The organism is Pseudomonas sp. S8 (genome assembly GCF_050473925.1).
Lineage (GTDB): Bacteria > Pseudomonadota > Gammaproteobacteria > Pseudomonadales > Pseudomonadaceae > Aquipseudomonas > Aquipseudomonas parakoreensis.
The window spans coordinates 2,419,557-2,474,985 of record NZ_JBFDVZ010000016.1 but is presented as its reverse complement, the minus strand read 5'-3'; the positions used below and the strand labels follow the sequence as shown (position 1 = coordinate 2,474,985).

General features: G+C 59.7%; 57 protein-coding genes (1 of these 57 running past the window's edge). 22 read left to right on the top strand and 35 right to left on the bottom strand.

All coding sequences use genetic code 11. The features are described from left to right. The 3 genes from AB1J88_RS12220 to AB1J88_RS12210 all read left to right on the top strand — a co-directional run. Nucleotides 1-367, top strand: the 3' portion of a protein-coding gene (locus AB1J88_RS12220; RefSeq protein ID WP_430292689.1) for a hypothetical protein. The gene continues 17 nt to the left of window position 1, outside the view; the window shows 367 of its 384 coding nt (coding positions 18-384); its start codon lies beyond the left edge, outside the window; it ends in the stop codon at nt 365-367. Between the two features lie 279 nt (nt 368-646). Continuing rightward, entirely contained in the window at nt 647-817 is a 171-nt protein-coding gene (locus tag AB1J88_RS12215) for a hypothetical protein (protein ID WP_430291170.1), read from the top strand. Next, nucleotides 817-1,233 (top strand): hypothetical protein, encoded by a 417-nt coding sequence (locus AB1J88_RS12210; protein ID WP_430291169.1) that lies wholly within the window; start codon nt 817-819, stop codon nt 1,231-1,233. The genes AB1J88_RS12215 and AB1J88_RS12210 overlap by 1 nt, the downstream gene beginning before the upstream one ends. Before the next feature lie 87 nt (nt 1,234-1,320). On the opposite strand, the gene AB1J88_RS12205 is transcribed toward AB1J88_RS12210, so the two are convergent. Both AB1J88_RS12205 and AB1J88_RS12200 read right to left on the bottom strand, forming a co-directional pair. After that, nucleotides 1,321-3,111 carry a bifunctional diguanylate cyclase/phosphodiesterase gene (locus tag AB1J88_RS12205; protein WP_430291168.1) on the bottom strand — a complete coding sequence of 597 codons (1,791 nt, stop codon included), beginning with the start codon at nt 3,109-3,111 and terminating at the stop codon, nt 1,321-1,323. A 133-nt stretch (nt 3,112-3,244) separates the two neighbouring features. Next, nucleotides 3,245-5,329: a carboxy terminal-processing peptidase gene (locus AB1J88_RS12200; RefSeq protein WP_161794910.1), complete on the bottom strand. Its 2,085-nt coding sequence runs from the start codon at nt 5,327-5,329 to the stop codon at nt 3,245-3,247. 138 nt (nt 5,330-5,467) lie between these two features. Between AB1J88_RS12200 and AB1J88_RS12195 the strand changes: the two genes are divergently transcribed. Continuing rightward, nucleotides 5,468-6,430, top strand: coding sequence for a zinc-binding dehydrogenase (locus AB1J88_RS12195; protein WP_430291167.1), 963 nt, complete (start codon nt 5,468-5,470; stop codon nt 6,428-6,430). Between the two features lie 172 nt (nt 6,431-6,602). Here the strand turns inward: AB1J88_RS12195 and AB1J88_RS12190 are convergent, their stop codons facing one another. The 6 genes from AB1J88_RS12190 to AB1J88_RS12165 all read right to left on the bottom strand — a co-directional run bounded on the left by AB1J88_RS12190 (nt 6,603) and on the right by AB1J88_RS12165 (nt 11,913). Further along, the gene (locus AB1J88_RS12190; RefSeq protein WP_198760238.1) at nt 6,603-7,256 is read right to left on the bottom strand and encodes an HAD family hydrolase; all 654 of its coding nucleotides are present in this window, start codon (nt 7,254-7,256) and stop codon (nt 6,603-6,605) included. Nucleotides 7,257-7,290: 34 nt separating this feature from the next. Then, nucleotides 7,291-8,280 carry an ABC transporter ATP-binding protein gene (locus AB1J88_RS12185; protein ID WP_047292927.1) on the bottom strand — a complete coding sequence of 330 codons (990 nt, stop codon included), beginning with the start codon at nt 8,278-8,280 and terminating at the stop codon, nt 7,291-7,293. Next, nucleotides 8,277-9,077, bottom strand: a complete 801-nt coding sequence (locus AB1J88_RS12180; RefSeq protein ID WP_007965346.1) for an ABC transporter permease — start codon at nt 9,075-9,077, stop codon at nt 8,277-8,279. The genes AB1J88_RS12185 and AB1J88_RS12180 overlap by 4 nt, the downstream gene beginning before the upstream one ends. Next, nucleotides 9,064-9,900 carry an ABC transporter permease gene (locus AB1J88_RS12175; RefSeq protein ID WP_161794911.1) on the bottom strand — a complete coding sequence of 279 codons (837 nt, stop codon included), beginning with the start codon at nt 9,898-9,900 and terminating at the stop codon, nt 9,064-9,066. Before AB1J88_RS12175 ends, AB1J88_RS12180 begins: the two co-directional genes overlap by 14 nt. Nucleotides 9,901-9,905: 5 nt before the next feature. Then, nucleotides 9,906-10,712, bottom strand: a complete 807-nt coding sequence (locus tag AB1J88_RS12170) for an alkaline phosphatase family protein (protein ID WP_041071912.1) — start codon at nt 10,710-10,712, stop codon at nt 9,906-9,908. Nucleotides 10,713-10,845: 133 nt separating this feature from the next. Then, the gene (locus AB1J88_RS12165) at nt 10,846-11,913 is read right to left on the bottom strand and encodes an ABC transporter substrate-binding protein (protein ID WP_041071914.1); all 1,068 of its coding nucleotides are present in this window, start codon (nt 11,911-11,913) and stop codon (nt 10,846-10,848) included. A gap of 352 nt (nt 11,914-12,265) precedes the next feature. Here AB1J88_RS12165 and AB1J88_RS12160 point away from each other — a divergent pair, with 352 nt between their 5' ends. Beyond that, entirely contained in the window at nt 12,266-12,979 is a 714-nt protein-coding gene (locus AB1J88_RS12160; RefSeq protein ID WP_430291166.1) for a UTRA domain-containing protein, read from the top strand. A 1,309-nt stretch (nt 12,980-14,288) separates the two neighbouring features. On the opposite strand, the gene AB1J88_RS12155 is transcribed toward AB1J88_RS12160, so the two are convergent. The 8 genes from AB1J88_RS12155 to minC form a co-directional block, all read right to left on the bottom strand. Continuing rightward, nucleotides 14,289-15,623 (bottom strand): amidohydrolase, encoded by a 1,335-nt coding sequence (locus AB1J88_RS12155; RefSeq protein WP_430291165.1) that lies wholly within the window; start codon nt 15,621-15,623, stop codon nt 14,289-14,291. A gap of 66 nt (nt 15,624-15,689) precedes the next feature. After that, nucleotides 15,690-17,843, bottom strand: a complete 2,154-nt coding sequence (locus tag AB1J88_RS12150) for a mechanosensitive ion channel family protein (protein ID WP_047292938.1) — start codon at nt 17,841-17,843, stop codon at nt 15,690-15,692. 77 nt (nt 17,844-17,920) lie between these two features. Continuing rightward, entirely contained in the window at nt 17,921-18,097 is a 177-nt protein-coding gene (locus AB1J88_RS12145) for a hypothetical protein (RefSeq protein ID WP_177327380.1), read from the bottom strand. Between the two features lie 173 nt (nt 18,098-18,270). Next, a complete protein-coding gene (locus tag AB1J88_RS12140) occupies nt 18,271-19,560 on the bottom strand; it encodes a M18 family aminopeptidase (RefSeq protein WP_047292939.1) in 1,290 nt (429 codons plus the stop codon). A 178-nt stretch (nt 19,561-19,738) separates the two neighbouring features. Next, the gene (locus tag AB1J88_RS12135) at nt 19,739-20,374 is read right to left on the bottom strand and encodes an RluA family pseudouridine synthase (RefSeq protein ID WP_007960625.1); all 636 of its coding nucleotides are present in this window, start codon (nt 20,372-20,374) and stop codon (nt 19,739-19,741) included. A gap of 168 nt (nt 20,375-20,542) precedes the next feature. Beyond that, nucleotides 20,543-20,797, bottom strand: a complete 255-nt coding sequence (gene minE / locus AB1J88_RS12130) for a cell division topological specificity factor MinE (RefSeq protein WP_003223146.1) — start codon at nt 20,795-20,797, stop codon at nt 20,543-20,545. Then, nucleotides 20,797-21,609, bottom strand: a complete 813-nt coding sequence (gene minD / locus AB1J88_RS12125; RefSeq protein WP_007960626.1) for a septum site-determining protein MinD — start codon at nt 21,607-21,609, stop codon at nt 20,797-20,799. The genes minE and minD overlap by 1 nt, the downstream gene beginning before the upstream one ends. A 199-nt stretch (nt 21,610-21,808) precedes the next feature. Further along, a complete protein-coding gene (gene minC / locus AB1J88_RS12120; RefSeq protein ID WP_027613349.1) occupies nt 21,809-22,546 on the bottom strand; it encodes a septum site-determining protein MinC in 738 nt (245 codons plus the stop codon). A 117-nt stretch (nt 22,547-22,663) separates the two neighbouring features. Here minC and AB1J88_RS12115 point away from each other — a divergent pair, with 117 nt between their 5' ends. Continuing rightward, a complete protein-coding gene (locus AB1J88_RS12115; RefSeq protein WP_430291164.1) occupies nt 22,664-23,599 on the top strand; it encodes a lipid A biosynthesis lauroyl acyltransferase in 936 nt (311 codons plus the stop codon). Nucleotides 23,600-23,634: 35 nt separating this feature from the next. Next, nucleotides 23,635-24,807 (top strand): patatin-like phospholipase family protein, encoded by a 1,173-nt coding sequence (locus AB1J88_RS12110; RefSeq protein ID WP_430291163.1) that lies wholly within the window; start codon nt 23,635-23,637, stop codon nt 24,805-24,807. A gap of 137 nt (nt 24,808-24,944) precedes the next feature. On the opposite strand, the gene AB1J88_RS12105 is transcribed toward AB1J88_RS12110, so the two are convergent. From AB1J88_RS12105 to puuE, 8 genes are all read right to left on the bottom strand, one after another. Next, a complete protein-coding gene (locus AB1J88_RS12105) occupies nt 24,945-25,730 on the bottom strand; it encodes an outer membrane protein OmpK (RefSeq protein ID WP_041068818.1) in 786 nt (261 codons plus the stop codon). A gap of 373 nt (nt 25,731-26,103) precedes the next feature. Next, nucleotides 26,104-26,889: an outer membrane protein OmpK gene (locus AB1J88_RS12100; protein ID WP_086794739.1), complete on the bottom strand. Its 786-nt coding sequence runs from the start codon at nt 26,887-26,889 to the stop codon at nt 26,104-26,106. A gap of 159 nt (nt 26,890-27,048) precedes the next feature. Beyond that, nucleotides 27,049-28,401, bottom strand: a complete 1,353-nt coding sequence (locus AB1J88_RS12095; protein ID WP_222015613.1) for a nucleobase:cation symporter-2 family protein — start codon at nt 28,399-28,401, stop codon at nt 27,049-27,051. A 167-nt stretch (nt 28,402-28,568) separates the two neighbouring features. After that, entirely contained in the window at nt 28,569-29,885 is a 1,317-nt protein-coding gene (locus AB1J88_RS12090) for a urate hydroxylase PuuD (protein ID WP_041068826.1), read from the bottom strand. Between the two features lie 51 nt (nt 29,886-29,936). After that, nucleotides 29,937-30,440: an ureidoglycolate lyase gene (locus tag AB1J88_RS12085; protein WP_041068829.1), complete on the bottom strand. Its 504-nt coding sequence runs from the start codon at nt 30,438-30,440 to the stop codon at nt 29,937-29,939. Nucleotides 30,441-30,590: 150 nt separating this feature from the next. Then, nucleotides 30,591-31,586 (bottom strand): allantoicase, encoded by a 996-nt coding sequence (gene alc / locus AB1J88_RS12080; protein ID WP_007960036.1) that lies wholly within the window; start codon nt 31,584-31,586, stop codon nt 30,591-30,593. 87 nt (nt 31,587-31,673) lie between these two features. After that, nucleotides 31,674-32,189: a 2-oxo-4-hydroxy-4-carboxy-5-ureidoimidazoline decarboxylase gene (gene uraD, locus AB1J88_RS12075; protein ID WP_430291162.1), complete on the bottom strand. Its 516-nt coding sequence runs from the start codon at nt 32,187-32,189 to the stop codon at nt 31,674-31,676. Beyond that, the gene (puuE, locus tag AB1J88_RS12070) at nt 32,186-33,112 is read right to left on the bottom strand and encodes an allantoinase PuuE (RefSeq protein WP_039769896.1); all 927 of its coding nucleotides are present in this window, start codon (nt 33,110-33,112) and stop codon (nt 32,186-32,188) included. Before puuE ends, uraD begins: the two co-directional genes overlap by 4 nt. 421 nt (nt 33,113-33,533) lie before the next feature. Here puuE and uraH point away from each other — a divergent pair, with 421 nt between their 5' ends. Next, on the top strand, nt 33,534-33,887 hold the full coding sequence (gene uraH / locus AB1J88_RS12065; RefSeq protein WP_007913983.1) for a hydroxyisourate hydrolase: 354 nt from the start codon (nt 33,534-33,536) through the stop codon (nt 33,885-33,887). A gap of 197 nt (nt 33,888-34,084) precedes the next feature. Here the strand turns inward: uraH and AB1J88_RS12060 are convergent, their stop codons facing one another. The 3 genes from AB1J88_RS12060 to AB1J88_RS12050 form a co-directional block, all read right to left on the bottom strand. Then, entirely contained in the window at nt 34,085-34,711 is a 627-nt protein-coding gene (locus AB1J88_RS12060) for a LysE family translocator (RefSeq protein WP_003223174.1), read from the bottom strand. A gap of 89 nt (nt 34,712-34,800) precedes the next feature. Next, on the bottom strand, nt 34,801-36,150 hold the full coding sequence (locus AB1J88_RS12055) for an NCS2 family permease (protein ID WP_430291161.1): 1,350 nt from the start codon (nt 36,148-36,150) through the stop codon (nt 34,801-34,803). 298 nt (nt 36,151-36,448) lie between these two features. Then, nucleotides 36,449-36,895: a MarR family winged helix-turn-helix transcriptional regulator gene (locus AB1J88_RS12050; protein WP_430291160.1), complete on the bottom strand. Its 447-nt coding sequence runs from the start codon at nt 36,893-36,895 to the stop codon at nt 36,449-36,451. Between the two features lie 82 nt (nt 36,896-36,977). Here AB1J88_RS12050 and AB1J88_RS12045 point away from each other — a divergent pair, with 82 nt between their 5' ends. After that, nucleotides 36,978-38,144 carry a PLP-dependent aminotransferase family protein gene (locus AB1J88_RS12045; RefSeq protein WP_430291159.1) on the top strand — a complete coding sequence of 389 codons (1,167 nt, stop codon included), beginning with the start codon at nt 36,978-36,980 and terminating at the stop codon, nt 38,142-38,144. A 167-nt stretch (nt 38,145-38,311) separates the two neighbouring features. On the opposite strand, the gene AB1J88_RS12040 is transcribed toward AB1J88_RS12045, so the two are convergent. The 5 genes from AB1J88_RS12040 to AB1J88_RS12020 form a co-directional block, all read right to left on the bottom strand. After that, on the bottom strand, nt 38,312-38,683 hold the full coding sequence (locus tag AB1J88_RS12040; RefSeq protein WP_007960660.1) for a glutathione S-transferase N-terminal domain-containing protein: 372 nt from the start codon (nt 38,681-38,683) through the stop codon (nt 38,312-38,314). A 103-nt stretch (nt 38,684-38,786) separates the two neighbouring features. Next, a complete protein-coding gene (folE, locus tag AB1J88_RS12035) occupies nt 38,787-39,332 on the bottom strand; it encodes a GTP cyclohydrolase I FolE (RefSeq protein ID WP_003204506.1) in 546 nt (181 codons plus the stop codon). Between the two features lie 77 nt (nt 39,333-39,409). Continuing rightward, complete coding sequence (locus tag AB1J88_RS12030; protein ID WP_041068854.1) at nt 39,410-39,967, bottom strand: Smr/MutS family protein; 558 nt, start codon at nt 39,965-39,967, stop codon at nt 39,410-39,412. A 74-nt stretch (nt 39,968-40,041) separates the two neighbouring features. Beyond that, nucleotides 40,042-40,362, bottom strand: a complete 321-nt coding sequence (locus tag AB1J88_RS12025; RefSeq protein WP_007914024.1) for a hypothetical protein — start codon at nt 40,360-40,362, stop codon at nt 40,042-40,044. A gap of 130 nt (nt 40,363-40,492) precedes the next feature. Continuing rightward, nucleotides 40,493-41,083 carry a cysteine hydrolase family protein gene (locus AB1J88_RS12020; protein ID WP_003223193.1) on the bottom strand — a complete coding sequence of 197 codons (591 nt, stop codon included), beginning with the start codon at nt 41,081-41,083 and terminating at the stop codon, nt 40,493-40,495. Nucleotides 41,084-41,321: 238 nt separating this feature from the next. Here AB1J88_RS12020 and prmB point away from each other — a divergent pair, with 238 nt between their 5' ends. Then, nucleotides 41,322-42,230, top strand: coding sequence for a 50S ribosomal protein L3 N(5)-glutamine methyltransferase (gene prmB / locus AB1J88_RS12015; protein WP_047292951.1), 909 nt, complete (start codon nt 41,322-41,324; stop codon nt 42,228-42,230). Nucleotides 42,231-42,313: 83 nt separating this feature from the next. Here prmB and AB1J88_RS12010 read toward each other — a convergent pair whose 3' ends face one another. Then, entirely contained in the window at nt 42,314-43,105 is a 792-nt protein-coding gene (locus AB1J88_RS12010) for a hypothetical protein (RefSeq protein ID WP_145593227.1), read from the bottom strand. A gap of 99 nt (nt 43,106-43,204) precedes the next feature. Then, nucleotides 43,205-44,158, bottom strand: a complete 954-nt coding sequence (locus AB1J88_RS12005) for an alpha/beta hydrolase (protein ID WP_430291158.1) — start codon at nt 44,156-44,158, stop codon at nt 43,205-43,207. 130 nt (nt 44,159-44,288) lie between these two features. Here AB1J88_RS12005 and aroC point away from each other — a divergent pair, with 130 nt between their 5' ends. From aroC to mtnC, 5 genes are all read left to right on the top strand, one after another. Next, complete coding sequence (gene aroC, locus AB1J88_RS12000; protein WP_041068866.1) at nt 44,289-45,380, top strand: chorismate synthase; 1,092 nt, start codon at nt 44,289-44,291, stop codon at nt 45,378-45,380. A 31-nt stretch (nt 45,381-45,411) separates the two neighbouring features. Continuing rightward, on the top strand, nt 45,412-46,557 hold the full coding sequence (locus AB1J88_RS11995) for an MFS transporter (protein WP_430291157.1): 1,146 nt from the start codon (nt 45,412-45,414) through the stop codon (nt 46,555-46,557). Then, nucleotides 46,554-47,180, top strand: coding sequence for a methylthioribulose 1-phosphate dehydratase (locus AB1J88_RS11990; protein WP_223008195.1), 627 nt, complete (start codon nt 46,554-46,556; stop codon nt 47,178-47,180). Before AB1J88_RS11995 ends, AB1J88_RS11990 begins: the two co-directional genes overlap by 4 nt. A gap of 92 nt (nt 47,181-47,272) precedes the next feature. Next, the gene (locus tag AB1J88_RS11985) at nt 47,273-47,818 is read left to right on the top strand and encodes a 1,2-dihydroxy-3-keto-5-methylthiopentene dioxygenase (protein ID WP_047293056.1); all 546 of its coding nucleotides are present in this window, start codon (nt 47,273-47,275) and stop codon (nt 47,816-47,818) included. 4 nt (nt 47,819-47,822) lie between these two features. Continuing rightward, the gene (gene mtnC, locus AB1J88_RS11980) at nt 47,823-48,506 is read left to right on the top strand and encodes an acireductone synthase (RefSeq protein ID WP_430291156.1); all 684 of its coding nucleotides are present in this window, start codon (nt 47,823-47,825) and stop codon (nt 48,504-48,506) included. 177 nt (nt 48,507-48,683) lie between these two features. Here mtnC and AB1J88_RS11975 read toward each other — a convergent pair whose 3' ends face one another. After that, nucleotides 48,684-48,962 carry a DUF3509 domain-containing protein gene (locus tag AB1J88_RS11975; RefSeq protein WP_027613327.1) on the bottom strand — a complete coding sequence of 93 codons (279 nt, stop codon included), beginning with the start codon at nt 48,960-48,962 and terminating at the stop codon, nt 48,684-48,686. Between the two features lie 377 nt (nt 48,963-49,339). Here AB1J88_RS11975 and AB1J88_RS11970 point away from each other — a divergent pair, with 377 nt between their 5' ends. The 7 genes from AB1J88_RS11970 (at nt 49,340) to AB1J88_RS11940 (ending at nt 54,933) form a co-directional block, all read left to right on the top strand. Beyond that, complete coding sequence (locus AB1J88_RS11970) at nt 49,340-51,178, top strand: long-chain-acyl-CoA synthetase (RefSeq protein WP_430291155.1); 1,839 nt, start codon at nt 49,340-49,342, stop codon at nt 51,176-51,178. Nucleotides 51,179-51,274: 96 nt separating this feature from the next. Next, a complete protein-coding gene (locus tag AB1J88_RS11965) occupies nt 51,275-51,793 on the top strand; it encodes an ankyrin repeat domain-containing protein (RefSeq protein WP_430291154.1) in 519 nt (172 codons plus the stop codon). Between the two features lie 158 nt (nt 51,794-51,951). Continuing rightward, a complete protein-coding gene (locus AB1J88_RS11960; RefSeq protein ID WP_047292960.1) occupies nt 51,952-52,482 on the top strand; it encodes a hypothetical protein in 531 nt (176 codons plus the stop codon). Between the two features lie 71 nt (nt 52,483-52,553). Continuing rightward, nucleotides 52,554-52,745 (top strand): PLDc N-terminal domain-containing protein, encoded by a 192-nt coding sequence (locus tag AB1J88_RS11955; RefSeq protein WP_007960694.1) that lies wholly within the window; start codon nt 52,554-52,556, stop codon nt 52,743-52,745. Nucleotides 52,746-52,972: 227 nt separating this feature from the next. Continuing rightward, complete coding sequence (speE, locus tag AB1J88_RS11950; protein WP_041068886.1) at nt 52,973-53,848, top strand: polyamine aminopropyltransferase; 876 nt, start codon at nt 52,973-52,975, stop codon at nt 53,846-53,848. Nucleotides 53,849-54,137: 289 nt separating this feature from the next. Then, nucleotides 54,138-54,371 carry a hypothetical protein gene (locus AB1J88_RS11945; RefSeq protein ID WP_041068889.1) on the top strand — a complete coding sequence of 78 codons (234 nt, stop codon included), beginning with the start codon at nt 54,138-54,140 and terminating at the stop codon, nt 54,369-54,371. Between the two features lie 214 nt (nt 54,372-54,585). Beyond that, nucleotides 54,586-54,933 (top strand): ribonuclease E inhibitor RraB, encoded by a 348-nt coding sequence (locus AB1J88_RS11940; RefSeq protein ID WP_041068892.1) that lies wholly within the window; start codon nt 54,586-54,588, stop codon nt 54,931-54,933. Nucleotides 54,934-55,429: the final 496 nt, after the last annotated feature.

Genomic DNA, 55,429 nt, shown 5'->3' with positions numbered 1-55,429 from the left:
TAAAGTTTTAGATGGTAATGAAGAGCGGGAAATCGACCTGGTCTGTGATCGTGAGGAAATATCAATAGCATTCGTTTGTGAAAGTGGATGTAGGCGCATTTACTTTGGGCGCGATTTTTATAAGTGTTTTGCTATGTTGAGGAAAGATAATCCAGAGTTAACCTTTTTTTGCAAAGGAGCAAAAACAAATGTTCATCCTTCAAGCATGTCTTCTCAAATGTCTCTAGGGCTGAAGGCATACGAGCTAGTGGTTGGTAAAGAACCCTCTTTAGAGGATCTTGTATATATATTTGATTATGAAGATCAGGATTTAACAAATGATCCGGATGAACAGCGATTTTTTTATATGAATTGGATTGGCTGTTAACGCGATTAATCGTCTCTATATCTTGTGGCTCTTGATTTTTGAGATTGGTTTTCTAATGGTTGATCTCAAAGGTGGAGGCTCTTATAGGGTTTTGGATTGTTAATTTGAAAATTCTATTTGTTCTATTTTCAATGATGAGTTGGTTTAGGAGGTAGGTTGAAGATGTTTAGAGGTGTTTATAGTTCGCGATTTCTAACCCATAAAGCGCAGTTGAATGCTTTAAATGAAGCGATGACAAGAGAGGCACGGAAAATGTCGCGATTCACGGGAGAAGACAGCATGGGTAATCTGGTTGTGAGAATGGCAGCCGAAAATGTGGGGGAAGGGTACGAACCTAACCCATCAGATCCATCAGAACCCCGCTACATTCAAAAGATGAATGGGTTTGAAATGAAATTTGACTTTGAAACATTGGAGCCCTTCGCTCTATATCCGGTGGAGCACGTTTGATGTTGATGCATCCCTATCTTGACGTTCCATACAATCCTAAGTTGAAGCATTTTCTTGGTGGGTTTGATATATACGATCGGGAGGAGACGTTGGGGGCGGAGTTGGCGGAGTACGATCCTGAGTGTTCTTTAGATAGAGAGGAATTAATTTATAAATTTATTGTGAAAAGATTTTCGGGTTTGACTCATCGGCACAAATTTGTTTTGTTTTTTGTATTGGGTGAGGCTCTGGACGGCGAAACGAACAAGCTCTCTGAAGTTTTTAAACATGATCCTTTCTCTCATTCATTGCTTCCACTTGGCTGGAATGAAATGAAAGATCCCAGAAGCTTTTTTGAACACGTGTACTCCGTTCTCTCCGAAGTCTGGATTGATGAGTTATACCTCGCCAGTCAGGAAGACTGCTCAACGTGGTAGCCGGGAGTAGAGGCTGAATCTTGAGTGACTGTATTGACCCCTTCGCGAGCAAGCTCGCTCCCACAGGAGGTTATGGCGCCTGGGAAATCAGCGTTGGCCTATTAGCTGTGGAAGATGTAGATCGGGCGCGGTGAGACTATCAATCACATGCACGCTATACCCCGGAACATTCTTCGCATGATGCTTCGCCTGCGAAGCCATTTCCGCGAGTTGGCTGGCATCCAGTTCTGCGCAGGCCTCGGGTTGCAGGTGGACTACGCCGATCGATAACGATAGAAGTGGAAACTCCTGCCGCACACCCTGGCGATTCGGCGCGATGAAGCAGCCAGCTTCAAGGTGCTCCGGGCGATAGAAACGGCGGCATTGGCTCTGGAAGTCGTCGAGCAGTTGATTGAGGCGTTTGCGCCAGTCTTCCGGGCCGAGCACTAGCAGGAAGTCGTCGCCGCCGATGTGGCCGACGAAGTCGCGGGACGGGTCGACGCGTTCGTTCAGGCATTGCGCCAGGCACAGCAGGACTTCGTCGCCACGGCCGTAGCCGTAGATGTCGTTGAAGGGTTTGAAGCTGTCGATGTCGACGTAGCAGATGATCGATTCGCGGCCCTGTTGCAGCAGGCGGGTCAGGCATTGCTGGATCGGCACGTTGCCGGGCAGCAGGGTCAACGGGTTGGCGTAGCGCGCCTGCTGGATTTTCAGTTCGGTGATCAGTTTGAGCACGTCGATCACCCGACCGAGGCCGAGATAGCCGCCATTGAGGGTGATGATGAAATCTTCTTCGATGCGCTGCCGGGCGCGACTGGTGATCAGGCGGCTGACCTGTTGCAGCGACTGGCTCATTTCCACGGCGAGGAAGTCATCGTTCATCAGGCGGCTGATCGGTTTGCGTGCGAACAGGTCGGTGGCGAACGGTTTGAGCAGTGCGTCGGACAGCGAATGGCGATGGACGATACCGCATGGCTGGCCCTGTTCGTCGAGCACCGCCAGTGAGTTCAGATTGGCCTGACGGCGAAAGGCCTCCAGCACCGTCGCGGTTGGTGTGTCGCGATGCACCGCCGGTTGATCGTTGAGCAGGGCGCTGAGATCGCTGCCTTCATCGTTCAACGCTACGGCGCTGCTGTCGTGTTTCGGCATCAAGGCCCGGGCGTCGCGGGGCGGATGCTCCTGTGGACGACCGAGCAGGTAACCCTGTACCAGATCGACGCCCATTTCGGTCAGCACCGCCAATTCTTCCGGCAACTCGATCCCCTCGGCAATCACCTGCGCCCGCGAGGCCTTGGCGATTTGCAGGATCGAGCCGACGAACTCTCGTTTCAACGCGTCCTGATGAATGCCGTCGATAAAGTGCCGGTCGATCTTCACGTAATCCGGGCGCAGTTCTGACCACAGACGCAGGCTAGAATAGCCGGCGCCCAAGTCATCCAGCGCAATCGAAAAGCCCATCGCCCGATAGTGATGCAGTGCGGTTTGCAGCAACTGGAAATCGTCGATCGGCGTCTGTTCGGTGAGCTCGATGACCACTTGGCTCGGCGGAATGCCGAAGTCCTGCAGCAATTGCAGGGTCCGTCCCGGTTGGTGCGCAGCCTCGAGCAGTGACTCCGGCGAGACGTTGAGGAACAGCTTGCCCGGCAATTGCTGCTCGTTGAAACGACGGCAGGCCGACTGGCGGCAGGCGATCTCGAGTTCGCTCAAGCGGCCGGCCTGACGCGCCACGGCAAACAGCGCGATTGGCGAGTGTAGCGGGCTGTTGGACGGGCCTCGGGTAAGGGCTTCGTAGCCGAGAATGCGACGCTCGGAGAGACAGATGATCGGCTGGAACAGGCTGTGCAAACCGCTTTGAGTCAGGATCGAGCTCAAGGCACTCAGCTGTTCGGTCGTGGTCATGGCAATCTCTGGCGATAAAAAAAGGACTGGGAGCGCTCTTGCTTGAAGAGGCGCTCCCAGTCCTTTATTTCACGACAGAATGATGACTGTTTGATGACGCTCCGGGGAGCGTCACCATTAAATTGCCATCATCTTACTTCTTGGCCACCTGATTGCTCAGCTTCAGGTAATCCAGCAGGACGCGCCCGGTTTCGCTCAGGTAAGCGTCGTCCTCTGGTTTGACCTTGTCCGGCTCAGCCGCAGCCAGCGCGTCTTCATCTTCTTTCTTCAGCTCTTTGAGCGGCTCTTCGCCTTTGGCTTTGCGACGGATGTTTTCCATCGCCAGTTGCTTGGCATCGATGTCCGCGTGCTGGGCACGACGATCGGCTTCGTTGAGGCTGACGGTTTTTTCTTCCATCAGCTTCTGCGCCAAGGCCAGCTTGTCGCGGATGAACACGAACTCGGCGTCTTTGGCGCTGCGTGCGTCGTGCTCGGACTTGAGCTGCGCGAGGAACGGTTTGAACGGATCGGAGGCCGGCTTGATTGCCGCCTTGATGGTGTCCCACGGCATGGCTTCCGGCAGGGCACTTTCGCCGATTTCCTTGGTGTCGATGATCGACGGGTAGTCGATGTCCGGCAGTACGCCCTGATGCTGGGTGCTCTGCCCGGACACCCGGTAGAACTTGGCCAGCGTCAGTTTCAGTTCGCCATGGTTCAGCGGCTGAATGGTCTGTACGGTGCCTTTGCCGAAGGTCTGGCCACCGATGATCAGTGCGCGATGGTAGTCCTGCATGGCGCCGGCGAAAATCTCCGAAGCCGACGCGGACAGGCGGTTGACCAGCAGTGCCATCGGGCCTTTGTAGAACGCGCCCGGGTTTTCATCTTCCAGTACATCGACGCGGCCATCGGCGTTACGCACGAGGACGGTCGGGCCCTTGTCGATGAACAGGCTGGTCAGCTCGGTGGCTTCCTGCAGGGAGCCGCCGCCGTTGTTGCGCAGGTCGATGACCACGCCGTCGACTTTCTCTTTCTGCAGTTCGGTCAGCAGTTTCTTGACGTCACGGGTGGTGCTCTTGTAATCCGGATCACCGGCACGGAACGCCTTGAAGTCGAGGTAGAAGGCCGGGATCTCAATGACGCCGAGCTTGTAGTCCTTGCCGTCCTGTTTCAGATTCAGCACGGACTTTTTCACCGCCTGGTCTTCAAGCTTCACCGCTTCGCGAGTGATCGGCACGATCTTGCTGGTCTGGTCGTTCGGCGCATTGCTCGCCGGAATCACTTCCAGGCGCACCACGGTGCCTTTCGGGCCGCGGATCAGCTTGACCACTTCGTCCAGACGCCAGCCCACCACGTCGACCATCTCTTTGTTGCCCTGGGCAACGCCAATGATCTTGTCGGCCGGTGCGACCTGTTTGGTCTTGTCGGCCGGGCCTGCCGGCACCAGACGTACGACTTTCACTTGATCGTTGTCGCTCTGCAACACGGCGCCGATGCCCTCGAGGGACAGGCTCATGTTGATGTCGAAGTTCTCCGCGTTATCCGGCGACAGATAATTGGTGTGCGGGTCGTAGGACATGGCGAAGGTGTTGATGTACGCCTGGAAAATGTCTTCCGCGCGAGTCTGATCGAGGCGCGCCAACTGGTTCTTGTAGCGCTTGGTCAGGGTTTCCTGGATCTGCTTGGAATCCTTGCCGGCAATCTTCTGCCGCAGCACTTCGTCCTTGACGCGTTTGCGCCACAGGTCGTCGAGTTCAGCGGTGGATTTGAGCCAAGGGGCGTCCTTGCGATCGATCAGCAGGGTCTCCTTGGTGGTGAAGTCCATCTTGTCGACGCCCTTGTTCAGCTCCGCAATGGCGAAGTCCAGACGCGCCTTGACGCGGTCCAGATAGCGCTTGTAGATGGTGAACCCGGCGTTGAGGTCGCCGCTCTTGAGGAAGTCGTCGAACTGGGTCTTCCATTTGTCGAATTCGGCGATGTCGCTGGCCATGAAATAGCTGCGCGACGGGTCCAGCAGCTTGATGTAGCTGTCGTAGATGATCACCGAGCGCGCATCGTCGAGCGGCGGCTTGCTGTAGTGGTGACGCTTGAGCAACTCGACGACGTTGAGACTGGCGATCACTTCGTCGCGATCCGGCTGCAAGTTGTCCCAGCTGTTGGCTGCGAAGGTTTTGCCCGACATCGGCAACAAGCCGATACCGATGAAAAGAGCGAGGGCGGTGCTGGGGAGCAAATGCTTCATGCTGATTCGACGCGGGGACAATTGATAACGCATATTAGGCCGTCTTTGAAGTCGCCGGTTCTACGAGAGCCGGTCGCATAATGCAAAAAGCCCGGCGCTACAGCTTCGGGCTCAGTCCAGACTCACTATGGAGGCACTGTGAAGGCATTGCAAGGCGTTGAAGGTCAAGTGGCATGGGTTGAAGAGCCGAGTCCGGCATGTGATGTAGGACAAGTGCGCATTCGTGTGGCGGCAGCCGGCCTCAATCGCGCCGATTTATTACAGAAAGCCGGGCTTTATCCACCGCCGGCCGGTGCCAGTCAGGTGCTCGGTCTTGAGTGCTCCGGGGTGATCAGCGAAGTCGGCGCCGGCTCGTCGTGGCAGGTCGGCGACCGGGTCTGCGCGTTGCTGGCCGGGGGCGCAATGGCCGAAGAGGTGGTCGTCGACGGACGGCACGTGCTGCCGGTACCCGAAGGTGTTTCGTTGATCGAGGCCGCGGCATTACCCGAGGTTTATGCAACGGTCTGGCTCAACGTGTTTCAACTGGCGGCGTTGAAACCGGGCGAGAAGGTTCTGCTGCATGCCGGCGCCAGTGGAATTGGTTCAGCCGCCATTCAGCTGTGCAAGGCGTTCGGCAATCCTTGTTGGGTCAGCGTTGGCTCGGCCGAGCGTCTGGCCTACTGTGAAGCGCTGGGCGCCCAGGGCGGAGTGGTGCGCAGCGATGATCTGGAGAGTCTGCGTGACTTCGGTCCGTTTGACGTGATCCTCGATCCGGTCGGCGGCAATTACGCCGCGCTCAACCTAAAGCTGACGGCGCTGGACGGTCGTTGGGTGCTGATTGGTCTGATGGGCGGGCGTGAGGCGAAACTGGACCTGGCGCAGGTACTGGCCAAACGTGTGCAGTTGCTCGGTTCGACGTTGCGCAGTCGCGATGATCAGTTCAAGGCCGATCTGCTCAGCGACTTGAGCCAGCATGTGTGGCCGCTGTTTGCCGAAGGGCGGTTGAGTCCGCAACTGGCAAAAACCTTCCCGGTGAAAGACGCCGAGGCGGCGTTTGCCGAGCTGGCGAGCAATACGGTTTCGGGGAAGGTGGTGTTGGTGATTGACGACAGTCTGAGCTGACCTCCACCAACCCTTGTGGCGAGGGAGCTTGCTCCCGTTGGGTCGCGAAGCGGCCCCAAATCATTCAACGCGGTGAGTCAGATCAAACCGGTTGACTGGTTCTGCGACTGCTTTACAGCCGAGCGGGAGCAAGCTCCCTCGCCACATTTATGCGTCCAAATTGGATCTTTGGTTATTTCCAGAGATGGATCGGCCAGCCGGCTTTTTCGGCGTGCTCCAGCAATACCGGATCCGGATTCACCACATGCGGGAAATCCACCTTCAGCAGCAACGGCAGATCATTGCGTGAATCCGAATAGAAACTCGCGCCTTCGAGGTTCTCCTCCTCGGCGTCCAGCCATTCCAGCAGGCGGGTGATCTTGCCTTCGCGGTAGGTCAGCGTGCCGACGGTCTGGCCGCTGTAAACACCGTGTGCGACGTCCAGTTCGATGCCGAGGATTTCGTCGATGCCCAAGCGGTCGGCGATCGGTTTGACCAGGTGCGTGCCCGAAGCCGAGATCACCAGAATCCGGTCGCCGGCCTTGCGGTGAGCGGCGATGGTTTCGGTGGCGTCGCTGAAGATGATCGGTTCGATGAAGTCTTCAACCCATGGGCCGACCAGGTGCTCGACCTCTTCCGGGGTACGCCCGATCATCGGCTCGAGGCTGAACGCCATGAATTCTTCCATGCGCAATTTGCCATGGCTGTAGGCGTCCATCAGCTCGTTGTTCTTGCGCATGAACGACTCGGGATCGACCCACCCCAGGCGCCCCATCTGTTCGCTCCAGAGGGTGGCGCAGTCGCCGTGGATCAGAGTTTCGTCCAGATCAAAAATTGCCAGGGCCATCAGTGCAGTTCTCTCTTCAACGTCAGCAAAGTCATCAGGCTACCTCACACAGGGCCGTCGGATCGATGGAAAGCGCCAGACGCTGACCGTCGGGATGCAGATCCGCCGCCGAGCGGTTGAGCACGTCGACCACCAGTTCCACACCGCGCGCCTCGACCCGATAGCGGATCACGTTGCCGAGCAGGCTGTGGCTGCGGATCTGCGCATCGAGTTCACCATTGAGGCTCAGTTCGATGGCTTCCGGGCGTATGGCGATGCGGTGGTTGATCGGCCGTTGCAACAACTTTGAGGCACTGTCGGCGTCGAGCAGGTTGTAGTTGCCGATGAAGCCGGCGGCGAACACATCGACCGGTGCGGTGTAGAGGGTTTCGGCGTCTCCGCTTTGCACGATCTTTCCCTGGTTCATCAGGAAAATCCGGTCGGACATGGTCAGCGCTTCTTCCTGGTCGTGGGTGACGAAGATGGTGGTCAGGCCGAGTTCGCGCTGGATCTGGCGGATCTGTTCGCGCAGGTGTTTGCGGATTCGCGCATCCAGCGCCGACAGCGGTTCATCCAGCAACAACAGGCGTGGGCGGGTGACCAAGGAGCGGGCGAGGGCGACTCGCTGGCATTGGCCACCGGACAACTGATGCGGATAGCGGCTGGCGAAGTCGTGCAGTTCAACCAGTTTCAACACTTCGCTGACGCGTTTGTGACTGTCGTCAGGATTGACCTTCTGCATACGCAGGCCGAAGGCGACGTTCTGCTCGACGGTCATGTTGGGGAACAGCGCGTAGCTCTGGAACACCATGCCGATCCCGCGTTTCTGCGGGCTCAGCGGCACGATGTCGACGCCATCAAGCAGGATCTTGCCGCCATCCACCGGCGTCAGCCCGGCGATACAACGCAGCAGGGTGGACTTGCCGCAACCGGACGGGCCGAGCAGGGTGACGAACTCGCCTTTGTTGATTTCGCAGTTGATGTCGCTGAACACCGTGGTGCCCGCGTAGTTTTTCTGCAGGTGTTGGACGCTGACGTAGCTCATTCGCTTTTGTCCTTGTTCAAGATGTTGGCGATCCAGGTCAGGACCAGCACGAAAAAGAAGTACGAGATCACCAGCGCACTGGTGAAGTGGCCGCTGCTGTTGCGCATGTTGTTCAGGTACACCTGCAGGGTTTCGTAGCGCGTGCCGACGAGGATGTTGGCGAACACGAATTCCCCGAACAGGAACGAGAACGACAGCAGCAGCGCGACCATCAGGCCTTTGCGCAGGTTCGGCAGTACCACCAGAAACGCGGCCTGAAAGGTGCTGGCGCCGAGCAGTTGCGCGGCGTCCATCAGGTCGCGCAGGTTGATCGCCTGCAGATTGTTGGTGATCGCCCGGTACATGAACGGCAGCGCCACGGTGAAGTAGCAACCGATCAGGATCCACGGCGTACCGACCATCGCCAGCGGCCCGGAACCGTACAGTTGCAACAGGCCTACCGACGACACCACTGGCGGCACCGCGAAGGGCAGCAGGATCAGGATGTTCATCAGCGCATCGAGTTTCGGGAAGTGGTAATGCACCACGAACAGCAACGGCAGGATCAGCACCACCGACAGCACCAGCGCGCCCACGCACACCAGCAGCGACTGGCCGAAAGCATGCAGGAAGCGTGGATCGCTCCACAGCTGGAGGTACCACTTGAAGGTGAAGCCGCTGGGCAGGATGGTCGCCGACCAGCTGCTGGCGATCGAATAGATCAGCGTACCCACCAGCGGCAGCAGCAGGATCGCGAACAGCAAATAAACCACGACGCGGTGGTAGACGCCGGCCGGGCCGGATTCAGCGCGAGACATGGTAGCTCCTCTTCAGCAGCAATTGATGCACGACGGTGACGAGGGTCATCAACGCCACCAGCACCACGGCCAGGGCGCTGGCCAGATTCGGATCCAGGGAAATATCCCCGGAAACCATTGCCGCGATGCGGATCGGCAGCACGTTGAAGTTACCGGTGGTCAAGGCGTACACCGTGGCGTAGGCGCCGAGAGCGTTGGCCAGCAGGATCACAAATGTACCGAGCAGTGCCGGGGTCAGCACCGGTAGACCAATATGCCGCCAGAACTGCCAGCCGTTGGCGCCGAGCAGCGCAGCGGATTCGCGCCAGTCTTCACGCAAGGCGTCGAAGGCCGGGTAGAGCAGCAGCACGCCGAGGGGAATCTGGAAGTAGGTATAGAGGATGATCAGACCGGTTTTCGAGTACAGGTTGAAGTCCTGAATGATCCCGGCCTGCTTGAGCATGATGGTGATGCTGCCGTTGAAACCGAGCAGGATGATGAACGCAAAGGCCAGCGGCACGCCGGCGAAGTTGCTGGTCATGTTGGCGAAGGCATTCACGAAGTTGCGCAGTTTCGAGTCGACCCGGCGCAGGGAATACGCACCGAGCACGGCGATGATGATGCCGAATACGCTCGACCAGAAACTGATCTCCAGGCTGTACTGAATCGCCTGCAAATAGAACTTCGAGCTGAAGATCTTGCTGAAGTTGGCGAAGCCCCAGCCGAATTCTTCCGATTGCAGGCTGTTGATCATCACCCAGACCAGCGGGGCGATTTCGAACACGATAAAGAACAGGGCGAACGGCACCAGGCACAGGGCTGCCAGCCATTTGCCGCGAGTCATGGCATTCACTTGAGCAGCTCCCGGCATACAGGTTTGTCGTGGGGGGCGCCGAGCAGTTCGCAGACGGTGCCGCAGATCTCGGTTTGTTTCGGCGCGGCATCAATATTGAAGCTGAAGGCGTCACCGAGAACGAACAGCGGCACCTGCCGCTCTTCCGGCAACAGGCCGTTGTGCGAGCGGTCGTTGTTCATGCCGTGGTCGGCGGTGACCAGCACCTGATAGCCCGCATCGAGCCAGCCTTGCAGGTAGTCGGCGAGGATGATGTCCGCCGAGCGTGCGCTGTTGCGGTATTGCGTGGAGTCGAGGCCGTGCTTGTGGCCGGCGTCGTCGATGTTCATCGGGTGAATCAGCAGAAAGTTCGGCGCATGGCGCAGGCGCAGGTTTTCCGCGTCGGCAAACAGGTGCGAATCCGGGTAGTGATCGCTCCAGTAGAAGTGGCCGTGCTGGATCGGCAATGACAGGTTTTCGGTATGCCGGTCGCGGGCCACGACGAACGGCGAGCGGTTATACAGCTCGCTGACCCAGTGATAGGCCGCTGCGGCGGTTTTCAGGCCGGCGTCGCGGGCGTAGTGATAGATGCTGCGCTGGTTGGACAGACGCGCGACATTGTTGTGGACGATGCCACTGTCGATCGGCGGCACGCCGGTGAGGATGCATTCGTAAAGCGGTCGGGACAGGGCCGGCAACTCGCACTCCAACTGATAGAGTGCGGCGCGTCCTGCGCCAACGTAAGCCTGCAGATGCCCCATGGCGTGCCGCGCGACCTCGTAATTGAGACCGTCGAGCACGACAAGGATGACGTTGTGCTTCATAGGGGCAAAAACTCCGAAAACAAAACTTGGATCGTTCAATGTAGGAGCTGCCGCAGGCTGCGATCTTTTGACTCTGCCTTTTAAAAGCAAGATCAAAAGATCGCAGCCTGCGGCAGCTCCTACAGATGAAGGATTACTTCATCTCGACGATGACTTCTTCGTTCCACTTCTGCGGCAGGGCCTTGGAGGTTTTTTCCCACGCGTCAGCGTCCTTGATTGGCGTGACCTTCTTGTACTGCTCGTTTGGCAGCAGCTTGGCCTTCACGTCTTCCGGCAGTTGCAGATGTTCGGCACGGATCGGACGGGCGTTGCCGCGCGCCAGGTTGGTCTGGCCGGCGTCGCTGAAGATGTATTCGCGGGTCAGCTTGGCGGCGTTCGGGTTTTTTGCGTACTTGTTGATGATGGTGGTGTAGCCGGAAATCACCGAGCCGTCGGACGGGATCAGCACCACGTAGTCATCCGGGTTGGCCATCTTGGCCTTGTAGCTCAGACCATTGAAGTCCCAGACCACGCCGACTTCGATCTCGCCTTTTTCCATGGTGGCGATGGTCGGGTTGGCCATCGACAGACGACCTTGCTTGGCGATGTCTGCAAACAGCAGCAGGGCCGGCTGGAGGTTCTTCTCGTCGCCACCGTTGGCCAAGGCAGCGGCGAGTACGCCGTTGGCGGCTTGCGCGGCGGTGCTCACGTCACCGATGGAAACCTTGTATTTGCCGCCCTTGAGGTCAGCCCATTTGGTCGGTACTTCGGAACCGTGCAGCAGCTTCTTGTTGACAATGAAGGCGATGGTGCCGGTGTAGGCCAATGCCCAGTTGCCGTCCTTGTCCTTGGCCCAGGCCGGCACCTGATCCCAGGTGCTCGGTTTGTACGGTTGTACCACGCCCTGCTTGACCGCGATCGGGCCGAAGGCGGCGCCGACGTCGCCGATGTCGGCGGTGGCGTTGTCTTTTTCAGCGGCGAACTTGGCGATTTCCTGGGCCGAGCTCATGTCGGTGTCAATGTGTTTCAGGCCGTAGGTCTTGGCCAGGTCTTCCCAGGTGCCTTTCCAGTTGGCCCAGTCATCGGGCATGCCGACGCTGTTGACGGCGCCTTCCGCTTTCGCAGCGGCTTCGAGGGTTTTCAGATCGGTGTCGGCCGCCATGGCGGCGGTGCACATTGCAATGGTCGAGCCTAACAGTGTTGCCAGGAAAAGCTGTTTCATTCCGAAGCTCCTTGGTCGTGTTCAACGCTGCGATTGCGGTTTGTGTTGGTCTAGGTCAGCAATACCTGAGCCAATTTAAGGGGGCTGGATGACACTTTGATGTCGGCGGTCGCCCGGCAGGCCTTTTATTTGCCCGGTTTCGGCGCTTGCCCGCTAAGCGTAGACCAAGGTCAAAGCCCCGGCAGACAAGGCACTTGGCCGATGTATTGCAAGTCATGAAGGCGACCGTCGGGCGGGTTTGTCATCTCTCGGTCATCTGCACTGCCTAGGCTTGCAAGACACGGAAACGGCTTGCAGGCCGTACGGTTTTTGCCCCGAAACAGTGCTGGTCTAGTCCAGATAGGTAACGTTGATGCGCGATGAGGCAACAAAAGCGGTGACAGCCATCGGCCAGGTGCTGCAGGAGCAGCTCGATCATGGCCTGTTGGCGCCGGGCAGCAAGCTGCCGGCCGAGCGCAAGCTCAGTGAGTTGTTCGGCACCACGCGCATCACGGTGCGTGAGGCCTTGTTGCAGCTGGAGGCGCAGGGGCAGATTTATCGCGAGGAGCGCCGTGGCTGGTTCGTTTCGCCGCCGCGTCTGGCGTACAACCTGATGCAGCGCAGCCACTTTCACGCGATGGTCAGTGCGCAGGGGCGGGTGCCGTCGACCGAGGTGATTTCCGCGCGCCTGCAGCCAGCTTCGGCGGCGGTGTGTGCGTTGTTGCAGTTGCCGGCGTTGTCCAGCGTGATTCAGATTTGTCGGTCGCGGCGCATCGACGGGCGGCTGGTGTTGTATGTGGAGCATTATCTGAATCCGCAGTATTTTCCGGGGATTCTGGGGTTTGATTTGAATCAGTCGATGACCGAGTTGTATGCGCGGCATTACGATTTGCGCTATGGGCGGGTGCGGTTCGAGATTGTGCCGACGTCGTTGGCGGTGGATGCGGCGGCGGCTTTGCGCGTGTCTGTCGGGAGTCCGGGGTTACGGATTGCCCGGGTCAATTATGATCAGCATGAGCGGTTGATTGATTGTGATCTGGAGTTTTGGCGGCATGATGCGATTCACGTCGGGGTCGATGTTGTTTGAGCTTTTGGCCTTGGCGGCCTCTGGGCCGACCAGGTTCTTGGGGTTTTGGGTGTTTATCCGTTGCTTCGGGTGTTGCGGCTGGCGGTTTCGCTTTTACAGCGAGTCCCTTTGGCAAACGCCCCAAAGGAACCAAAGGTCTGTGCCCTGACGTTCGGCCCGCTCGCTAAAGCTCGGGGTTCCTTCGCTCCGGGATCGATCCGGGCGCATCGCCTCCGGTTTGCTTCGCTGCACCTCCTCTCGATGTGTTCGACTTCGTCGAACGGTCGCTTCGCTCCCACCCCCGGATCAATCCCTCCGCTCAGCCTGCCGACGGGCCGGTGAGTCAAGATCAAGAGCTTTCGGCGAGCTGACACTCGGCCATTGAGTGGTGAAGAGCCTGCGGTCGGCTTTTGCTTTGCTGTAGGGGTGAGCCTGCTCGCGATGGCGGCCTGAAAGCCGACCAATCTCCAACTGCCTGCACCCAATCCCACTGTGGGAGCTGGCTTGCCAGCGATGGCGGCCTGACAGCCGACCAATCTCCAACTGCCTGCACCCAATCTCTCTGTGGGAGCTGGCCTGCCAGTGATGGTGACCTCCCAGCCGACCAATCTCCAACTGCCTGCACTCAATCCAACTGTGGGAGCTGGCTTGCCAGCGATGGCGGCCTGACAGCCGACCAATCTCTAACTGCCTGCACCCAATCTCTCTGTGGGAGCTGGCCTGCCAGTGATGGTGACCTCCCAGCCGACCAATCTCCAACTGCCTGCACCCAATCCCACTGTGGGAGCTGGCTTGCCAGCGATGGCGGCCTGACAGCCGACCAATCTCCAACTGCCTGCACCCAATCTCTCTGTGGGAGCTGGCCTGCCAGTGATGGTGACCTCCCAGCCGACCAATCTCCAACTGCCTGCACTCAATCCCACTGTGGGAGCTGGCTTGCCAGCGATGGCGGCCTGACAGCCGACCAATCTCTAACTGCCTGCACCCAATCTCTCTGTGGGAGCTGGCCTGCCAGTGATGGTGACCTCCCAGCCGACCAATCTCCAACTGCCTGCACTCAATCCCACTGTGGGAGCTGGCTTGCCAGCGATGGCGGCCTGACAGCCGACCAATCTCCAACTGCCTGCACCCAATCCCACTGTGGGAGCTGGCCTGCCAGTGATGGTGACCTCCCAGCCGACCAATCTCCAACTGCCTGCACTCAATCCAACTGTGGGAGCTGGCTTGCCAGTGATGGCGGCCTGACAGCCGACCAATCTCCAACCGAATACATCCAATCAACTGTGGGAGCGAGCCTGCTCGCGAAGTCGCCCCCACAATCACTTCATCTCTATCTGGCCGCCTCAGCATTCCCATACAAATAATCCGTCGCCAGCGACGCCATCGTCCTCACCCCAACCACCAGCGCCGACTCATCCACAAAGAACCCCGGATTATGATTCGGCGCGGCCTTGCTCATGTCCTGATCCCGTGGTGTCACGCCGAGAAATACGAACAACCCCGGCACTTCCTTGGCGAAGAACGAGAAGTCTTCCGCGCCGCCCACCAACGGTGCATTGACCACGTCATCCTTGGCTGCCCACTTCAACGTCGGCAGCATTTTTTCCGTCAGTGCCGGGTTGTTGATCGTGGGGTCGTATTTTTCGATGATGGTGACGTCGGCTTTCGCGCCGCCGCTTTCGGCGATTTTTTCGATGGTCTGGCGTACGTCGGCGTGGAGTTTCTGGCGGATGCCGTAGTCGTAGGAGCGGATGGTGCCGCTCATGTCCACCGACTCGGGAATGATGTTGTAGCGGGTGCCGCCGTTGATGGTGCCGATGCTGACCACCGACGGGTAAGACGAAATATCGGTGCGGCGGCTGACCACGGTTTGCAGGCCGACGATGGTTTGTGCGCCGACGGTGATCGGGTCGATGCCGTCCCACGGGCGGCCGGCGTGGGTCTGTTTGCCGAGGATTTTGATGCGCAGGTCGTCGGAGCTGGCCAGGGTGGCGCCGGGGCGGTAGGCGATCTGGCCGGCGGGGACGCCGGCCCAGACGTGCAGACCAAAGACGGCGTCGGGTTTGGGTGATTTCATCACGCCTTCCTGCACCATCATTTTCGCGCCCCAGGTGTTCTTGCCGTCGGGGATGAAGTCGCTCGGGCCTTCTTCGGCGGGCTGGAAGTAGAACACCACGGTGCCGGGCAGGGTGTCGCGCAGACCGGTGAGGACTTTCGCCGTGCTCAACAGGATCGCGGTGTGGGCGTCGTGGCCGCAGGCGTGCATCACGTCGACTTCTTTGTCCAGATAAGTGCCTTTGGCTTTCGAGGCGAAGGGCAGCTCGGCGACTTCCTTGACCGGCAATGCGTCCATGTCGGCGCGCAGGGCCACGGTCGGGCCGGGCAGGGCGCCTTTGAGGATGGCGACTACGCCGGTGCGGGCGACGTTGGTTTTCACTTCCAGGCCCAGCGCCTTGAGCTGTTTGGCGACCAGTTCCGCGGTGCGTTTCTCGGTGTTGCCCAGTTCCGGATGCGCGTGGATGTCGCGGCGGGTTTCCAGCAGTTCCGGTTCAAGTGCCTTGGCTTGCGTGGCGATCTGTTCGCGGGTGCTGTCCAGGGTGGCGGCGCTGGCGGTGCCGGCCAGCAGGGTGAGCAGAACAGTCTGGGCGATACGTGTCAGCTGCATCGGGTTTCTCCATGGTTATTGTTTTTCTGGCTTCCCCGCCTGTGACCCGAGTGTCTGCGCGAAGTGCTATTCCTTCGGCTGGCCACCGCCGGCAGTGATGACCTGCACACTCATGCGTGGCGTCGCCAGATCGAGTCCGGCTTCGTCCAGATGGCGTTTGAGCGACAGGTTGAACGCGCGGGAAACTTCCCATTGTTTGATCGGCGCGGTCTTGAACCGCGCGCGCAGGATCGCGCTGCCGGACTCGAAACTTTCCACGCCCTGAATCTCCAGTGGCGACCAGATATTGCGCCGTTGCAGCGGGTCGGTGCGCATTTTCTGGCCGACTTCGCGCATCAGTTTGATCGCGTCGTCGATTTCCATGTTGTACGGCACCGCCACGCGGAAAATCGCGTAGCCGAACTCGCGGGAGTAGTTCTTGATGCTTTTGATTTCGCTGAACGGGATGGTGTGAACGATGCCGTCGATATCGCGCAGGCGCACAGTGCGGATGGTCAGGCCTTCGACGGTACCCAGATGGCCGCCGACATCGACGTAGTCATCAATGGCCAGCGAGTCTTCGATGATGATGAACAGGCCGGTGATCAAATCCGCCACCAGCGACTGCGCACCGAAACCGATGGCCAGACCGATCACACCGGCACCGGCCAGCAGTGGCGTGACGTTCATGCCCATGTTCGCCAGGGCGACGATCAGCGCAATGATGAAAATCGCCACGAACAGCACGTTGCGGATCAGCGGCATCATCGTCTGCGCGCGGGCATTCGCCAGGCCTTTGCGCGAGCGGGTGAGGGCGTGATGCACGGCGGTGTCGGCGAGGATCCAGATCAGCCAGGAGAAAATCAGCGTGCCGATCAGGCTGAACAGTTTGACGCTGACGTCGTGCCCTTCGCCCTCGGCAAAGCCGATCAGCGATTTGCCCCAGACGCGCAGGCCGAGTTCGATGAAGATCAGCCACACCAGCAGGTGGGCGAGGGTGTAGAAGAAGCTTTTCAGGCGTTCCGAGTACAAGGCATGGCGCTTCGGCCCGCGTTGCGGTTTGAGTGAGTGCCGGCGCACGAGACCGTTGATCACCATGCACATCACCAGCAGCACCGTGCAGATCAGTGACTGGCGCAGGGCGGTGCTGGTGTCGCCGGCGGAGACGAAGGTGGCGAACAGCGAAATCCCGACCAGCACCAGCGCCGGCACGTACCAGAAGGTGCCGAGGATATCGATGGTGTCGCTGAGGGCGCGGCGGGTCAGGCGACGGGACAATGGCTGGTTGCGGATCAGATGGGCGATTGGCCGGCGGAAACGCAGGATGAACAGCCCGGTGAACAGCGCCGCGAGGACATTGGTGACGGTCGCGGTGGTGTGCGCCAAATGCACGCCGAGGCTTTCCACCAGGCGCGGATCGTTAAGCGCTTCACCGAACGCGGCGAAGCTGCCGATCAGCCACAACGGACGGAACGCCTGATGCCGCAGGATGTACAGCGCCCGATGCCGGTGCGGGCCGTCGAGCAGCGAGAAGGCGATCACGCAGATCGCCGAGAAACAGGTGCCGACCACCAGCGCATACGCCAGCACCATCGCCAGGCTCTTGCCCAATGACGACGGCAGCGCGTAGCTCATGTAAACGGTGATGACCAACGCGATAAGCCATGGCCCGAGCTTGCGCAGGGCGAAGCGCAGCATGTCGAGGGCCTTGGGGTGCTGCGGCAGTTCTTCGGTCAGGCCGAAGCGCATGCGCACCCGGTGACCGAGCCAGATCAGCGCGGCGGCGAGCAGGCTCCAGACCATCAGAATCACCGCGAAGCCGAAGATGATCGGCAGCCACTCGCTGGCCGGCAACATCAGGTTATCGAGTTCGTCCTTGGCCAGATCGAACTCGTCGGACCAGCGGGTCAGCGGACTGTCGTCGCCGGAGAACTGCTTCTCGAAACTGGCCAGCGTGCCGCCAATCAGGCCCAGCACGCCTTCTTCCGGTGAAACCTGGGCTTTCTTTGTGGCGTCGCGCAGCTTTTTCAGGTCGCTCAGCAACTGTGCGCGTTGCTTGTCGTTTTCCAGCGACTTGATGACTTCATCCAGCGACTGACCCAACGGTTCCTGCGCCTCGGGCTGCGCCTTGGTGGAGTTGAGCAACCCCGGCAAGCCGACCGCGTGGGCAGGGGCCAGCGGCAGCAGCGTCATCAGGCAGACAAGGAACAGGCAGGGCAGAGCAAACAGACGAGCGAACACTAGGCGGTCAACCTCGCAAAGGGGCGAATTGAGCGAGTGTACGAGGCAGTCAGAATCAATGCGAGCCGGGCGCGGATTTATTCGTTGAGTTTGGCGAGGATCTTGTAGACCACGGTCGCCAGGATCATAAGCATGCCGATCCACATGGCGAAGACGCCGGCGTTCTTGTCGCGGAAGTTGAAGCCGATGGCCAGCAGGATCATCCCGCTCAGGATCGGGACGAGCATGGCATGGAACGAAGACATCGAGATCATGGAGACTGCCTTGTCGAAGGGGATGATGTAAGTCTAGGTCGGTTTCTTTGAAGCTGTATTGATCTGTGTAGGAGCTGCCGCAGGCTGCGATCTTTTGATCTTGGGTATGCAATTCAAAAGCAAGATCAAAAGATCGCAGCCTTCGGCAGCTCCTACAGGGGTTTGCGATGAGCTTATGGCAACTCGCGGCTGGCGTAGAACGCGCTCAGCACTTTGACCAGGTGTGCCAGGTCATGGCTGCCGCACAGTTCGCGGATCGAGTGCATGGCGAAGGTCGGCAGGCCGATATCGACGGTGCGCACGCCCAGATGGCTGGCGGTGATCGGGCCGATGGTCGAACCGCAACCCATGTCGCTGCGCACCACGAAGCTCTGTACCGGCACTTCTTCGGCCATGCACAGGTGGCGGAAGAATCCGGCGGTTTCGCTGTTGGTGGCGTAGCGCTGGTTGCTGTTGACCTTGATCACCGGGCCGGCGTTGAGTTTCGGGCCGTGGTTGGCGTCGTGCTTCTCGGCGTAGTTGGGGTGTACGCCGTGGGCGTTGTCAGCCGAGACCAGCAGCGATTTCTGAATGGTACGGACGAACTCGTCGCCTTCCGGCAGCAGGCGGCGCAGGGTCTGTTCGAGCATCGGGCCATCGGCACCGCACGCCGAGCAGGAGCCGACTTCTTCGTGGTCGTTGCACACCAGCACGCAGGTTTCTTCGGTGTCGGCGCTGAGCAGGGCTTGCAGGCCGGCGTAGCACGACAGCAAGTTGTCCAGGCGCGCGCCGGCGATGAAGTCGCCATGCAGGCCGATGATCGCCGCGCTCTGGGTGTCGTAGAAACTCAGCTCGTAATCCAGCACCACGTCGGCGTTCAGACCGTGTTCGCGAGCCAGTTGATCGGTCAATACCGCACGGAAGTCGACGCGCTCGTCACCGGCGAACTGCGCGAGGATCGGCGGCAGCTCCGTCTGTGCGTTGATCGCCCAGCCTTGGTTGGCTTCACGGTTGAGGTGAATCGCCAGGTTGGGAATGATCGCGATTGGCGCCTTGAAGTCGATCAACTGACTTTCGACCTTGCCGTCGCGACGGAAGGTGACGCGACCGGCCAGCGACAGGTCGCGGTCGAACCACGGCGCCAGCAGTGCGCCGCCGTACACTTCAACGCCCAGTTGCCAGAAGCCCTGACGTTGCAGTTCCGGTTGCGGCTTGACCCGCAGACACGGGCTGTCGGTGTGGGCGCCGACCAGACGGATCCCGTCGTGCAGTGGCGAGTTGCGGCCCATTTTGATCGCGACGATTGAGGAGTCGTTACGGGTGACGTAATAGCGGCCGTTGGCCTCGGTGGTCCATGGCTCGCGCTCGTCGAGGCGCACGTAACCGGCGGCCTCCAGACGCTGAACAAGGCTGGCGGTGGCGTGGAACGGGGTAGGGGAGGCCTTGAGGAAGTCGATCAGGCCTTGGTTCAACTCTTCGCGCATAAGAAGCTCCAGACAGCAATGGGCGCGAGTTTAACGCATCGGCCGGGGAATTGAATCCGAACCGGATCCCTGTGGGAGCGAGCTTGCTCGCGAAAGCGCTATGACATTCAACATTGATGCTGACTGATCAATTGCTTTCGCGAGCAGGCTCGCTCCCACAAGGGTTCGGCGGTGCTTGTCAGAACGGCGCAGGGCACTCGAAGCGCAGACGCTCGCCGGTTTGCGGATGGGTGAAGCTGAGCATGCTGGCGTGCAGGCACAGGCGCGGCCAGGCGGCGAGGGCCTGTTCGTGGGCGTAGAGCCCGTCGCCCAGCAACGGGTGCCCGATGGACAGCATGTGCACGCGCAACTGGTGCGAGCGCCCGGTGATTGGCGTCAGTTCGACGCGGCACCAGTCGCCGCAACGTTCCAGTACGCGCCAGAAGGTCAGTGCGTGTTTGCCGAATTCGTGGTCGACCACGTGGCGCGGTTTGGTCGGTGGGTCGTAGCGCAACGGCAAATCGATGCTGCCGCTGTCCAGTTCCGGCTGACCCCAGGCCAGGGCGGTGTAGGCCTTTTCGGTTTCGCGGTCGTGAAACTGTCGCGACAGTTCGCGGTGGGTGTCGGCGTCACGGGCCAGCAGAATGATGCCGGAGGTTTCCCAGTCCAGGCGATGGACGATACGCGCCTCCGGGTAGCCGTTTTCCTGCAGACGGGTGATCAGGCAGTCCTTGTTGTCGTCGGCGCGACCGGGCACCGAGAGCAGCAAGGTCGGCTTGTCGACCACAAGGACAGCGGCGTCCTGATGGATGATGCGGATGTTGGACAGCGGCATTAAAACAGCCTCGTAACAAATGCCAACGGCGGCTCAGACTGCTGATAACCCTGTAGGAGCTGCCGAAGGCTGCGATCTTTTGACGTTGAAGATCAAAAGATCGCAGCCTTCGGCAGCTCCTACACGAGCATCAGCAGCCCGAGCCGCCGTAGCGACTGCCGGATCGACTCAGCGATCAGGCAGGGTGATGTTGAGTTCCAGAATCGAGCAACTGCCCTGGCTTTCCAGTGCAACATGTACGTCGTCGTTGCCGATGTTGACGTACTTGCGGATCACATCGACCAGTTCCTTCTGCAAGGCTGGCAGGTAATCCGGCGTGCTGCGCTGGCCGCGCTCATGCGCCACGATGATCTGTAGACGCTCTTTCGCTACCGAGGCGGTACTTGGCTTTTTGTTGGCACGAAAGAAGTCAAAAAGGTTCATTACCTACCTCCAAACAGGCGCTCGAAGAATCCCTTCTTCGTAACATCGAGGAAACGATGTTCTTTTTCTTTGCCCAGCAGACGATCAACGGCATCGCTGTAGGCCTGACCGGCATCGCTCTGGTCGTCGAGAATCACCGGGACACCCGAGTTGGAAGCCTTCAGGACCGCCTGCGACTCAGGGATGACGCCCAGCAGGGTCACGGCCAGGATTTCCTTCACGTCTTCAACGCCCAGCATTTCGCCATCGCTGACGCGCTGCGGGTTGTAACGGGTCAGCAGGAGGTGTTCCTTGATCGGCTCTTCGCCGAGTTCGGCACGACGCGATTTGCTGGCCAGCAGGCCGAGCATGCGGTCGGAGTCACGTACCGAGGACACTTCCGGGTTGGTCACGATGATCGCTTCGTCGGCGAAGTACATCGCCAGGTGTGCGCCTTTCTCGATGCCCGCCGGGGAGTCGCAGACCACGAAGTCGAAGTCTTCCTTCAACTGCATCAGGACTTTTTCCACGCCTTCCTGGGTCAGCGCGTCTTTGTCACGGGTCTGGCTGGCGGCCAGCACGTAGAGGTTTTCCAGGCGCTTGTCTTTGATCAGGGCCTGCTGCAGGTTGGCTTCGCCGTTGACCACGTTGACGAAGTCATACACCACGCGACGCTCGCAACCCATGATCAGGTCGAGGTTACGCAGGCCCACGTCGAAGTCGACGATCACTGTTTTGTGGCCGCGCAGTGCGAGGCCGGTACCGATAGCGGCGCTGGTGGTGGTCTTACCCACACCACCCTTGCCGGATGTAACCACGAGAATCTTGGCCAAGGTGTTTCACCCCTAAGGAAGAAGGACTGTTTAGCCCCTGAAAAACATCTCTTGAAAACTACTGCAGTCGGACAGCCTTGGCTGGAATTCGGCGCAAGTCGCAATTGCCGGGGGCAAACGCTCCTTGATCCTTTTTCCTACTTCGTTTGAGCCGTTTTCGCTACGTTTTAGAGATGCTTGGAAAATGCGGCAGTATCCGTTAAAGCCGAATGATGTTCAACACGTCGGCCGACAGGCTGACCTGTACACCGGAGCCCCACAGTGGATCGCGGCGCAAATCTTCGGAAACCTTGTAATGCCCGGCGATGGAGATCAGTTCAGCGCTCAATTGCTGACAGAAAATCCGCGCCTTGGTGTCGCCTTTGACGCCGGCCAGGGCGCGACCGCGCATCGGGCCGTATACATGGATGTTGCCATCGGCCAGAAGTTCCGCCCCCGGACTGACCGAGGAAACCACCACCAGATCGCCACCCTGGGCGTATATCTGTTGGCCACCACGTACTGGCGTGGTGATGACGCGGGTCGGTTTGACCGTCGGCTCCGGCGGTTTTTCCGGCTTCTTTTTGACTTCCGGTTCCGGGGCCTCCAACGGCCGCTCGCGGGCGCCGGACGGCGGCAGCACCGGGATGTCGATGGCGATGGCGGCAGCGATGTCTTCGATACGGCTGGCGCGGATTGCCAGGGTGCGCAGGCCATGTTGGCGGCACACGCGCATCAGCCCGGGCAGATCGACCGCGCCTTCGCCGGGTGGCAGTTTGTCCAGCGCCAGGACCAACGGTGCATTGCTGAAGAAATTCGGTGCCTGGGCGACTTTGGCGGCCAGTTGCCGATCAAGGCTGTCGAGGTCGTTGCGGGACAGTTCCAGCACCGTAATGGCCAGCATGCTGCCCTTCAACTGGAACACGGGATCTCGGTCTGGCGATTCGTTTTGGCTCATATCGGCATACAACGGCTTGTCACTAAAAGTGCCGAGACTTATAACGAGAACGCCCGCGAGCCGCAAGCCGGGTCGAACGATGTAGAATGCGCGGCCACTGAATTTACGGAAGCTTTAATGGATCGCCCGCGTTTTCGAAGAGCCTATCTTTCTCCCCGCTTCTGGCCGCTCTGGTGCGGTCTGGGGCTGTTGTGGCTGGTCGTGCAGTTGCCCTATGCGGTCTTACTGACGATCGGTCGTGTTTTGGGCGCATTGATGTATCGCGTGGCCGGCGACCGGCGGCGCATCGCCAAGCGTAATCTGGAGCTGTGCTTCCCGGAAAAATCCGCTGCCGAGCGCAAACGCCTGCTTAAGGAAAACTTCGCCTCCACCGGCATCGCCTTCTTTGAAATGGCGATGAGCTGGTGGTGGTCCCGTGAGCGTCTGGCCAAACTGGCCCACGTCGAAGGCCTGGAGCATCTGCAAAAAGCCCAGCGCGAAGGCAAGGGCGTGATCCTCATGGCGGCGCACTTCACCACCTTGGAAATCGGCGCGGCGCTGCTCGGCCAGCAGCACACCATCGACGGCATGTACCGCGAGCACAAGAACCCGTTGTTCGACTTCGTCCAGCGTTGCGGCCGCGAGCGGCACAACCTCGATTCGCTGGCGGTGGAGCGTGACGACGTGCGTGGCATGCTCAAGCTGCTGCGTTCGGGCCGGGCGATCTGGTACGCACCGGATCAGGACTATGGCGCCAAGCAGAGTATCTTTGTGCCGCTGTTCGGCATTCAGGCAGCGACCGTGACCGCGACCACCAAATTCGCCCGCTTGGGTAAAGCGCTGGTGGTGCCGTTCACTCAGGAGCGTCTGGCCGACGGCAGCGGTTACAAGCTGGTGATTCATCCGCCGCTGGAAGACTTTCCGGGTGAAACCGAAGAGGCCGACTGCATCCGCATCAACCAGTGGGTGGAAAGCGCCTTGCGCGCCTGCCCTGAGCAATACTTGTGGGCGCACCGCCGCTTCAAGAGTCGTCCACCGGGCGAGCCGAAGCTTTACCCGAAACGGCGCGGCTGATTCACTCACCCTTTCAAGCACCACGGAGCGTTGCGATGAGCCCAGCTGAACCGGTCACAGGTTTGATTCTTTCCGGCGGCGGGGCTCGGGCGGCGTATCAGGTGGGGGTGCTGGCGGCGATTGCCGAATTGCTGCCGCTGGGCGCGGACAATCCGTTTCCGGTGATCGTCGGCACTTCGGCCGGGGCGATCAATGCGGTCAGCCTGGCCAGCGGCGCCACCGATTTTCGCGCGGCCATCGAACGTCTCACTCTGTTCTGGCAAGGCTTTCGCAGTCATCGGGTGCTGCGCAGCGATTGGCCCGGGGTGATCCGTCAGGCCAGCCGCTTTGTCAGTCACAGTCTGCTCGGCATCGGTCGGCAACTGCCGGTGGCGCTGCTCAACAGTTCGCCGCTGCGCGACCTGCTCAATGAAAAACTACACATGCCCGGCATCGCCGAATCCATCGCCCGCAAGCAATTGCATGCGGTGGCGGTGACCGCGTTCGGCTACGAATCGGGGCAGGCGGTGACCTTCTATCAGGGCGGCGGCAAGATCGATGCGTGGTTGCGCCATCGACGGATCGGCGTGCCGGCGCAATTGTCGGTGGACCATTTGCTGGCCAGTTCGGCGATCCCGTTGCTGTTTGCCCCGGTGAAAATCGGTGAGGAATATTTCGGCGACGGCGCAGTCCGCCAATCAGCACCGATCAGCCCGGCGCTGCACCTGGGTGCGAGTCGGGTGCTGGTGGTGGGTGTGAGCGGCAACCCGCGCGGTTTTGATCCGCAGCAGCCGCTGGAGCGCGCCTACACCGGGCAGCAGCCGACGCTGGCGCAGATCGGCGGGCACATGCTCAACAGTACGTTCATTGACAGTCTGGAAAGCGACATCGAGTTGCTCCAGCGTCTGAATCAGTTCAGTCGACTGATGCCCGATGGCGTGCCGACTCGTGAGTTGGGCGTGGCGCCAGTGGACGTGCTGGTGATTGCGCCGAGTCAGCCGATCGACGAGATCGCCGCGCGGCATCGCCAGGAGTTACCGGCGGCGTTGCGCTTGTTTCTGCGCGGTCCGGGGGCGACGAAAACGAGCGGAGCAGGGGTGCTGAGTTATCTGTTGTTCGAGGCGGGGTATTGCAGCGAGCTGATCGATTTGGGACGGCGTGATGCGTTGGCCAAGCGTGAGGAGTTGTGCCGGTTTCTGGGGATCACCGAGTCGGTGGTTCCGGCCTGAGATTTGCGGTGCGGCGAATCGCTGGCAAGCCAGCTCCCACAGGTTTTTGGATGGGCACAAAAAAGTGAACGACACATAACCTTGTGGGAGCTGGCTTGCCAGCGATGGCGTCCTTGCAGACGCCAGCGATACCAGGATCAGAAGTGGAACTTCACCAGGAAGCTGGTCACGTTCTGATTGGTGGTGAAGCCACGGGTGTCGTCGATCCCGTACTTGTCTTTCCAGTAGTCGTATTCAACACCGACGTACAGTTGCTTCTCGCCGAAATGCAGCGCCTTGCCCAGGTCGTATTTGACCTGTGGGTTGAAGTGCAGGTTGGCGTGGTATTCGCCTTTGCTGTTGACGTCGTTGTCGACCACCCAGTCCATGTAACCGTCGATCAGCACGTTCGAGCTGCCGACCGGGATGGTGTAGGACCAGACCGGCGTGATCTGCCAGACGTTATCACCCGGACGCGAGCCGTCGGTGTGGCGCTGGTAGAAGTTCAGCTGGAAGTAGTCGAAACCCGGGATCGCCAGGTCGAAGCCAGGACCGATCAGGTACGACTCGACGTCGCCTTCACCGAACTCGTAAGTCATCGCCAGCAGCACGTCTTTGATCGGACCGAATTCGAGCTTCTGGTCGAGGACTTTGCCCAGCGAGATGCGCGGCTGGAACTCACCGTAATAGGTGTTGTTGCCGACGCCGCCGTCTGGCTTGCCGTTGTAGAAGATCTTGTCGATGAACAGGAAGTTATCCCCGTACTTCCAGGCATCGGCGTGCTCGAAGGTGACGGTCTGCTGGATCGCCGGGTTGACCTTGAAGTCTTTGCCGTAGAGATAGGTCAGGCTGTTGTTCTGCCATTGCAGCAGGCCGTCGGCCATGGCTTGGCCGCCGGCCAGCATCGATCCCGCAAGCATCAGGCTGGTGCACATACGTTTCATTCGGTTGCTCCCAAAGTAGGTGTTCCACGTTTATTTTTTTAAGATCGGCGCTCTGGTGTGGCGCCTTTTTTCATTGCTGCAAAAGTCATCCGATCGGTCAGCTTCGCTGGTGATAGCAAGAGCTGGGCCAACGCTTTCGAAAAGCAAAAAAACGCCCGTTCGGCTGCTGAAAAACAGTCGATTGCGCGTGTTTTCGGGATGCCTCGGTACTGGCCGGGGCCGGGATAAGTTGGCCCGTCGGTCAGGAATTAAATCCGGGCTTTTTTTTAGACCGAATTCAAGAGGCCGCGGAGAATACTGACTCCTCGGCCAGCTCTCAAGTGCCCCGCAACAGAGCACCGACGACAGGTATGGGGCACGGTTGCGGGCCATCTCAGAAGTGCACCTTCACCAGCAGGCTGGCGGTGTTCTGGTTGGTGTCGAGGTTGTGACTGCTTTCGACGCCATATTTGTTCTTCCAGTAGCTGTATTCGGTGCCGACGTACAGCTGCTTCTGGCTCCAGCCCAAGGCTTTGCCGAGGTCGTATTTGATCTGCGGATTGATGTGCAGGTTGGCGTGGTAAGTGCCGCGCGAGTTCTGATCGTTATCGACCACCCAGTCCAGATAGCCATCGATCAGCAGGTCGGAGTTGCCCAGCGGCACGCTGTACGACCAGCCCGGAGTGATCTGCCACACGCCGTCGCCAGGGCGCGGGCCTTCGGTCTGGCGGCGGAAAATGTTCAGGGTCACGTAGTTGAAACCGGGCACTTTCAGGTCGAAGCCGGGGCCGATCAGGTAGGCTTCGCTGTCGCCTTCGCCGTACTCGTAGGTCATCGCCAGCAGCACGTCCTTGATCGGCCCGAACTCGATTTTCCGGTCGAAGATCTTGCCGAACGAGAAGCGCGGGGTGAATTCGCCGTAGAAGGTGTGCGGGCCTTTGTTGCGGTCTTCCTGGCCGTTGTAGAAGATCTTGTCGACGAACAGGAAGTTGTCGCCGTACTTCCACTTGTCGGCGTGCTCGAACGTCACCGTCTGCTGGATCGACGGGTTGATCGCGAAGTTCTTGCCGTACAGGTAGCTCAGGCTGTTGGTCTGCCACAGCAGTAAATCGCCGGCCATGGCCTGACTCGCGGCCAGCAGGCCGCCACTCAACAGAACGTTGGTTTGCGTGCGAATCATCGGTTGCTCCCTCTTGTTTTTATTGTTGAGGCAGGGTGTTGCACGTCCCCTGTGGGAGCGAGCCTGCTCGCGAAAGCGGTGTGTCATTCAACAGTGATGTTGACTGACATGGCCTCTTCGCGAGCAAGCTCGCTCCCACAGGGATAATCGGTAATGCTGTTAATGCGCGTGGCAGTCGTTGATCGCGGCGCGTTCGGCGCCGCCGAGGATGTTGAACAGCAGGTTCAGCGTCAGTGCGCTGAGCGTGGCCATGGCGATACCGCTGTGGGTGATCGGGCTCATCCACAGCGGCAGATGCGCGAAGAACTCCGGACGCACCACCGGGATCAGGCCCATGCCGATGCTCACTGCCACCAGCAACTGGTTGCGACGGTCACCGATGTCGGCTTCCTGGAGAATCTTGATCCCGGTGGCAGCGACCATGCCGAACATCGCAATCGCCGCTCCACCTAGCACTGCCGGTGGAATCGATGCGACGAGGAACGCCGCTTTCGGCAGCAGGCTCAGCACGATCAGCAGGCCACCGGCAACGATGGTCACCGAACGGCAACGCACGCCGGTCATCTGCACCAGGCCGATGTTCTGCGCAAACGAGGAGTGGGTGAAGGTGTTGAAGAAACCGGCAACGAACGAGGCGCCGGCATCGCACAGCAGGCCGCGCCGCAGCATCCGTGGGCAGACTTCCTGACCGGTGATCTTGCCCAGCGCGAGGAACATCCCGGTGGACTCGACGAAAATGATCACCACCACCAGACACATCGACAGGATCGGCGCCAGTTCGAATTTCGGCATGCCGAAGTGCAGCGGGGTGACGAACTGAACCCATGGCGCGTTGGCCATGCCGCTCAGGTCGACCATGCCGATGGCGCCGCAGAGCACGTAGCCCAGGCACATGCCGATCAGCACGGAAATATTGACCCAGAAGCCGCGCATGAAGCGGTGGATCAGCAAAATGGTCGCCAGCACCAGCGCGGCGATGGCCAGATAAATCGGTGAGCCGAACTGCGCCGCAGCGGCCCCGCCACCGGCCCAGTTCACGGCCACGGGGAACAGCGACAGACCGATCGAAGTGATGACCGTGCCAGTCACCAACGGCGGGAAGAAGCGCACGACCTTGGACATGAACGGAGCGATCAGCATGCCGAAGAGTCCGGCGGCGATGGTCGCACCGAAGATCCCTTGCAGACCGATACCGGGCATGCCGGCCATGGCGACCATGCTGCCGACGGCCGCGAAACTGGCGCCCATCATTACTGGCATGCGGATGCCCATCGGGCCGATCCCGAGCGACTGGACGATGGTGGCGATACCGGCGACCAGCAGGTCGGCGTTGATCAGGAAGGCGATTTCTTCACGACTCAGGCCAGCGGCCTGTCCGATGATCAACGGCACCGCGATGGCACCGCCGTACATCAGCAGAACATGTTGCAAACCGACCAGGATCAGTTGCAAAAGGGGCAAACGCTGAATGGCGGGTGCGTCGGGGATGCGCGCTTTGGACAGCTCGGACATGCAACACCTCGGATCTTTTTATTCTTGTGATTAACAGCTGTCGGGTTGCTCACAGCTGTTTCTTTGCATCAGGTAAACCGCGTCGCGGCTAATCGCTGGCAAGCCAGCTCCCACACAGGCAGTGCAAAACCCTGTGGGAGCTGGCTTGCCAGCGATGCTTTTACTGCTTAGTTGGTCTGGGCTCCCTGCGCGATCCAGGCACCGATCAGGTCACGTTCCTGCTGGGTCATCTGTGTGATGTTGCCCAGTGGCATGATCTGCGTGGTGATGGCTTGCGCCTGGATCCGCGCCGCGTTCTGGCGGATCTGCTCGGGGGTGTCGAACATCACACCGGCAGGTGCCGCGCTGAACAACGGGCTGGTTGGTTTGGCCGAATGGCAGACCGCGCAGCGTTCCTGGATCACGTTGTGCACCTTGTCGAAGGCCGGACCTGCGTTGGATGCTTGCGCCGGTGCCGCAGCCGGGGCTGCTGCTGGCGCTGCAGGTGCCGCCGCTTCAGCCGGTTTCGCGCCACCGCCCAGTGCCGTTTCCGGCAGTGGCTGGTACTCGATTTTCGCGGGTGCCTTGGCCACGTCCGGTGCGGTCGGCATCGGCGCCGGGCCGGTGACGTACGCCAGGGTGATCATGCCCACCGCTGCCACAGGCAGTGTCCAGGCAAACTTGTGGCTGTCGTGACGGGTGTTGAAATAGTGACGTACCAACACCGCCAACACCGCGATCCCGGCCAGGATCAACCAGTTGTACTGGCTGCCATAAGTGCTCGGGAAGTGGTTGCTGATCATGATGAACAGCACCGGCAGGGTGAAGTAGTTGTTGTGACGCGAACGCAGCAGGCCTTTGGCTGGCAGCGCCGGGTCTGGCGTACGGTTCTCGGCAATCGCCGCCACCAGTGCACGCTGCGCCGGCATGATGATGCGGAACACGTTGCCGACCATGATGGTGCCGATGATCGCGCCGACGTGCAGGTACGCTCCACGACCGCTGAACACTTTGCTGAAGCCATACGCCGCGCCGATGATCAGCACGAACAGGATGAAGCCGAGCAGGGCCGGTTTCTTGCCAAGGGCCGAATCGCAAAGGAAGTCGTAGATGAACCAGCCGGCGATCAGCGAACCGATGCCGATGGCCACGCCTTCAGGGCCGGTCAGGCCGCTGCCGGGTGCCACGAGGTAGAGCACGGGGTTGGAGTAGAACACCACGCACAGCAGCGCGATCCCCGACATCCAGGTGAAGTAGGCTTCCCATTTGAACCAGTGCAGGTTCTCCGGCATCGACGGTGGGGCCAGTTTGTATTTTTCCAGGTGATAGATACCGCCGCCGTGGATCGCCCACAGATCGCCGGCCAGACCGGTTTTCGGGTTGACGCGGTTGAGGTTGTTCTCCAGCCAGACGAAGTAGAACGACGCGCCGATCCAGGCCACGCCAGTGATCATGTGAACCCAGCGCACGCTCAGGTTCAGCCATTCCAACAGATGTGCTTCCACAGTCTTTACCTCTCGCCTGTCACTCTTGTTGTCGAGTGATCAGACCTTCTCTTATTGGTGGGGGGCGAGGATCAACCGCTCATCCTCTTTGAAAAAATGCTCATCGCAGTTATTGCCTGTGCCACTGCGATCAACCACCAGGAAGTCATCCCGCTTTTCGATCGTCAGCACCGGGTGGTGCCAGACGCCGCGATGGTAATTGATGCCCTGCCTGCCGTTGGTGACGAAGGCGCGGACCAAGCCTGATACAGGTACATCGCCAAGTGGCGCGACCACGATCAGAAAGGGGTTGCCGAGCAGCGGAATGAAAGCCTGGCTGCCCAGCGGATGGCGTTCCAGCATGCTCACGGTCAACGGCATGTCCTGCGCGTCGGCGCGGAAGATGCTGATGATCGCGTTGTCCTCAGGCGTAGCGGTTTCGACCGTCGCCAGTTTGTGGAAGCGCATGGTCGAACCGTTGTTGATCATGAAGTGGTCGCTGCCGTCGGTTTCGATCACGTCACCGAAGGGGGCGAAGGCTTCTTTGGTCAGCGGTTCAATCTGTAGTGTGCGCATGCTGTTCTTTTCCGAATTCTGTGTTGTTCAACTTTTAAGTGCGTCTTGCGCGATCCCTGTAGGAGCTGGCGAAGCCTGCGATCTTTTGATTTTGCTTTTAAGATCAAGATCAAGAGATCGCAGCCTGCGGCAGCTCCTACAGGCTCAGCATTACTTCGCGACCTTGCCGAGCACGCGCAGGCGGCTCACACCACCATCTGGGAACACGTTCAGGCGGATGTGGGTGATCGGGCCCAGTGCCTTGATCTGCTCGACGAAGGTGTGTTCGGCGTGCATTTCCAGCTTCTGGCTCGGCAGCAGTTCGCGCCAGAACAGCGACTGGGTTTCGATCTGGCTGTCGGTACCGCCCTTGACGAACGCGCCCTGGATCGAGCAGGTGTCCGGGTAGTTGCCCTTGAAATGCAGAGTGTCGACGATGATTTTTTCGATCTCGCCCGGATGACCCAGCGCGACGATCACCCAGTCATTGCCTGGCGTGCGACGACGTGCGGTTTCCCAGCCGTCGCCCATGTTGATGCCACGGCCCGGGTTGAGGATGTTGCTCATGCGGCCGAAGTGTTCGTCGGAGCAGGCGAGGGCGCGGCCGCCGTTGAGGGCTGCAGCCAGATCGACTTGCTCGTTGTCGCCCACCGCGGACCAGTCGCGGAACGGAATACCGTACACGCGCAGACGGGCGACGCCGCCGTCCGGGTAGATGTTGAAGCGCAGGTGACTGAACGCTTTGTCGTTGCTGATTTCATGGTAGTGGTGGCTGTTGCCCTGCAGCTCGACGGCCGACAGGACTTCAGTCCACTGGGTGTTTTCGTCCGGCTCGCCCGAGGCCAGGAAGCATGCTTCCAGCGAGGCCGATGGCGGGAAGTTGCCGGTGAAGAATGAAGTGTCGATGTCCACGCCTTTGATCGAACCTGGTACACCCAGGCGGATTACCGCGCTGTCGTAGCCTTCGAAGCGCTTGCGGCGCGATTCCCAGCCATCCATCCACTTGCCGTTGTCGTCGAACACACCCTCCTTCCACACGGCCGGGGTCGGCTGAAACAGACGATTGGCGTCTGCGAACCAGTCATCGGTGACCGAGATGATTTTGGTGCCCAGACGGGCATCGGCCAGGTTGACGAACTTCTCGAAAGGTACGGCGTAAGCTTTCATTCTTCTTGTCTGCCTTTAATAAGTTGGCTGGGGATGCTTGCAAGGCCCTGGGCATTCTCCGCGTCTGACATGCTCGGGCCAGGCTTGCTAAAGAGTCAGTAAACGGAACAGGGCGATCTTGTTGATCTCCGCCAGCGCGCATTTGAATTCGGTGTCGACCGAGTTGTGAATGCGCGTTTCGAACGCCGCGAGGATCTGATGCCGGTTGCTGCCTTTTACCGCCATGATGAAGGGAAACTTGAACTTGGCCTTGTAGGCGTCGTTCAGCTCGGTGAAGCGCTGGAACTCTTCGGCCGTGCATTGGTGAATACCGGCGCCAGCCTGTTCATGGGTGCTGGCTTCGGTCAGTTGGCCCTGGACGGCGGCTTTGCCGGCCAGGTCCGGGTGAGCGTTGATCAACGCAAGCTGGCTGGCGTGATCGGCGCTCAACAGGATGTCGCTCATGCGCTGGTGCAGGGTTTCGATCTCGTCGATCGAAGCGTCCACGCCCAGGTCGTAGGCCTTCTCGGCCACCCATGGCGAATGTTCGTAGATGTCGGCGAAAGCGTTGACGAAAGCGTCGCGGCTCAGGGTCGACGGTTGCAGGGTTTGAAAGCGGCTCATTTGGCGGCCCCTTGATACGGATGGGTTTCGTGCCAGTGGCGCGCAATATCGACGCGACGGCTGAACCACACCTGTTCATGACTTTTGGCATATTCGATGAAGCGCTTGAGCGACGCCAGACGCGCCGGACGGCCGATCAGGCGGCAGTGCAGACCGATCGAAAGCATCTTCGGCGCTTCGGCGCCCTCGGCGTAGAGCACGTCGAACGCGTCTTTGAGGTATTCGAAGAAATCGTCGCCCTTGTTGAAACCCTGCACCTGGGTGAAGCGCATGTCATTGGTGTCGAGGGTGTACGGGATCACCAGGTGCGGCTTGCCGGTCGGGTTGTTCGGTTCCCAGTAGGGCAGGTCGTCGTCGTAGGTGTCGCAGTCGTAAAGGAAACCGCCTTCTTCCATCACCAGCCGACGGGTGTTCGGGCCGGTGCGGCCGGTGTACCAGCCCAGTGGGCGTTCACCAGTGAGTTCGGTGAGGATGCGGATCGCTTCGAGCATGTGCTCGCGTTCCTGGGCCTCATCCATGTACTGGTAGTCGATCCAGCGGTAGCCGTGGCTGCAGATCTCGTGGCCGGCTTCGACCATCGCGCGGATCACATCCGGGTGGCGCTGGGCAGCCATGGCGACGGCGAAGATGGTCAGCGGAATGTCGAATTCCTTGAACAGTTTCAGAATCCGCCATACGCCGGCGCGGCTGCCATACTCGTAAAGCGATTCCATGCTCATATTGCGCGCGCCTTGCAGCGGCTGGGCAGCAACCATTTCCGAGAGGAAGGCTTCGGATTCTTTGTCGCCGTGCAGGATGTTGCGCTCGCCGCCTTCTTCGTAGTTGAGTACGAAGGACAGCGCGATGCGCGCGTTGCCCGGCCAGTGTGGGTGAGGAGGGTTACTGCCGTAACCGATCAGGTCGCGTGGGTAGTCAGCGCTCACTGCAGTCTTCCTTCTTATTCGTTGACAGGTTTGTGTAACGGCCTGCGCAGGCTGGCGTCACAGCGATGGGCTGATTGTATACAACTTTATTCGCAATTTGTAAGCCTGAATTTTCGCATTTTTCACCGACTGTCATCTTTTGCTGCTAATGGCGTAAGCCTGCAAGAAACCTGCCTGATCAGTCAGCTAATGGCTGTGAGGTTCAATACTCAGGCGCCTGAGGAGCAGATCAAGGTGAAACACCCGAATGGCGGGGGTGGTGCGAAAAATGTCGTTTTTATTGTGTACAATTTTTTTGAAAAGTGTCTTAATCAGTCGCTCGCCGCAGCTTTTCGTGCTCCGAATCGGTGCGGTCTCCTTTTTACCTGACTTCGGGAGGCGCGAAGTCTGACTGCTCTTTGCGGCCAGGCGCGCAGAATCAATGGGACGTTTGACAACACACGTTTTGGACGCTGCACACGGTTGCCCGGGCAGCTCGATCAAGGTCGAGCTGTACCGCGTTGAAGGTTCGCACCTGGAATTGGTCGCCAGTGCCGTTACCAACAGCGATGGTCGGGTCGATGCGCCGCTGCTGCAAGGCGATGACTACCGCACGGGGGTTTATCAAGTGCAGTTCCACGCCGGCGATTACTACCGCGCCCGTGGTGTGCAACTGCCGGAACCGGCGTTTCTGGACGTGGTGGTGCTGCGTTTTGGCATCTCCGCCGAGCAGGATCATTACCACGTACCCCTGCTGATCTCGCCTTACAGCTATTCCACCTACCGGGGCAGCTGACCCCCAAGCAGCTGCCCCCACCGGGAAGCGACTGCGCATATAGCTTCTTTGGTCTTTCGCCCGCTCACACTGCGGGCTTTTTTTCGTCTGCCTTAAAGTCAAAAGATCGTCCGATCGCGGCCCGAGCCTGCGGCAGCTCCTACAGTTTGGAATGCAATCCCCTGTAGGAGCTGTCGCAGGCTGCGATCTTTTGCTCTTTAACGGCTCAACAGCGACGCAGCGCCCGCACCACTGAACAACCCGGCACTCACCCGGTTGAACCAGCTCTGCCCCTTGCCGCTACGCAGATAGCGCGCCGCACCATGCGCACCCAGCCCGTAAGCCAGTTTGCAGCACAGGTCGAGCACCACCCAGGTCGCGATCATGATCAGCAGTTGCGGCAGGAACGGTTGTTGCGCGCTGAGGAACTGCGGCAGAAACGCGGCGAAAAACAGAATGTCCTTTGGATTGCTGGCGCCCAAGACGAAAGCCCGACCAAACAGGGTGCGGAAACGCGGCACCGGTGCGGCCTGCGGCACTTCGGCGCCCACCGCTGGCTGACGCGATTGCTGCCAGCTCTGCCAGGCGAGGTAGAACAGGTACAGCGCACCGACGATTTTCAGGGCGCTGAACAACTGTTCTGACGCCAGCAACAGGGCGCCCAACCCCAGCGCCGACGCACTGAGCAGGCATATCGAGGCGATCACGCCGCCGAGAAACGCCGGATAAGAGCGGCGCAAGCCGTAATTCAGACTGTTGCTGATCATCAGCAAAGACAGCGGCCCCGGAATCAGGATCACCACCAATGCAGCGCCGCTGAACAGCAGCCAGGTTTCCAGACTCATCACTTTGCTCCTTTTTTGTTGTACTCAAGAATGTGCAAAAGCCCCACCCGTGAGGGTGAGGCTGGTTTGACGCTTGAACCGCGTGACGCTTACAAGAAGATGAACTTGGCGATGAAGATCGCGCAGAGCACCCACAGGCTGACGGAAATTTCCTTGTACTTGCCGGTACCGGCTTTCAACGCCACGTAGGTGATGAAGCCCAGCGCAATGCCGTCGGCGACCGAGAAGGTCAGCGGCATCATGATCGCGGTGACGATCGCCGGGATGGCGTCAGTGGCTTCATCCCATTCGATGTGCGCCATGCCGCCCATCATCAGCATCGCGACGTAAATCAGTGCACCGGCGGTGGCATAGGCCGGAATCATCCCGGCCAGTGGTGCGAAAAACATCGCGGCTATAAATAGCACACCCACGGTGACTGCGGTAAGACCAGTCCGACCACCAGCGGCTACGCCAGCGGCACTTTCCACATAGCTGGTAACAGGAGGAACACCGACCACCGCGCCGAAAACACTGGAGGCACTGTCGGCTTTCATCGCGCGGGAGAGGTTTTCGATACGCCCGTCAGCGTTGACCAGATTGGCCCGCTGGGCGACGCCCATCAGCGTGCCGGCGGTGTCGAACATGTGTACGAAGAGGAAAGCCAGGACCACGCTGATCATGCTGACGTTGAACACGCCCGTGACGTTCATCGCCATGAAGGTCGGTGCCAGGCTTGGCGGGGTCGACATGATCCCTTCGTAGTGCACGATGCCCAGGCCCCAACCGGCGAGGGTCACGGTGATGATGCTGATGAGGATCGCACCGAAGACTTTGTGGTAGCTGAGGATCGCGATCATCAGGAAGCAGATCGCCGCCAGCAGCGGGCCGGGTTCACGCAGGGAGCCGAGTTTGATCAGGGTGGCCGGGCTGTCGACGACAATGCCAGCGGTTTTCAGACCAATCAGCCCGAGGAACAGGCCGACGCCAGCGCCCATCGCAAAGCGCAGGCTGACCGGGATGCTGTTGAGCAGCCATTCGCGAATCCGCGAGAAGGTCAGGATCATGAACAGCACACCGGAAACGAACACCGCACCGAGCGCGGTTTCCCAGTTGTAGCCCATGGTGCCGACCACGGTGTAAGTGAAGAAAGCGTTGAGGCCCATGCCCGGTGCCAGGCCCACCGGCCAGTTGGCGTACAGGCCCATCAGCAGGCAGCCGAGTGCGGCGGCGATGCAGGTGGCGACGAAGGCTGCACCGTGATCGATCCCGGCATCGGCCATGATGTTCGGGTTGACGAAGATGATGTAAGCCATGGTGATGAAGGTTGTCAGACCGGCAATCAGCTCGGTCTTCACCGTGGTGCCATGCAAGCTGAGTTTGAAGATGCGCTCCAGCACGCCTGTGCGTAAGGGCGGCGAGAGTTCCAGCGTCGATGCTTCGGATTTGCGGCTTTCCACAGCGAGTACTCCTCAAGAGTTTTATTGTTATTTCCAGGGCCGGACCCATGAGGGGTGGCAGCAGCCCTTTGAGGCATACGCGAATTTGTTGACCATGCGGTCAGGAACTCGCACGCAGTGGATTATGCTTTTGTGTACAAATAAAGCAAATATTGTTTTTGGTTTTGTTTACGAAAGGTCAGGCGATAGGGATATATCGCCCTCAGAGGCCCCATCGCTGGCAAGCCAGCTCCCACAGGTTTTGTGTACACCACCGATCACTGTGGGAGCTGGCTTGCCAGCGATCAGGCCGGATCAGTCAATCAAGATGTGGCTGAGTGCTCCCAAGCGCCATATTCACCGCCAACCACCCATTCACCGCCGCTTCCCCAGCCTCGGCAAACACCCGCTCGAGCAATTTCACCTGCTCACGGCGCAACGCCTGCTCAAACTTCTCACCTTCAGTAGTCAGCTCCAGCAAGCGCTTACGCTTGTCCGTCTCCGACGCCACGCTGTCCACCAAGTGCATTTCCTGCAGCTGGCGCAACGGCATGTTCAGCGCCTGCTTGCTCACGCCGAGCAATCCCAGCAACTCCTTCACGCTCAAATTCGGATAACGCGCGATGAAAAACACAATCCGCTGATGCACCCGGGACAAGCCGCGACGTTCGAGCATTTCGTCGGCCTTGGCGGTGAACGCCTGATAGCCGAAGAAAAACGCTTCCATCGCCTGCTGCTGGCTGGCGGGGTTTTTAAGGTCAAGCATGTTGACGTACTCGCTCAAGCTGTCGTAGTTTCAGTCAACCAGTTTGACTCATTTTCTCCAGCCCTCGCTACCGGTGACTCCCATGGCTTTTTCCGAACGTGTTTCGCGCCTTAAAAGTTCTCTGATCCGTGAAATCCTCGCCGCCGCCCAGCGTCCGGAGGTGATGTCGTTTGCCGGTGGCCTGCCCGCCGAAGCCATGCTGCCGAAAGTCGAATGGGCCGACATGCCGCTGTCCCTCGGCCAATACGGCATGAGCGAAGGCGAGCCGGCGCTGCGTGAAGCGCTGGCGGCGCAGGCGCAAGCGTTGGGTCTGGCGTGCACGGCGAGTCAGGTGCTGGTGGTCAGCGGTTCCCAGCAGACCCTCGATCTGGCCGCCAAGTTGTACATCGACAGGGGCACCGAAATTCTTCTGGAGGCGCCGACCTACCTGGCCGCGCTACAGATCTTCCAACTATTCGGCGCCGAATGCCTGACCGTGCCGCAAGAATCCGATGGCCCCAATCTGGCCCAACTGCGCAGTCGCCTTGAGCAACACCGCCCGGCATTCATCTACCTGATCCCGACGTTCCAGAATCCGTCCGCCGTGCGTTACAGCGAAGCCAAGCGCGCTGCCGTCGCCGCGCTGCTGGACGAATTCGGCGTGACCCTGATTGAAGACGAGCCGTACCGCGAACTGACGTTCGATGGCGGCAGCGCCAAACCGATTGCCGGGCGTTTGAAGAAAGCCAGCTGGATTTACACCGGCACCGTGTCGAAAACCTTGCTGCCGGGTTTGCGCGTCGGCTACCTGATCGCCAGCCCGGACCTGTTCCCGCATTTGCTCAAGCTCAAGCAATCGGCGGATCTGCACACCAACCGCATCGGCCAGTGGCAGGCGCTTCAGTGGATCGGCAGTGAAAAATATCAGCAGCACTTGGGTGAGTTGCGCGGCTTCTACCGGCAGCGCCGCGATGCGTTTCAAGCGGCGCTGGAAACGCATTTCTCTGATCTGGCGGACTGGAACGCCCCGCAGGGCGGGCTGTTTTTCTGGCTGACGCTCAAGCAACCGCTGGATACGCGAACGCTGCTCAACGAGGCGCTGGCCAATGACGTGGCGTTCATGCCGGGCGAGCCGTTCTTTCCCGAGCCGGATAAAAACCTCGGGCACCTGCGTTTGAATTTCAGCCACATCGACCCGGCGCGACTGGATGAAGGGCTCAAGCGACTGGCGGCGGTGGTGAGACAGGCGCAGATAAATAAAGCGGCGTGAAAAACAAATAAACCGGCTCGAGGGCCGGTTTATTTTTGTCTGAGTAATGTGTTGTTCTTGCGGCCCTCATCGCTGGCAAGCCAGCTCCCACAGGTTTTGTGAACGCCTCAGGTCACTGTGGGAGCTGGCTTGCCAGCGATGGGGTCATAAGCAACACAACATCAATATCAGACCGCCGCAAACCGCTTATCCAGATAATCAATAATCACCTTGGACTCATACATCCACGTGGTCTGCCCATTCTCTTCAATGCGCAGGCACGGCACCTTGATCTTGCCGCCCTGGTCCAGCAGGGTCTGGCGATCCTGTTCATTGTTCTTCGCGTCCTTCAGTGCGACCGGCACATTCAGGCGACGCAGGGTGCGGCGGGTTTTCACGCAGAACGGGCAGGCGTGGAACTGATACAGGGTCAGGCCTTTGGCGGCGGCGTTGACTTGCGCCTGTACCTCGGCCGGGCGCTGTTTCTTGCCCGGACGGGTGATGAAGTCGATGAAGATGATCAGTTGGCCAAGGCCGACACGAAGCGCTTTTACGAACACGTTGAAAGCCTCACGGTGCAAAGAGAGAAGGGCGCGCAGCTTACCCGATTTTTCACGGACGAAAAAAAACCGGCGATCAACGCCGGTTTTTTTCTGCAGCCGATTACTTGATCAGGCTGAGGAACTCGCTGCGAGTCGCCGCGTTTTCGCGGAACTCACCGAGCATCACCGAAGTGATCATCGACGAATTCTGTTTCTCGACACCGCGCATCATCATGCACATGTGCTTGGCCTCGATCACCACGGCCACGCCCAGCGCACCGGTGACTTGCTGCACCGCGTCGGCGATCTGACGGCTGAGGTTTTCCTGGATCTGCAGGCGGCGGGCGTACATGTCGACGATTCGCGCAACCTTCGACAGGCCCAGCACTTTGCCGCTCGGAATGTACGCGACATGGGCCTTGCCGATGAACGGCAGCAGGTGGTGTTCGCACAACGAGTACAGCTCGATGTCCTTGACCAGCACCATTTCGCTGTTGTCGGAGCTGAACAGGGCACCGTTGGTGACCTCTTCGAGCGTCTGTTCATAACCGCGGCAGAGGTACTGCATGGCTTTGGCGGCACGCTTTGGCGTGTCGAGCAGGCCCTCGCGGGAGACGTCCTCGCCCAGTTGGCCGAGAATCGCGGTGTAATTCTGTTCCAGGGACATGAAACTACCTGTGGGGATTTTCGCAAAGGGCAAGGGTACGGTGGCGGACACAACCCTGCAAGTTCGGTGTAACGCGATTATTCGTCGCGGCCTTCCATCATGGTGCGTTTGAGCATCACGTACACCGCACCGGCACCGCCGTGTTTTGCCTGACATGAGCAGAAACCGAGCACTTGCGGATGCTGGCGCAGCCACGTGTTGACGTGGCTTTTGATCATCGGCCGCTTGCCGTCCAGGCGCACGGCCTTGCCGTGGGTGACGCGCACGCAGCGGATTTCGAATCGGGTTGCTTCGGCGAGAAACGCCCAAAGCGTCTCGCGGGCCTTTTCCACGTTCATGCCGTGCAGGTCGAGGCTGCCTTCGAACGGGATCTGCCCGATCTTGAGCTTGCGCATCTGGCTTTCCTGCACCCCGTCGCGGGCCCACATCAACTCGTCTTCGGGGCCGACGTCGATCACGAACTGATCGGACAGGCCATCCACGGTGGTGTTGTCGGTGCGCACGGTGGCGGACTGGCGCAGCTTGGCAATGTGCGCGCGGTCAGCCTTGGGTTTGCCGGTGTCGGCGCGGTCGTGCTTGATCGGCTTGACGCCTTGGATCGCACTTTTGAACAGGGAAAAATCGTCGTCTTGCATGTCAGCCTCCGCGAAGGGCGGCCAGTTTACCCAAGTCGAAACAAAACGGCCCGGCAAAAAGCCAGGCCGTGCAGTCAGTCGTGTTTTTTCATCAGGTGCGGGGACATGTTCAGTTCCCGCGATTGCCGGGCGCGACGCCGGCATCGACGCCACAGGGCCACGCCGAAGTACAGGAACAACAAGCCGACCGCGAGAATGATCGCCGAACCCATCGGCGTGGCATTCAAGTCGCCGAGCGCCGGCGGGCGTCCCAGCAGGCTGGCGGCACCGGCCATCGCCAGCAGCACGCCGAACGTCGCCAGAATGGCGGCGATCGCTGCGCCGAATCGAAAACGCCAGTTGCTTTGGCCTTTGGGCCGCAAGCGGCGTGCGTCAAATCCATCGGATAACTTCATTCCGACCTTCCTCAATGGGTATCGGCCCTTCGACCGGGAGTTGACCGGGTTGTTCCTGAGGCTAAGGCAATTGAAGCAAATGCGAGGCTTTTGCGGATGAGCGGCGCGGTGAGCCGCTCATTCGCAGAGATCAGATCAGATCTTGAGTCAGGGCGAGGGTGGCGAAGTTGTCGGCCATGATCGCCATTTCCGCTTCCTGTACCACGGCGGCGCTGAGCACCCGGCCCTTGAACGGCAGGTCGCGGGTGGCGCAGGCGTCTTCGACCAGCGTGCAACGGAAACCCAGGTTCTTCGCCGCACGCACGGTGGTGCTGACGCTGGAGTGGCTCATGAAGCCGCAGACGATCAGGTCCAGCGAGCCGAGGTTCTGCAGACGGTCCAGCAGTTCGGTACCGTGAAACGCACTCGGCAGCAGTTTGCCGATGATGGTTTCATCGCCCTGTGGCTCAAGGCCGGGGATGAATTCGCCACGTTCGCCCTGTGGATCGAACAGGCCACCGACGGTGCCGAGATGACGCACGTGCACGATCGGCCGACCGGCTGCACGGGCCGCAGCGACCAGTTGTTTGATGTTCGCGACGGCCGCGTCCATGCCGCTCAGGGCCAGCGGGCCACTGAGGTACTCTTTCTGGGCATCGATGATGACCACGGTGGCATGGCTCAGTGTGGCCGCTGCGTAACCGCGGCCGCTGAGTTGAAACATCGTTTTTGGAACGGACATTCGGGGCTCCTTGGGGTGGGGCTTTTGCGGCATTGTCCTCTGGCTGAGCGGTTCTGTGAACCGCTACCATCGTAGGCAGCGTCGTTATTGGCCTGCAGCCTTGTCAAGTTACACGTTCTGTTCAATAGCTGATGCAAAAAACAGAAAAGTCCTACTGTCGGCCGCGAATGTTTCCCGCGTCGTCGTGACGCGTTTTGGCTGGTAGAATCGCCAGTCGTTTTTTCTGGAGTTCTGCCCCGTGATCACTTCCCGACTTCGTACCCTGCGCGACCACATCCGTTGGGCCGTCAGCCGCTTCCATGGGGAGGATCTGTTTTTCGGCCATGGCACCGACAATGCCTGGGATGAAGCCCGGCAGTTGGTCCTCGGTGCCTTGCACCTGCCGTGGGAGATCGCCGACAGCTACCTCGACTGTGCGCTGGAAGACGACGAGCTGGTCAACCTGCAACGCCTGCTCAAGCGCCGCATCGAAGAGCGTATTCCGACCGCGTACCTGCTGGGCGAAGCTTGGTTCTGTGGCATGTCGTTCATCGTCGATGAGCGCGTGCTGATCCCGCGTTCACCGATTGGCGAGCTGATCGAAAACCGTTTTGCCCCATGGATCGGTGACGAACCTGCGCGGATTCTCGACCTGTGCACCGGCTCCGGTTGCATCGGCATCGCCTGCGCCTACGAGTTCCAGAACGCTGAAGTGGTGCTGGCCGATCTGTCGTTCGAAGCGCTGGAAGTGGCCAACCAGAACATTGAGCGCCACGGCGTCGATGAGCGTGTGTACACCGTGCAGGGCGATGGGTTTGACGGGTTGCCAGGGCAGCGTTTCGATCTGATCGTGTCGAACCCGCCGTACGTTGATGCAGAAGATTTCGCCGACATGCCGGACGAATACCAGCACGAACCGGAGCTGGGCCTGGCCTGTGGTGATGACGGCTTGAACCTGGTGCGACGGATGCTCGCCGAAGCGGCGGATCACCTGACCGAGAAGGGTCTGCTGATCGTCGAGGTGGGCAACAGCCAGGTGCACGTCGAAGCGCTGTACCCGGAAGTCGACTTCGCCTGGCTCGATTTCGAGCGCGGCGGGCATGGCGTGTTCATGCTGACCGCAGAGCAGTGCCGTGCTCATCAGGCCCTGTTCGCCTCCCGCGTTTAAGGGCGAAAAGCAAAAGATCGCAGGCTTCGCCAGCTCCTACACGGATCCCCCGTAGGAGCTGCCGCAGGCTGCGATCTTTTGATCTACCGGTGCGTAGCAATCCAGATCAACAACCCCGCCTGAAACACCGCAAATGCCACCAGGCAAGTAATGGTAAAACGCAAACCAGCATCTTCACGCTTGAACTTGCTGACCTTCTCTTCCTGCTTCTTCAGCTTCACTTCCTGCTCGGCGAGGTTCTGCTCGGCCTGTTGCAGCATCTGCGCCGCTTCGAGAATCTCGACGATCTGCAGCTTCTCGCTGTTCCAGTCGCCCAGCAAGTCACCGACCTGCACCTCTTTGACGCTGCCCTTCAAATGCTGGGCGTCGGCGTAAACCACGTCAAAACCATGCACGCGCAAGAAGTGATCGCGACGCAGGCGGGTGTCTTCGTTCAGCGCGTCCTTGTTGTTCAGGTCCATGCCGTCGACGGTGTAGGCGGGCCAGCGTTTTTTCGCCCAATTGATGCCTTGCGCGGCCAGGAAGCGACCGATGCCACGGTTCAGCGGTTCGATCTGCAAGCCGCTGTCGGGGCCGAAATGCACACGCTTGCTGGTGTGATTGACCCACACATCGAGATGGTTCTGCTCTTTGCGCACGCGCTGGCCGGGCAGTTTGATCGCCATGCGCATCAGGCTGTGCTCTTTGCTGTTGCGCTCGGCATAGCCGAATTCGACAAAACGCAACGGCCGGCCACCGGTGTGACGGTCAGTCTGCAGCGGGGCCAGGCGGAGCATCTTGTGGTGCTCGACGCTGACGTCCGCCCATGGCAGCTCGACCGCTGGCGGTGCGTCTTTTTCAGCGGTGGTGTCGGGTGAAGTCGGGGTATCAGTCATAACGGCGAGATCCTGTCCAAGCCCTGCTTGTCGCCAGCCGGTTCGCTGGCGACAAAGGCTTATCGGCCGTTTTTTTCAGGACTGGAGGGTAAACACCGTTTAACGGCTGCGAAGTCCGTCAATAAATTCGATGAGTTTGCCGCCCAGCTCCGCCGCCAGTGGCAAATTCGGGTCCTTGTAGGAGGCCAATTGCCGCTTCACATCGGCAGCGACGATGCGCATGACGTGGTTCATGCCGTCGATTACCACCAGTTCGGCATTGGGATTGGCCGCTTTGAGCGCCTGTGCATCGCCGACGCCAACCTGCATGTCGTTGCTGCCCTGAACGATCAGCGTAGGCATCTTCAGTTGTGCAAACGCCTTGGCCGGATCCTGACGGAACAGCGAAATCAGGTACGGCTGCACGCTCGGGCGGAAAATCGGTTGCAGTGGCGCCGGCACGTTGGCGTCGGTGTGGCCGGCCTTGAGGCTGTCGAGCAGCTGATTGCTGCGCAGCATCAACGGTGGCGGCAGGCTGCGCGCCAGTTGTTCGCGAATCACTTGATCCACTGGCCTTGCGCTGCCGGACAGGGAAATCAGCGCAGCAGCCTCCGTGCGCGGGGCGGCGAGGGTGGCAATGAGGGCGCCTTCGCTGTGACCGAGCAGAATCAACGGGCCGAAACGCGGATCGCTTTTCAGCTTCTGGCTCCAGGCCACAGCATCGTTGACGTAGGCCTCCACCGACAGATTGCGCTCGTCAGGCGTGGCCGCGAAGCTCGCAGCGACCCCGCGCTTGTCGTAGCGCACGCTGGCAATGTTGTGTTTGGCCAGCACCCAGGCCAGCCGCTTGAGGCTGTCATTGCGCCCGCCATCGGGGTTATTGCCGTCACGATCTGTAGGACCGGAGCCGGCAAGGATCAGGACAACCGGTACTGGGGTGTCGGATTTTGGCAGCAACAGCGAGCCGAAAAGTTCACCGTTGCCGGTGTCCAGAGAGATCGGGCGCTGCAGGACAGTCGCGTGGGCAAAGCCGGTAAACAGGGTAAGACTCAAGATCAGAACTCGCAGCATCATCACGCCATCATTCGCCAAGGTGCCGGTTGGACTCACCAACACCACTAAGGTTCGAGGATGAACTACTCGGTTAGCCTGCGTATACTGGCGCGCATCACGAATTCGGGTTTGATTTCACGGAGCGTCCTGCATGTCCGGCAATACCTACGGCAAGTTGTTCACTGTCACCACCGCTGGCGAGAGCCATGGTCCGGCGTTGGTCGCCATTGTCGACGGCTGCCCGCCGGGCCTGGAGATCTCCCTCGAAGACCTGCAGCGCGACCTCGATCGACGCAAGCCGGGCACCAGCCGCCACACCACCCAGCGTCAGGAAGCCGACGAAGTCGAAATCCTCTCCGGCGTGTTCGAAGGGCGCACCACCGGTTGCTCGATCGGCCTGCTGATCCGCAACACCGACCAGAAGTCCAAGGACTACTCGGCGATCAAGGATCTGTTCCGCCCGGCGCACGCCGACTACACCTACCACCACAAATACGGCGAGCGCGATTATCGCGGCGGCGGACGCAGCTCGGCGCGCGAAACCGCCATGCGCGTGGCGGCCGGGGCGATTGCGAAGAAATTCCTCGCCACCCAAGGCATTGTCATCCGTGGCTACATGAGCCAGCTCGGCCCGATCGAAATCCCGTTCAAGACCTGGGATTCGGTGGAACAGAACGCGTTCTTCAGCCCGGATCCGGACAAGGTGCCGGAGCTGGAAGCTTACATGGACCAGTTGCGCCGCGACCAGGACTCGGTCGGGGCGAAGATCACCGTGGTTGCGGAGGGCGTGATGCCGGGCCTGGGCGAGCCGATTTTCGATCGCCTCGACGCTGAACTGGCGCACGCGCTGATGAGCATCAACGCGGTGAAAGGCGTGGAAATCGGCGCCGGTTTCGCCTGCGTCGCTCAGCGCGGCACCGAGCATCGTGATGAACTGACCCCGGAAGGTTTCCTCAGCAACAACGCTGGCGGCATTCTTGGCGGGATCTCGTCCGGTCAGCCGATTGTGGCTCATTTGGCGTTGAAGCCAACGTCGAGCATCACCACCCCGGGCCGTTCGATCGACATTCACGGCAACCCGGTGGACGTGATTACCAAGGGCCGCCATGACCCGTGCGTCGGCATCCGCGCCACGCCGATTGCCGAAGCGATGATGGCCATCGTGTTGATGGACCACCTGCTGCGTCACCGTGGGCAGAACGCCGACGTGCGCGTCAGCACCCCGGTGCTGGGTCAGCTTTGATGGTTGATCGCCAAGCCGTCGCGGCCTGACCGTGGCGGCGCTTCCGTACTGGCGGCTGTCCAGTTTCTATCTGTTCTATTTCGCCTTGCTCGGTTCGACAGCGCCGTTTCTGGCGCTGTACTTCGATCATCTCGGCTTCAGCCCTGCGCGCATCGGCGAGCTGGTGGCGATCCCGATGCTGATGCGCTGCGTGGCGCCGAACATCTGGGGCTGGCTCGGTGACTACACCGGCAAACGCCTGGCCATCGTGCGCTTCGGCGCAGTGTGCACGCTGCTGACGTTCTCGCTGATTTTCGCCAGCAAGACCTACGCCTGGCTGGCGATGGTCATGGCGCTGCATGCGTTCTTCTGGCATGCGGTATTGCCGCAATTCGAAGTCATCACCCTCGCGCATTTGCAGGGACAAACCTCGCGCTACAGCCAGATTCGCCTGTGGGGTTCGATCGGTTTCATCATCACCGTGGTCGCGCTGGGGCGCTTGTTCGAATGGCTCAGTCTCGATATCTACCCGGCCGCGCTGGTGCTGATCATGGCCGGCATCGTCCTCAGCAGCCTGTGGGTGCCGAACGCGCAACCCCCGCAAGGTAACCGGCCAAGCGGCGAAGGTTTCCTCAAGCAGCTGCGCAACCCTGGTGTGCTCGCGTTTTACGCCTGCGTCGCGCTGATGCAGATGAGCCACGGCCCGTATTACACGTTTCTGACCTTGCACCTTGAACGCCTCGGTTACACACGCGGCACAATCGGCATGCTCTGGGCCGTGGGCGTGGTCGCCGAGGTGCTGATGTTCATGGCGATGAGCCGGATTCTCGTGCGCTTTTCATTGCGTCGGGTGCTGATGGCGAGTTTTCTGCTGGCGGCGCTGCGCTGGTTGCTGCTAGGTTCGTTCGCCGAATTCCTCTGGGTACTGTTGTTGGCCCAGGTGCTGCACGCGGCGACCTTCGGCAGCTTTCATGCGGCTGCCATCGCGTTCGTGCAACGTAGCTTCGGTGCGCGTCAGCAAGGTCAGGGTCAGGCGTTGTACGCGGCGCTGGCCGGCACCGGTGGCGCGCTGGGCGCGTTGTATTCCGGTTACAGCTGGAATGCCCTCGGTGCGACATTGACCTTTAGTATTGCCAGTCTCGCGGCGCTCGCTGCTGCCGTTATCATTGCCACACGTATGCAAGAGGACAGGCCATGAGCCTTACGCGTGAACAGCTCGCCCAGCAGATCGTCGACGCCGGGCGTTTTCTTTATGGTCGCGGCTGGTCGCCGGCCACCAGCAGCAATTACTCGACGCGCCTGTCGCCGAGCCAAGCGTTGCTGACCGTGTCGGGCAAGCACAAGGGCCAGTTAGGGCTGGATGACGTGCTCGCCACTGATTTGTCCGGCAACAGCCTGGAACCGGGCAAAAAACCGTCCGCCGAAACCCTGCTGCACACCCAGCTCTATAGCTGGCGTGCGGAGATCGGTGCGGTGCTGCACACCCACTCGGTGAACGCCACGGTCCTGTCGCGGCTGACACCGCAAGACTTTATCGAGTTCGAAGACTACGAACTGCAAAAAGCCTTCAGCGGCATCTCCACCCACGAATCCCGGGTGCGCGTGCCGATCTTCGACAACGATCAGGACATTGCGCGCCTCGCCGCCAAGGTGCAGCCTTGGCTCGACGCCCATCCCGATTGCGTCGGTTACCTGATTCGCGGCCACGGCCTCTACACCTGGGGTGCGCAGATGAGCGATGCCCTGCGGCAGATCGAGGCTTTTGAATTTCTGTTTGAATGCGAGTTGAAAACCCGCAGCGTCATGAACCGCCAAGGCTGACTTCACCCGAAGCCGCCCATTTGCCTGATCAAATGCACTGCCCGACCGGTCTGCAAGAACCGGACGGCAAGGCCGTTACCGAGGAATTGCCCATGAGCAGCCTGTCCGTTTATCACGTATCCAGCCCCGAGATTCCGAACAAGGTGCTGACCCATTTCGAAGACATCGCCTCGACGCTCGCCGAGCAGGGCGTACGCTTCGACCGCTGGCAAGCCGCGACGAAGATCCAGCCCGGTGCCAGCCAGGAAGAGGTGATCAGCGCCTATCAGGAGCAGATCGACAAGCTGATGACCGAGCGCGGTTACATCACCGTCGATGTGATCAGCCTCAACAGCGATCACCCGCAAAAAGCCGAGCTGCGCGCCAAGTTCCTTGAAGAACACCGCCATGGCGAGGACGAAGTGCGCTTTTTCGTTGCCGGTCGTGGCCTGTTTACCCTGCACATCGACGATTATGTCTACGCGGTGTTGTGCGAGAAGAACGACCTGATCTCGGTGCCGGCCGGTACCAAGCACTGGTTCGACATGGGCGAGCACCCGCACTTCGTGGCGATTCGCCTGTTCAACAACCCCGAAGGCTGGGTCGCCAACTTCACCGGCGAAGACATCGCCGGGCGCTTCCCGCGTCTGGAGGACTGAGCCGATGTCGATCAAAGTCATCCTCACCGACATTGAAGGCACCACCAGTGCGGTGAGTTTCGTCTTCGACGTGCTGTTCCCGTATGCCGCCAGACACCTGCCGGACTTCGTGCGGCAGAATGCCGAGCGCGCCGATGTTGCCGAGCAACTCGACGCCGTGCGCCGTGACAACAACGAGCCGCAGGCCGATGTTGAACGGGTGGTGGAAATCCTCCTGAGCTGGATCGCCGAAGACCGCAAGGCCACGCCGCTCAAAGCGCTGCAAGGCATGGTCTGGGCGCAGGGCTATCAAGCCGGGCAGTTGAAAGGCCACGTTTACCCGGACGCCGTTGAAGCGCTCAAGCGCTGGCATCAGGCCGGTTATCAGCTGTTTGTGTATTCGTCCGGTTCGATCCAGGCGCAGAAGCTGATCTTTGGTTGTTCCGAGGCGGGGGATCTGACGCCGTTGTTCAGCGGGTATTTCGACACCACCTCGGGGCCCAAACGCGAAGAACAGTCCTATCGCAACATCCAACAGGCAATTGGCGTCGAGCCGGGGGAGATTCTGTTTCTGTCGGATATCGTCGAGGAACTGGATGCCGCGCAGGCTGCCGGTTTGCAGACCTGCGGCCTGGCTCGCGAGGGTGGGGAGCTGGGAAGCCATATCACCGTCGACAGCTTCACCGGCATCGAACCCGAAGCCTTCTAACCACACACAATCCCTGTAGGAGCTGCCGAAGGCTGCGATCTTTTGATCTTGATTTGGTATTAAAGATCAAGATCAAAAGATCGCAGCCTTCGGCAGCTCCTACATAAGAATTGCGTACAAACAAAAGGCCGTGGAGCAGATGCTTCACGGCCTTTTTTGTTTAATGCGTTTACATTTTTACAGCGAGTGATACGTCGGCAGGGCAAAACGCTGCTGGCTTTGCAGCATTGCAATCTGCGGCAGTTCACTGGCTTCTTCTGCCAGGTCACGACGGATGGCGCTGATTGCCCACGACAGTTGGTCGGCGTTGTGCATTTGCTGGTAGGTCAAGGCGCGCTTGAACACTTTGCCTTCGCTGCTGCGCAAGGTCAGCAAAATCCCGCCATCAGGACGCGGTGCAGTGGTGACGTTGAAGTTGGAGAACAGGGAGGTAAATTTTTCTTGAATCAGGCTCATGTCTTTCAGCTCCGTATGCACTTGAAGGGCAAGCATGCAGAGGAGATTGCAGTGATTGTGCCAGCATTTGAAAAATAAAAAATCCTTTAAAATCAATGGTTTAAAAATAATGAAATTTGCACGGGTCGTGCAAACTGCATGAATGGCCATCGTGCATCCTGCATTTTGCGGGATTCTCTTCAGTTGGACGGAACCAAATGGCAAAGGCGCAATCTCCGCTGCCAGGCATGAGCGGGCGGATACAAAACATTGCAAAAACCGCGTGTACAGCTTGAGAAGCGCTGTCGTATTTTCGATCCCGACCTTGCCCGCAACGCAGGTCATGCCACGGCCCGAACAATAAGAAACCGGCCAGCCAGGTCGAACGGGGAACTGCCATGAGTCACGCGCCGAGCGACACGATTACCTGGAGCATGATGCTCCGCAAACTGCCGACAATCGCCAAAGCCATCCCGCGGGTGGTCAAGGGCATGAAAGTCGCCAACGTCACGGATCCGACCCAAACGTGTGGCCTCGGCTGGACCTTCGAGCAGGCAACCCTGCGTAACCCTGAAGGCCTGGCGATCCTGCAGGACAACGTCTTGCTGACCTACGCGCAGGTCAACCAATGGGCCAATCGCATCGCCCACTATTTGAGTGCGCAGGGCATCGGCAAGGGCGATGTGGTCGCGGTGTTCATCGAAAACCGCCCGGAACTGCTGGTGGCCATTCTGGCGCTGGCCAAGCTCGGTGCCGTTAGCGCATTGCTCAACACCTCGCAGACTCGCGATACGCTGATTCACAGCATCAATCTGGTGGCGCCAGTGGCGATCTTGCTCGGTGAAGAACTGCAGTCGGCGTTTGCCGCGATCCGCGAGCAGGTGTCGATCCCGGCGCAGCGCACCTGGTTTATCGCTGACCGCGACACCTACAGCCACCCGGGCATTGCGCCCGATGGCTACCTCAACCTGATCAGTGCCAGTGCCGATGCGTCCGGTGACAATCCGCCCAGCAGCGGCGAAGTGTTCTTCAACGATCCGTGTTTTTACATCTACACCTCCGGCACCACCGGCCTGCCCAAGGCCGGGGTGTTCAAGCACGGTCGCTGGATGCGCAGTTCGGCCAGCTTCGGCATGATCGCCCTGAACATGACGCCCGACGACGTCGTCTATTGCACTTTGCCGCTGTACCACGCCACGGGGCTCTGCGTGTGCTGGGGCTCGGCGATCAACGGTGCTTCCGGGTTCGCCATCCGCCGCAAGTTCAGCGCCAGCCAGTTCTGGCCGGACGTGCGTCGCTATAACGCGACCACCCTCGGGTATGTCGGCGAATTGTGCCGCTATCTGGTCGATCAGCCGCCCAGCGCCGATGACAGCCGTCACGCCGTGCGCAAGATGATCGGCAACGGCTTGCGTCCCGGCGCCTGGGCCGAGTTCAAGACCCGGTTTGCCGTCGAGCACATCTGCGAGCTGTACGCGGCGAGTGACGGCAATATCGGCTTCAGCAACATTCTCAACTTCGACAACACCATTGGTTTCTCGCTGATGGCCTGGGAACTGGTGGCATACGACCACGACAGCGGGCAGCCGCTGCGCAGCGCCAACGGCTTCATGCGCAAGGTCGGCAAGGGCGAGCAGGGCTTGCTGCTGGCACGGATCGACGAAAAGGCCCCGCTGGACGGCTACACCGACCCAGAGAAAACTGCCAAAGTGGTGCTGCACGATGTGTTCAGCAAGGGCGACCGCTTCTTCAATACCGGCGACTTGCTGCGCAATATCGGTTTCGGCCATGCGCAGTTTGTCGATCGCCTCGGCGATACCTACCGCTGGAAGGGCGAAAACGTCTCGACCACGGAAGTGGAAAACCTGTTGTTGCAGCATCCGCACATTTCCGAGGCGGTGGCCTACGGTGTGGAAGTGCGCAACACCAACGGTCGCGCCGGGATGGCCGCCATTACGCCCGCCGAGTCACTGGCGACCCTGGATTTCACTGAATTGCTCGCATTCGCCCGTCAGCGCATGCCGGCCTATGCGGTGCCGCTGTTCCTGCGGGTGAAGGTGAAAATGGAAACCACCGGGACGTTCAAATACCAGAAGACCCGTTTGAAAAACGAGGGCTTCGACCCCGCCCAGACGGGGGATGACCCAATCTATGCCTGGTTGCCCGGCACTCAGACTTACGTGCAGGTGACGGATCAGGTGCTGACCGATATTCATCAGGGCAAGTACCGCTATTGAGATTGACTATGGCCGGACTTGAGAAAAAGGGGGTGACAGCTATCGTCGCGCTCGGGAAACTGTCGGCTTTGCGAATAACCGAAAGTGGAGTTGCCCATGTCTGACCAAAGCCGCCAGATGACCCCTGAAGAAGCTGCCGAATTCACCGAGCAGGTTTTCAACAAGGCGCGCGAAGGTGATGCGCTGATGCTTGATCGGCTGATCAGCGCCGGTTTGCCGGTGAACCTGAAAAACAGCAAGGGCGACACGCTCTTGATGCTCGCCAGTTACTACGGCCACGTCGACGCGGTGCAGGTGCTGCTCAAGCACAAGGCCGACCCGGAAATGCGCAACGGCAACGGCCAGAGCCCGATTGCCGGTGCCGCGTTCAAAGGCGATCTGGCGGTGGTCAAGGCGCTGGTGGAAGCGGGTGCCGAGATCGAAGGTTCGTCCTTTGACGGGCGCACGGCGTTGATGATGGCGGCGATGTTCAACCGCGTTGAAATCGTCGATTACCTGATCGGCAAAGGCGCGGATCCGCAAGCCAAAGATGCCAATGGTATCACCGCGCTGGATGCAGCCCGCACCATGGGCGCAGTCGATACCACGGCGCAGCTGGAAAAACTGTTGGGCTGATAAGGTCAAAAGATCGCAGCCTGCGGCAGCTCCTACAGGTCTCACATTCGTTCGCCAAATGGGCGCGGAACTTGTAGGAGCTGCCGCAGGCTGCGATCTTTTGCTTTGTGCGCTATCCTCCGCGCCCTCAAATTCAACCTTCCACAGGATCCGCCGTCATGAAAGCCGCACTCGTCGAACTCATCAGCAAAATCAGCTCCGGCTGCATGGGCGAGGACGAGATCCTGAACGTGGCCGACGAAGCGGCGCAGGCCTACGCCGATGCCGATGCGTTCCTCGCGGCCAACCCGGACATCAACTACGACGACACCTTCCCGATTCCGCTGGGGGAGTGGGTGGTGGTCGGCAGCCTGCCGGACACCGTGCTGTTCCAGGCCGACACCTACGTTGACCTGTTCGCGCAGATCGTCGCCTCGTTTGGCCCGGGCGTCGAATTCAACCTCAAGCCCAAGCAACTGGCCAAGACCGAGGCACTGACCGCACTCAACCGCATTCAGGTGCAGATGAGCAGCCTGAACAAGGAAAACGGCGGTTACACGCTGATGAACTTCAGTCAGCTGCTCGATGACGAGCTGCAAGTGGTGCTGGTCTACGGCAACGACGTGCCACGAGTGCTGGAGCTGTGTGCCGAAGTCGGCATCGCGGCGGCGCCGTCCCTGGAAGCGCTGAAAGTCGCCGTTCACGTCTGAACGCAATAAAAGGGAACCCTGCGCGCGACCGTCTATCCTAAAAGTGCATGCCACTAATCTGGAGTGACACCATGGGTTCCACGTTCAACGGGCTGATTGGCCTGATCATTCTTGCCCTCGACATCTGGGCCATTATCAACGTACTGAAAAGCGGTGCCGAGACCGGGATGAAAATCCTCTGGGTCCTGCTGATTATCCTCCTGCCGGTGCTGGGCCTGATCATCTGGGCGATTGCCGGGCCACGGGGCAATGTGCGGGTCTGAAGAACACTGTAATACCCCTGTAGGAGCTGCCGAAGGCTGCGATCTTTTGACTTTGTTTTTTTAAAACAGAGATCAAAAGATCGCAGCCTTCGGCAGCTCCTACATGGATTGTGGATTGTCGATAAACAGAGGTTCGACCTGTCATCTTCGGCAACGTAGAATGCGCGCCTTTCCCGGGCAATCGTCCCCCACGATCGACGCCCGCGCATTCATCGGAGCACTTGACCATGACCGTCACCAAGACCAGCGAGTACCTGGAAACCCTCTACGAAGGCTACGGCCAGCGTTTTCGCATGGAAAAACTGCTGCACGAAGTGCGCACCGAACATCAACACCTGGTGATCTTCCAGAACCCGCGCATGGGGCGGGTGATGGCGCTGGACGGTGTGATCCAGACCACCGAAGCCGACGAATTCATCTACCACGAAATGCTCACCCACGTGCCGATCCTCGCCCACGGCACTGCCAAGCGCGTGCTGATCATCGGCGGCGGTGACGGTGGCATGCTGCGCGAAGTGACCAAGCACGCCAGCGTCGAGCACATCACCATGGTCGAGATCGACGGCACCGTGGTCGACATGTGCAAGGAATTCCTGCCAAACCACTCCAAGGGCGCCTATGACGATCCACGCCTGAATCTGGTGATCGACGACGGCATGCGTTTCGTCGCCACCACCACAGAAAAATTCGACGTGATCATCTCCGACTCCACCGACCCGATCGGTCCGGGCGAAGTGCTGTTCTCGGAGAACTTCTACCAGGCCTGTCACCGTTGCCTGAACGAAGGCGGGATCCTCGTGACCCAGAACGGCACGCCGTTCATGCAGATCGATGAAGTCAAAACCACCGCCGGTCGCCTGCGCAGCCTGTTCCCGGACTGGCACTTCTATCAAGCGGCCGTGCCGACCTACATTGGCGGTTCGATGACCTTCGCCTGGGGCTCGACCAACCCGGCCTACCGCAAGCTGAGCCGTGAAACCTTGCAGCAGCGCTTCATCGGCAGCGGCATCGTCACCCGCTACTACAACCCGGAAATCCACATCGGCGCGTTCGCGCTGCCACAGTACGTGCTGCAGGCGATCAACAAGCCAAGCAACGACTGACGCACTATTCCCGGATCGGTGATAGATCCCCTGTGGTGAGGGGATTTATCCCCGACCGGCTGCGCAGCAGTCGTAAAATCGGCAGACGCCTTGGAACTGACACTATGCGTTCGCTGAATTCAGGGACGCTTCGCGCCCATCGGGGATGAATCCCCTCGCCACACAAGCCTGTTTCCCCATCGGTTAATTTTTTTTCATGTTCGTGCGCCGCAATCCTTTTGAACGATCAATCTCGCCAAAAGTCGAGATAGTAGTAAGCCCATTTGCGGGTTTGATCGAGGAGGCACCGATGCAAAAGTGGAAAGTCACTTTCGTGGACGATCATGGTGAAATTGTCGATGAGGTGTTCGAGCGCGCGGAATGCCCCAGTGACGACGAGGCTGCACGCCTGATCAAGGAACGGCTCCTGCCGGTGGCCGCCAAACTGGATCTGAACGATCTGGAAGGGCGAACCCCTGATGCTGGCGTCAAAAGCCTCGAAACGCAGAACAGCATCAAGATCCGCAGCATCACTCCAATCTGAAAATCTTCCTTTCATCCGCAACAACCAGGCCTTGGCAGCAGCTCTATCTTGGGGCTACTCTGCAAGCGAGATCAGCGAACGAATCGCTAAGGTCTGGTCTTGTCAGCTACATGCTTGTTTCCCGCCGGCAACCGGTTTGCCGATGTACTTCTGGCCTGTAAGGCCCGGGGCGGGAATACGGAAAGTCTATCCATCTATCCGAGGGGGACGTTTCATGAGCACAGCCTATCAAGAAGACATCAGCAGCAACGTACTGCGCCGCATGAAAGAAGGCGGTTTCGACTTTTCCCGGTTCCATCCCATCGAGTTCTACGCCATTTTCCCGGACGAGGAGCGGGCGCGCAGGGCGGCTGGCAAATTTCGTGGTGAATCCATCAATGCCCAGGTCAGTGCGCGCGAAGATGGCGCCTGGTCACTGGAACTGAGCAAAGTGATGCACGCGACCTATGACGACATTGGCGATTTCGAGCAGGGCTTTTCTGCCGTGGTCGAGCCGCTGGGCGGCATCATCGAAGGCTGGGGCGTCAAGCAGGAGGTACGCAACCGCCATCGTCTGAACTGATCTCTGGTTTCAGGTATTGAGCAACGGCTGACCTTCGGGTTGGCCGTTGTCGTTTTCAAGATCAAAAGATCGCAGCCTCCGGCAGCTTCTGCACCAATCACCTGCAGGAGCTGCTGGAGGCTGCGATCTTTTGCTTTTTACTTTCAAAACATTTCAGAAAGGCAAAAAAAAGCCACCGGAGAGGGTGGCTAAAAGGGAAGACCGATAAGGAGAGGAAACCGGTCAGGGTTACGGCCTGCGGGGACTGCGTGGGCAGTCCGGATCAGTGGAGCTGAAGTCTTCAGTGGGGAAGTTTTCAGCGAATGCGCCGATTATCCGCAGCCCGGCGCAAGCAGTGAAATCAACTCTGACTATGCTGGTGATAGGCGATGCAGTGCGTCGCAATGAAGCGGGGGCAATCCTGTTGGAGCATTTGCCGCACAGGAATGGTGCGGTGCTTGCGGCTTGATTATCCAACCGATTGAAATCAAAGCGTTTATGCCGATGGCACGGGCCT

What these genes read in the sequence shown, in the direction of transcription:
- AB1J88_RS11985 (WP_047293056.1), top strand. Translation starts at nt 47,273, where the DNA reads ATGAGCAGCCTGTCCGTTTATCACGTATCCAGCCCCGAGATTCCGAAC.
- AB1J88_RS12190 (WP_198760238.1), bottom strand. Translation starts at nt 7,256, where the DNA reads ATGGCCCTGGCAATTTTTGATCTGGACGAAACTCTGATCCACGGCGAC.
- AB1J88_RS12045 (WP_430291159.1), top strand. Translation starts at nt 36,978, where the DNA reads ATGGCTTTTTCCGAACGTGTTTCGCGCCTTAAAAGTTCTCTGATCCGT.
- uraH (WP_007913983.1), top strand. Translation starts at nt 33,534, where the DNA reads ATGGGACGTTTGACAACACACGTTTTGGACGCTGCACACGGTTGCCCG.
- minE (WP_003223146.1), bottom strand. Translation starts at nt 20,797, where the DNA reads ATGAACCTTTTTGACTTCTTTCGTGCCAACAAAAAGCCAAGTACCGCC.
- AB1J88_RS12215 (WP_430291170.1), top strand. Translation starts at nt 647, where the DNA reads ATGGGTAATCTGGTTGTGAGAATGGCAGCCGAAAATGTGGGGGAAGGG.
- AB1J88_RS12030 (WP_041068854.1), bottom strand. Translation starts at nt 39,967, where the DNA reads ATGCAAGACGACGATTTTTCCCTGTTCAAAAGTGCGATCCAAGGCGTC.
- AB1J88_RS12010 (WP_145593227.1), bottom strand. Translation starts at nt 43,105, where the DNA reads ATGACTGATACCCCGACTTCACCCGACACCACCGCTGAAAAAGACGCA.
- AB1J88_RS12085 (WP_041068829.1), bottom strand. Translation starts at nt 30,440, where the DNA reads ATGCGCACACTACAGATTGAACCGCTGACCAAAGAAGCCTTCGCCCCC.
- AB1J88_RS12050 (WP_430291160.1), bottom strand. Translation starts at nt 36,895, where the DNA reads ATGCTTGACCTTAAAAACCCCGCCAGCCAGCAGCAGGCGATGGAAGCG.
- AB1J88_RS12170 (WP_041071912.1), bottom strand. Translation starts at nt 10,712, where the DNA reads ATGAAGCACAACGTCATCCTTGTCGTGCTCGACGGTCTCAATTACGAG.
- mtnC (WP_430291156.1), top strand. Translation starts at nt 47,823, where the DNA reads ATGTCGATCAAAGTCATCCTCACCGACATTGAAGGCACCACCAGTGCG.
- aroC (WP_041068866.1), top strand. Translation starts at nt 44,289, where the DNA reads ATGTCCGGCAATACCTACGGCAAGTTGTTCACTGTCACCACCGCTGGC.
- AB1J88_RS12155 (WP_430291165.1), bottom strand. Translation starts at nt 15,623, where the DNA reads ATGCAGCTGACACGTATCGCCCAGACTGTTCTGCTCACCCTGCTGGCC.
- AB1J88_RS12025 (WP_007914024.1), bottom strand. Translation starts at nt 40,362, where the DNA reads ATGAAGTTATCCGATGGATTTGACGCACGCCGCTTGCGGCCCAAAGGC.
- AB1J88_RS12105 (WP_041068818.1), bottom strand. Translation starts at nt 25,730, where the DNA reads ATGAAACGTATGTGCACCAGCCTGATGCTTGCGGGATCGATGCTGGCC.
- AB1J88_RS12210 (WP_430291169.1), top strand. Translation starts at nt 817, where the DNA reads ATGTTGATGCATCCCTATCTTGACGTTCCATACAATCCTAAGTTGAAG.
- AB1J88_RS12100 (WP_086794739.1), bottom strand. Translation starts at nt 26,889, where the DNA reads ATGATTCGCACGCAAACCAACGTTCTGTTGAGTGGCGGCCTGCTGGCC.
- AB1J88_RS12145 (WP_177327380.1), bottom strand. Translation starts at nt 18,097, where the DNA reads ATGATCTCGATGTCTTCGTTCCATGCCATGCTCGTCCCGATCCTGAGC.
- AB1J88_RS11955 (WP_007960694.1), top strand. Translation starts at nt 52,554, where the DNA reads ATGGGTTCCACGTTCAACGGGCTGATTGGCCTGATCATTCTTGCCCTC.
- minC (WP_027613349.1), bottom strand. Translation starts at nt 22,546, where the DNA reads ATGAGCCAAAACGAATCGCCAGACCGAGATCCCGTGTTCCAGTTGAAG.
- AB1J88_RS12200 (WP_161794910.1), bottom strand. Translation starts at nt 5,329, where the DNA reads ATGAAGCATTTGCTCCCCAGCACCGCCCTCGCTCTTTTCATCGGTATC.
- AB1J88_RS12095 (WP_222015613.1), bottom strand. Translation starts at nt 28,401, where the DNA reads ATGTCCGAGCTGTCCAAAGCGCGCATCCCCGACGCACCCGCCATTCAG.
- AB1J88_RS12185 (WP_047292927.1), bottom strand. Translation starts at nt 8,280, where the DNA reads ATGAGCTACGTCAGCGTCCAACACCTGCAGAAAAACTACGCGGGCACC.
- AB1J88_RS12060 (WP_003223174.1), bottom strand. Translation starts at nt 34,711, where the DNA reads ATGAGTCTGGAAACCTGGCTGCTGTTCAGCGGCGCTGCATTGGTGGTG.
- AB1J88_RS11940 (WP_041068892.1), top strand. Translation starts at nt 54,586, where the DNA reads ATGAGCACAGCCTATCAAGAAGACATCAGCAGCAACGTACTGCGCCGC.
- AB1J88_RS11975 (WP_027613327.1), bottom strand. Translation starts at nt 48,962, where the DNA reads ATGAGCCTGATTCAAGAAAAATTTACCTCCCTGTTCTCCAACTTCAAC.
- AB1J88_RS11945 (WP_041068889.1), top strand. Translation starts at nt 54,138, where the DNA reads ATGCAAAAGTGGAAAGTCACTTTCGTGGACGATCATGGTGAAATTGTC.
- AB1J88_RS12115 (WP_430291164.1), top strand. Translation starts at nt 22,664, where the DNA reads ATGGATCGCCCGCGTTTTCGAAGAGCCTATCTTTCTCCCCGCTTCTGG.
- AB1J88_RS11960 (WP_047292960.1), top strand. Translation starts at nt 51,952, where the DNA reads ATGAAAGCCGCACTCGTCGAACTCATCAGCAAAATCAGCTCCGGCTGC.
- folE (WP_003204506.1), bottom strand. Translation starts at nt 39,332, where the DNA reads ATGTCCCTGGAACAGAATTACACCGCGATTCTCGGCCAACTGGGCGAG.
- AB1J88_RS12180 (WP_007965346.1), bottom strand. Translation starts at nt 9,077, where the DNA reads ATGTCTCGCGCTGAATCCGGCCCGGCCGGCGTCTACCACCGCGTCGTG.
- AB1J88_RS12140 (WP_047292939.1), bottom strand. Translation starts at nt 19,560, where the DNA reads ATGCGCGAAGAGTTGAACCAAGGCCTGATCGACTTCCTCAAGGCCTCC.
- AB1J88_RS12175 (WP_161794911.1), bottom strand. Translation starts at nt 9,900, where the DNA reads ATGACTCGCGGCAAATGGCTGGCAGCCCTGTGCCTGGTGCCGTTCGCC.
- AB1J88_RS12160 (WP_430291166.1), top strand. Translation starts at nt 12,266, where the DNA reads ATGCGCGATGAGGCAACAAAAGCGGTGACAGCCATCGGCCAGGTGCTG.
- alc (WP_007960036.1), bottom strand. Translation starts at nt 31,586, where the DNA reads ATGAAAGCTTACGCCGTACCTTTCGAGAAGTTCGTCAACCTGGCCGAT.
- AB1J88_RS11970 (WP_430291155.1), top strand. Translation starts at nt 49,340, where the DNA reads ATGAGTCACGCGCCGAGCGACACGATTACCTGGAGCATGATGCTCCGC.
- speE (WP_041068886.1), top strand. Translation starts at nt 52,973, where the DNA reads ATGACCGTCACCAAGACCAGCGAGTACCTGGAAACCCTCTACGAAGGC.
- AB1J88_RS11965 (WP_430291154.1), top strand. Translation starts at nt 51,275, where the DNA reads ATGTCTGACCAAAGCCGCCAGATGACCCCTGAAGAAGCTGCCGAATTC.
- AB1J88_RS12135 (WP_007960625.1), bottom strand. Translation starts at nt 20,374, where the DNA reads ATGCCGCTGTCCAACATCCGCATCATCCATCAGGACGCCGCTGTCCTT.
- AB1J88_RS12165 (WP_041071914.1), bottom strand. Translation starts at nt 11,913, where the DNA reads ATGAAACAGCTTTTCCTGGCAACACTGTTAGGCTCGACCATTGCAATG.
- AB1J88_RS12005 (WP_430291158.1), bottom strand. Translation starts at nt 44,158, where the DNA reads ATGATGCTGCGAGTTCTGATCTTGAGTCTTACCCTGTTTACCGGCTTT.
- AB1J88_RS11990 (WP_223008195.1), top strand. Translation starts at nt 46,554, where the DNA reads ATGAGCCTTACGCGTGAACAGCTCGCCCAGCAGATCGTCGACGCCGGG.
- AB1J88_RS12110 (WP_430291163.1), top strand. Translation starts at nt 23,635, where the DNA reads ATGAGCCCAGCTGAACCGGTCACAGGTTTGATTCTTTCCGGCGGCGGG.
- uraD (WP_430291162.1), bottom strand. Translation starts at nt 32,189, where the DNA reads ATGAGCCGCTTTCAAACCCTGCAACCGTCGACCCTGAGCCGCGACGCT.
- AB1J88_RS12020 (WP_003223193.1), bottom strand. Translation starts at nt 41,083, where the DNA reads ATGTCCGTTCCAAAAACGATGTTTCAACTCAGCGGCCGCGGTTACGCA.
- AB1J88_RS12205 (WP_430291168.1), bottom strand. Translation starts at nt 3,111, where the DNA reads ATGACCACGACCGAACAGCTGAGTGCCTTGAGCTCGATCCTGACTCAA.